Source organism: Kluyvera genomosp. 1 (assembly GCF_001266615.1).
In the GTDB taxonomy this organism is placed as follows: Bacteria; Pseudomonadota; Gammaproteobacteria; order Enterobacterales; family Enterobacteriaceae; genus Kluyvera; species Kluyvera cryocrescens_A.
The window spans coordinates 227166-270932 of sequence record NZ_LGHZ01000001.1; the positions used below are offsets into that span (position 1 = coordinate 227166).

Annotated in this window: 48 protein-coding genes (1 of these 48 cut by a window edge); 31 read left to right on the plus strand and 17 right to left on the minus strand. The window is 50.6% G+C overall.

The annotated features are described in order from the left end of the window. Positions 1-1555, plus strand: the 3' end of a protein-coding gene (locus tag KP80_RS22840; RefSeq protein ID WP_052281722.1) for an autotransporter outer membrane beta-barrel domain-containing protein. It extends 2471 nt beyond the left edge of the window; 1555 of the gene's 4026 nt are visible here — the last part of the coding sequence; its start codon lies beyond the left edge, outside the window; its stop codon occupies positions 1553-1555. A 103-nt stretch (positions 1556-1658) separates the two neighbouring features. On the opposite strand, the gene KP80_RS01115 is transcribed toward KP80_RS22840, so the two are convergent. Beyond that, a complete protein-coding gene (locus tag KP80_RS01115) occupies positions 1659-2405 on the minus strand; it encodes a MipA/OmpV family protein (protein ID WP_052281723.1) in 747 nt (248 codons plus the stop codon). Positions 2406-2841: 436 nt separating this feature from the next. Here KP80_RS01115 and yeaG point away from each other — a divergent pair, with 436 nt between their 5' ends. From yeaG to KP80_RS01140, 5 genes are all read left to right on the plus strand, one after another. Then, positions 2842-4776, plus strand: a complete 1935-nt coding sequence (yeaG, locus tag KP80_RS01120; protein WP_052281724.1) for a protein kinase YeaG — start codon at positions 2842-2844, stop codon at positions 4774-4776. A gap of 129 nt (positions 4777-4905) precedes the next feature. After that, positions 4906-6183 carry a YeaH/YhbH family protein gene (locus tag KP80_RS01125; protein ID WP_052281725.1) on the plus strand — a complete coding sequence of 426 codons (1278 nt, stop codon included), beginning with the start codon at positions 4906-4908 and terminating at the stop codon, positions 6181-6183. Positions 6184-6320: 137 nt separating this feature from the next. Further along, complete coding sequence (dgcJ, locus tag KP80_RS01130; protein WP_052281726.1) at positions 6321-7802, plus strand: diguanylate cyclase DgcJ; 1482 nt, start codon at positions 6321-6323, stop codon at positions 7800-7802. Positions 7803-7825: 23 nt separating this feature from the next. Continuing rightward, complete coding sequence (locus KP80_RS01135; RefSeq protein ID WP_052281727.1) at positions 7826-8326, plus strand: YbaK/prolyl-tRNA synthetase associated domain-containing protein; 501 nt, start codon at positions 7826-7828, stop codon at positions 8324-8326. Between the two features lie 274 nt (positions 8327-8600). After that, positions 8601-9047: a DUF441 domain-containing protein gene (locus KP80_RS01140; protein WP_052281728.1), complete on the plus strand. Its 447-nt coding sequence runs from the start codon at positions 8601-8603 to the stop codon at positions 9045-9047. On the opposite strand, the gene KP80_RS01145 is transcribed toward KP80_RS01140, so the two are convergent. Next, positions 9031-9825: an AraC family transcriptional regulator gene (locus KP80_RS01145; protein ID WP_197276127.1), complete on the minus strand. Its 795-nt coding sequence runs from the start codon at positions 9823-9825 to the stop codon at positions 9031-9033. The genes KP80_RS01140 and KP80_RS01145 overlap by 17 nt on opposite strands. Before the next feature lie 96 nt (positions 9826-9921). On the opposite strand from KP80_RS01145, the gene KP80_RS01150 reads away from it, so the two are divergent. Continuing rightward, on the plus strand, positions 9922-11106 hold the full coding sequence (locus KP80_RS01150; protein WP_052281730.1) for a CynX/NimT family MFS transporter: 1185 nt from the start codon (positions 9922-9924) through the stop codon (positions 11104-11106). A gap of 59 nt (positions 11107-11165) precedes the next feature. Here the strand turns inward: KP80_RS01150 and KP80_RS01155 are convergent, their stop codons facing one another. Beyond that, positions 11166-11873, minus strand: a complete 708-nt coding sequence (locus tag KP80_RS01155; RefSeq protein WP_052281731.1) for a CTP synthase — start codon at positions 11871-11873, stop codon at positions 11166-11168. 139 nt (positions 11874-12012) lie between these two features. Between KP80_RS01155 and KP80_RS01160 the strand changes: the two genes are divergently transcribed. Further along, positions 12013-12357 (plus strand): DUF488 domain-containing protein, encoded by a 345-nt coding sequence (locus KP80_RS01160; RefSeq protein ID WP_052281732.1) that lies wholly within the window; start codon positions 12013-12015, stop codon positions 12355-12357. A 28-nt stretch (positions 12358-12385) separates the two neighbouring features. Here the strand turns inward: KP80_RS01160 and KP80_RS01165 are convergent, their stop codons facing one another. Then, positions 12386-12691, minus strand: coding sequence for a hypothetical protein (locus tag KP80_RS01165; RefSeq protein WP_052281733.1), 306 nt, complete (start codon positions 12689-12691; stop codon positions 12386-12388). Positions 12692-12750: 59 nt separating this feature from the next. Beyond that, a complete protein-coding gene (locus KP80_RS01170; protein ID WP_052281734.1) occupies positions 12751-12999 on the minus strand; it encodes a DUF333 domain-containing protein in 249 nt (82 codons plus the stop codon). A 321-nt stretch (positions 13000-13320) separates the two neighbouring features. Between KP80_RS01170 and KP80_RS01175 the strand changes: the two genes are divergently transcribed. Both KP80_RS01175 and KP80_RS22980 read left to right on the plus strand, forming a co-directional pair. Then, on the plus strand, positions 13321-14340 hold the full coding sequence (locus KP80_RS01175; protein ID WP_052281735.1) for a sensor domain-containing diguanylate cyclase: 1020 nt from the start codon (positions 13321-13323) through the stop codon (positions 14338-14340). Positions 14341-14387: 47 nt separating this feature from the next. Then, positions 14388-14492, plus strand: a complete 105-nt coding sequence (locus tag KP80_RS22980; protein ID WP_100249921.1) for a YoaK family small membrane protein — start codon at positions 14388-14390, stop codon at positions 14490-14492. A 98-nt stretch (positions 14493-14590) separates the two neighbouring features. On the opposite strand, the gene KP80_RS01180 is transcribed toward KP80_RS22980, so the two are convergent. Continuing rightward, a complete protein-coding gene (locus KP80_RS01180; protein WP_052281736.1) occupies positions 14591-16066 on the minus strand; it encodes a GGDEF domain-containing protein in 1476 nt (491 codons plus the stop codon). A 193-nt stretch (positions 16067-16259) separates the two neighbouring features. Then, positions 16260-16520 (minus strand): DUF2534 family protein, encoded by a 261-nt coding sequence (locus KP80_RS01185; protein WP_052281737.1) that lies wholly within the window; start codon positions 16518-16520, stop codon positions 16260-16262. 213 nt (positions 16521-16733) lie between these two features. Here KP80_RS01185 and KP80_RS01190 point away from each other — a divergent pair, with 213 nt between their 5' ends. Genes KP80_RS01190 through KP80_RS01200 form a run of 3 tightly spaced genes read left to right on the plus strand, consistent with a single transcriptional unit; the run spans position 16734 to position 17630 of the window. Further along, entirely contained in the window at positions 16734-17060 is a 327-nt protein-coding gene (locus KP80_RS01190; protein WP_052281738.1) for a DUF1971 domain-containing protein, read from the plus strand. A gap of 29 nt (positions 17061-17089) precedes the next feature. Continuing rightward, positions 17090-17443 (plus strand): DUF1971 domain-containing protein, encoded by a 354-nt coding sequence (locus KP80_RS01195; RefSeq protein ID WP_052281739.1) that lies wholly within the window; start codon positions 17090-17092, stop codon positions 17441-17443. A 4-nt stretch (positions 17444-17447) separates the two neighbouring features. Then, the gene (locus tag KP80_RS01200; RefSeq protein WP_052281740.1) at positions 17448-17630 is read left to right on the plus strand and encodes a DUF1869 domain-containing protein; all 183 of its coding nucleotides are present in this window, start codon (positions 17448-17450) and stop codon (positions 17628-17630) included. Positions 17631-18323: 693 nt separating this feature from the next. Here KP80_RS01200 and KP80_RS01205 read toward each other — a convergent pair. The 3 genes from KP80_RS01205 to KP80_RS01215 all read right to left on the minus strand — a co-directional run bounded on the left by KP80_RS01205 (position 18324) and on the right by KP80_RS01215 (position 20345). After that, positions 18324-18959 carry a carbonic anhydrase gene (locus KP80_RS01205; protein WP_052281741.1) on the minus strand — a complete coding sequence of 212 codons (636 nt, stop codon included), beginning with the start codon at positions 18957-18959 and terminating at the stop codon, positions 18324-18326. A 196-nt stretch (positions 18960-19155) separates the two neighbouring features. Then, positions 19156-19605, minus strand: a complete 450-nt coding sequence (locus KP80_RS01210) for a hypothetical protein (protein ID WP_052281742.1) — start codon at positions 19603-19605, stop codon at positions 19156-19158. A 515-nt stretch (positions 19606-20120) separates the two neighbouring features. Next, positions 20121-20345 carry a hypothetical protein gene (locus KP80_RS01215; RefSeq protein ID WP_035896104.1) on the minus strand — a complete coding sequence of 75 codons (225 nt, stop codon included), beginning with the start codon at positions 20343-20345 and terminating at the stop codon, positions 20121-20123. Positions 20346-20574: 229 nt separating this feature from the next. Between KP80_RS01215 and KP80_RS01220 the strand changes: the two genes are divergently transcribed. The 3 genes from KP80_RS01220 (at position 20575) to KP80_RS01230 (ending at position 22143) form a co-directional block, all read left to right on the plus strand. Next, a complete protein-coding gene (locus KP80_RS01220; protein WP_052281743.1) occupies positions 20575-21003 on the plus strand; it encodes a DUF1398 family protein in 429 nt (142 codons plus the stop codon). Between the two features lie 296 nt (positions 21004-21299). Next, positions 21300-21542, plus strand: a complete 243-nt coding sequence (locus KP80_RS01225) for a DinI family protein (RefSeq protein WP_052281744.1) — start codon at positions 21300-21302, stop codon at positions 21540-21542. Positions 21543-21852: 310 nt separating this feature from the next. Beyond that, the gene (locus KP80_RS01230) at positions 21853-22143 is read left to right on the plus strand and encodes a Bor family protein (protein WP_052281781.1); all 291 of its coding nucleotides are present in this window, start codon (positions 21853-21855) and stop codon (positions 22141-22143) included. Between the two features lie 114 nt (positions 22144-22257). Here the strand turns inward: KP80_RS01230 and KP80_RS01235 are convergent, their stop codons facing one another. After that, entirely contained in the window at positions 22258-23829 is a 1572-nt protein-coding gene (locus KP80_RS01235) for a sensor domain-containing diguanylate cyclase (RefSeq protein WP_052281745.1), read from the minus strand. Between the two features lie 270 nt (positions 23830-24099). After that, positions 24100-25350, minus strand: coding sequence for an NADP-dependent isocitrate dehydrogenase (icd, locus tag KP80_RS01245; protein ID WP_052281747.1), 1251 nt, complete (start codon positions 25348-25350; stop codon positions 24100-24102). A gap of 214 nt (positions 25351-25564) precedes the next feature. On the opposite strand from icd, the gene rluE reads away from it, so the two are divergent. After that, a complete protein-coding gene (gene rluE, locus KP80_RS01250) occupies positions 25565-26215 on the plus strand; it encodes a 23S rRNA pseudouridine(2457) synthase RluE (RefSeq protein ID WP_052281748.1) in 651 nt (216 codons plus the stop codon). A 41-nt stretch (positions 26216-26256) separates the two neighbouring features. Here rluE and csgG read toward each other — a convergent pair whose 3' ends face one another. Genes csgG through csgD form a run of 4 tightly spaced genes read right to left on the minus strand, consistent with a single transcriptional unit; the run spans position 26257 to position 28590 of the window. Continuing rightward, positions 26257-27102, minus strand: a complete 846-nt coding sequence (csgG, locus tag KP80_RS01255) for a curli production assembly/transport protein CsgG (RefSeq protein WP_052281749.1) — start codon at positions 27100-27102, stop codon at positions 26257-26259. 19 nt (positions 27103-27121) lie between these two features. Next, complete coding sequence (gene csgF / locus KP80_RS01260; RefSeq protein ID WP_052281750.1) at positions 27122-27538, minus strand: curli production assembly/transport protein CsgF; 417 nt, start codon at positions 27536-27538, stop codon at positions 27122-27124. A 9-nt stretch (positions 27539-27547) separates the two neighbouring features. After that, on the minus strand, positions 27548-27940 hold the full coding sequence (gene csgE / locus KP80_RS01265; RefSeq protein WP_231625895.1) for a curli production assembly/transport protein CsgE: 393 nt from the start codon (positions 27938-27940) through the stop codon (positions 27548-27550). After that, the gene (gene csgD / locus KP80_RS01270; RefSeq protein WP_052281752.1) at positions 27940-28590 is read right to left on the minus strand and encodes a biofilm master transcriptional regulator CsgD; all 651 of its coding nucleotides are present in this window, start codon (positions 28588-28590) and stop codon (positions 27940-27942) included. Before csgD ends, csgE begins: the two co-directional genes overlap by 1 nt. A gap of 702 nt (positions 28591-29292) precedes the next feature. Here csgD and KP80_RS01275 point away from each other — a divergent pair. From KP80_RS01275 to KP80_RS01320, 10 genes are all read left to right on the plus strand, one after another. After that, on the plus strand, positions 29293-29799 hold the full coding sequence (locus KP80_RS01275; RefSeq protein ID WP_072129025.1) for a hypothetical protein: 507 nt from the start codon (positions 29293-29295) through the stop codon (positions 29797-29799). A gap of 43 nt (positions 29800-29842) precedes the next feature. Then, positions 29843-30604, plus strand: a complete 762-nt coding sequence (locus KP80_RS01280) for a hypothetical protein (protein ID WP_052281754.1) — start codon at positions 29843-29845, stop codon at positions 30602-30604. Between the two features lie 59 nt (positions 30605-30663). Next, positions 30664-30993, plus strand: coding sequence for a curli assembly chaperone CsgC (gene csgC, locus KP80_RS01285; protein ID WP_052281755.1), 330 nt, complete (start codon positions 30664-30666; stop codon positions 30991-30993). Positions 30994-31050: 57 nt separating this feature from the next. Next, on the plus strand, positions 31051-31512 hold the full coding sequence (locus tag KP80_RS01290; protein WP_052281756.1) for an NUDIX hydrolase: 462 nt from the start codon (positions 31051-31053) through the stop codon (positions 31510-31512). A 53-nt stretch (positions 31513-31565) separates the two neighbouring features. Beyond that, positions 31566-32675, plus strand: coding sequence for a tRNA 2-thiouridine(34) synthase MnmA (gene mnmA, locus KP80_RS01295; RefSeq protein WP_052281757.1), 1110 nt, complete (start codon positions 31566-31568; stop codon positions 32673-32675). Positions 32676-32767: 92 nt separating this feature from the next. Beyond that, entirely contained in the window at positions 32768-33409 is a 642-nt protein-coding gene (gene hflD / locus KP80_RS01300) for a high frequency lysogenization protein HflD (protein WP_052281758.1), read from the plus strand. Between the two features lie 3 nt (positions 33410-33412). Next, a complete protein-coding gene (gene purB, locus KP80_RS01305; RefSeq protein WP_052281759.1) occupies positions 33413-34783 on the plus strand; it encodes an adenylosuccinate lyase in 1371 nt (456 codons plus the stop codon). 123 nt (positions 34784-34906) lie between these two features. Further along, on the plus strand, positions 34907-35581 hold the full coding sequence (gene phoP, locus KP80_RS01310) for a two-component system response regulator PhoP (RefSeq protein WP_052281760.1): 675 nt from the start codon (positions 34907-34909) through the stop codon (positions 35579-35581). After that, positions 35578-37041 (plus strand): two-component system sensor histidine kinase PhoQ, encoded by a 1464-nt coding sequence (phoQ, locus tag KP80_RS01315; protein ID WP_052281761.1) that lies wholly within the window; start codon positions 35578-35580, stop codon positions 37039-37041. Before phoP ends, phoQ begins: the two co-directional genes overlap by 4 nt. Positions 37042-37117: 76 nt before the next feature. Further along, entirely contained in the window at positions 37118-38239 is a 1122-nt protein-coding gene (locus KP80_RS01320) for a cupin domain-containing protein (RefSeq protein WP_052281762.1), read from the plus strand. A 37-nt stretch (positions 38240-38276) separates the two neighbouring features. On the opposite strand, the gene pepT is transcribed toward KP80_RS01320, so the two are convergent. Next, the gene (gene pepT / locus KP80_RS01325; protein WP_052281763.1) at positions 38277-39503 is read right to left on the minus strand and encodes a peptidase T; all 1227 of its coding nucleotides are present in this window, start codon (positions 39501-39503) and stop codon (positions 38277-38279) included. A 271-nt stretch (positions 39504-39774) separates the two neighbouring features. Here pepT and potA point away from each other — a divergent pair, with 271 nt between their 5' ends. Genes potA through potD form a run of 4 tightly spaced genes read left to right on the plus strand, consistent with a single transcriptional unit; the run spans position 39775 to position 43601 of the window. After that, positions 39775-40911 carry a spermidine/putrescine ABC transporter ATP-binding protein PotA gene (potA, locus tag KP80_RS01330; protein WP_052281764.1) on the plus strand — a complete coding sequence of 379 codons (1137 nt, stop codon included), beginning with the start codon at positions 39775-39777 and terminating at the stop codon, positions 40909-40911. After that, positions 40895-41752, plus strand: a complete 858-nt coding sequence (gene potB / locus KP80_RS01335; protein ID WP_052281765.1) for a spermidine/putrescine ABC transporter permease PotB — start codon at positions 40895-40897, stop codon at positions 41750-41752. The genes potA and potB overlap by 17 nt, the downstream gene beginning before the upstream one ends. Further along, positions 41749-42558: a spermidine/putrescine ABC transporter permease PotC gene (potC, locus tag KP80_RS01340; protein ID WP_052281766.1), complete on the plus strand. Its 810-nt coding sequence runs from the start codon at positions 41749-41751 to the stop codon at positions 42556-42558. Before potB ends, potC begins: the two co-directional genes overlap by 4 nt. Further along, complete coding sequence (gene potD, locus KP80_RS01345; protein ID WP_052281767.1) at positions 42555-43601, plus strand: spermidine/putrescine ABC transporter substrate-binding protein PotD; 1047 nt, start codon at positions 42555-42557, stop codon at positions 43599-43601. Before potC ends, potD begins: the two co-directional genes overlap by 4 nt. Positions 43602-43767 lie beyond the last annotated feature (166 nt).

Consider the following 43767-nt stretch of genomic DNA (forward strand, 5'->3'; position numbering starts at 1 on the left):
CGCCGAGGGGAGTATTGACGTCATCGGCTCACTGGCAGGCGGCGTTACAGCACGATCTGGTACGGCGCTTTCCGGTAGTGGTAGCGTTGGCGCTACCACGCTCGACAGCGGCAGTACGCTCACCGTCGGTTCCCCCACAGAGGATGACACGACGCAGGCCACCTTCACCATTAACGGTGCACTGGATAATAGCGGAACGGTTAACCTCTCCCGTAGTCAGATACAGGCCGGAAATCAGCTGCTGGTTCATGGCGATTATAAAGGCGGCACTGATAGCCAAATGAACCTCAGCACCGTACTGGGTGATGACAGCTCGCAAACCGACCATGTCAGTATCGACGGTAGCACCTCAGGCACCACATGGGTTAGCTTTAACAACGTCGGCGGTCTCGGAGCGCAAACTAATCGGGGTATCGAGGTAATTAGCGTTAATGGCACCTCGGCGACCGACGCGTTTAAACAATCCGGCCGAGCCGTCGCGGGGCCATGGGACTACAGTCTGGTGCAAAAAGGCCAGAACTGGTACCTGACATCCGTCAATATGAACCCGGTAAACCCCGTTGATCCAGCCAATCCAATCCCACAATATCGTCCGGAAGCCGGCAGCTATTTAAGCAACCTGGCGGCAGCGAACACCCTATTTACCCTCGCACTAGACGATCGTGAAGGCGCAACCGAGTACCGGGATCAGCAGACTAACCGCCCTTCCCTTGCCAGTACATTTTGGCTGCGTCAGGAAGGTGGACAAAACCGCTTCCGGGCAGCCAGTGGTCAGATTCGCACCCAGGCTAACCGCTACGTCGCGCAAATGGGTAATGAGTTCTTCCACGGCAGCAGCAACGGCGACGATCGCTGGGGCGGCGGGCTGATGGCGGGTTACGGTAACGTCAAGGGCAACAGCACGTCCTCACTGACCGGCTATCGCTCACGCAATAGCATGGACGGCTACAGCGTTGGCGCTTACGGTACCTGGTATCAAAATGCACTCAGCCGTCAGGGCGCGTATGTCGATAGCTGGGTTAACTACAACTGGTTTAACAACCAGGTCGACGGCGAAGATCTGGCCCGGGAGCACTACCGTAGCCGAGGCTTTACCGCCTCTGTCGAAAGTGGATACAACCTATTATTACGCGAGAAAGAGCGCCAGGCGGTCTATCTTGAACCTCAGGCACAGCTGACCTGGATGGGCGTCAAAAGCCCAAGCCATACCGAAGTCAACGGTACCCAGATTCAGGATAATGGCCACGGCAATCTACAATCTCGCCTGGGCATGCGCCTGTACTTACGCGGCCATCGTCTGGAGGATGAAGGCAAAAATCGCGAGTTTAAACCGTACGTTGAAGCCGACTGGCTGCATAACACCCATGCGGCGGCGATTCGCATGAATAACACGCTGATTGGCCAGGAAGGCGCGCAGAACATCGCGCAGCTGAAGCTTGGCGTACAGGGGCAGATCTCCCCGACGCTAAATCTGTGGGGCGGGACAGCATTGCAGGTCGGCAACGATGGCTACAGCGATGTCTCTGCGATGGTAGGAATGAAGTACGCATTTTAGAAATTAGCCTCATAACGGTGCAGCGCACCGTTATGAGGCTCGTCTACAGTGCAAGGAAAGCGCCTTATCGTTCGGGCGCTTTCATACTGAATTCAGACGATTTTTAGAAGGTGTAGGTCACACCAGTTGACAGCAGACCGGTCCAGCTTTTGTCGATCATTGGGCTATCGGTGATCTCATCGGACAGACGAGTGTAACGCGCGGTACCGTATACGCTCCAGTTACCGGCAAAGCGGTAGTTGGCGCTCATTTCCAGATACGGGTTCCAGCTACTGTTCGGATCGTAGCTACGCAGGCCGCTGCGCGCCGATTCATGACGGGAAACACCATAATAGTACTGGTTCTGGTTTTCGCTGTTCCACTGCACACCGATACCCGGCGTTAAGGTCAGACCGCCGTTGGTGTAGCGATAAACCCAGGCCGTATCCCAGACAATACCGTTGCTTTTATCCAGCGTATCGCCAGCAAGCGTGGTGCGCAGAGAACCGTACTGAGTATGGTGGAACCAGGAAAGCCCGGCCATCATCGTCGACTGACGGCGATCCAATTTACGCAGTTGGCTGTTGTCGCTATCGCCCGGTTTGAAGAACAGCGGAGACCAATAAGCCGTCAGCGAGAGCTGGTCTGTACCGTCATTCCACAGGTAGTAACCACCACCTAAACCACGGAACCAGAAGTTATCCCCTTCGTAATTAATTACCGGTACAGGGTATACATCGTGGTCGTACTGTTTGTATGGATGTTCAACAATCCCCACACCTGCGCCCAGCGAGAACTTGCTTTCCGCCTGTACAGCCGTTGCAGAAGTGGCAATCAGTATCCCTAGAGCAAGAAGTTTGATTCGATTCACAATCCGTAATTCCTTTTTATTCAACCTATCAGCCGCGGAAGTTTACATCCCACTGTGCGTTACCACAAATTTTTTACAGCAAAAGGCAAAATATCACTTGCAATTATCCCATCTACTTATGACGGTTCACTTGCAAATTCGTGACGGCTATATGAAAGAGTAAAAAAGATTAAAAAATTTAATGTCGTGTTATCTGATGAGTTATTGATATGTCATTGAAATTCGTTTTTATCGCCATGCAAGTTTTGCAAATGCCATCTACGCTTATTTTTAGAAGGTGTCATTGCCACGTACGTCCGCGTTAATTATCCGACAACCTGGCACACGGGTTGCTGGATAAAGCAGTGAGCGTCGTTTGGCTTAGCCCTTCCGGGAGCCCACACTATTCATACCAATGGCTCTTAACCTGTGCTAAAAAACGAAAGGACGGCATGCCATGAATATATTCGATCACTATCGCCAGCGCTATGAAGCTGCCAAGGACGAAGAGTTCACACTGCAGGAGTTTCTCGCCGTATGTAAGCAAGATCGCAGTGCCTATGCTAACGCGGCAGAACGGCTACTAACGGCTATTGGTGAGCCCGTAATGGTTGATACGGCTCAAGAACCGCGGCTTTCCCGTCTCTTTTCGAACCGAGTCATCGGACGCTATCCCGCGTTCGAAGAGTTCTATGGCATGGAAGAAGCCATTGAACAGATAGTTTCCTACCTGAAACACGCTGCCCAAGGGCTCGAAGAGAAGAAACAAATCCTTTATTTACTGGGCCCGGTGGGCGGCGGTAAATCTTCACTGGCTGAACGCCTGAAATCACTGATGCAGCGCGTTCCTATTTACGTACTCAGCGCTAACGGGGAACGCAGTCCGGTCAACGACCATCCGCTGTGTCTGTTTAATCCGCAGGAAGACGCGCAGATTCTGGATAAAGAGTACGGCATTCCGAATCGCTACCTCGGCACCATTATGTCGCCATGGGCCGCGAAACGGCTGCACGAATTTGGTGGTGACATTACCAAGTTCCGGGTGGTGAAAGTCTGGCCATCCATTCTGCAACAGATCGCGATTGCCAAAACGGAACCGGGCGATGAGAACAACCAGGACATTTCCGCACTGGTTGGTAAAGTCGATATCCGTAAACTGGAACACTTCGCACAAAACGACCCGGATGCCTACGGCTATTCCGGTGCGCTGTGCCGTGCCAACCAGGGGATTATGGAGTTCGTCGAGATGTTTAAAGCACCAATCAAGGTGCTGCATCCACTGTTGACCGCCACTCAGGAAGGTAACTATAACGGGACCGAAGGGATCTCTGCCCTGCCGTTCAATGGCATCATCCTTGCGCACTCCAACGAATCGGAGTGGGTGACCTTCCGCAACAACAAAAACAACGAAGCGTTCCTTGACCGTGTGTATATCGTTAAGGTGCCTTACTGCCTGCGGATCTCGGAAGAGATCAAAATTTACGAAAAACTGCTTAACAACAGTGAGTTGACCCATGCGCCGTGCGCGCCGGGCACTCTGGAAACGCTGTCACGCTTCTCGATTCTGTCACGTTTGAAAGAGCCGGAAAACTCCAGCATCTACTCGAAAATGCGCGTCTATGATGGTGAAAGCCTGAAAGACACCGACCCGAAAGCCAAGTCGTATCAGGAGTATCGCGACTATGCGGGTGTTGATGAAGGCATGAACGGTCTTTCTACCCGCTTCGCCTTCAAAATCCTTTCTCGCGTCTTCAACTTCGATCACGCAGAGGTGGCAGCAAACCCGGTGCACCTGTTCTACGTACTGGAACAGCAGATCGAACGCGAACAGTTCCCGCAGGAGCAGTCCGAACGCTACCTGGAATTCTTAAAAGGCTATCTGATCCCGAAATACGCCGAGTTCATCGGCAAAGAGATCCAGACCGCCTATCTGGAGTCCTACTCTGAGTACGGCCAGAATATTTTCGACCGTTACGTCACCTATGCGGATTTCTGGATTCAGGACCAGGAGTATCGCGATCCGGATACCGGACAGCTGTTTGACCGTGAATCGCTGAACGCTGAACTGGAAAAAATCGAGAAGCCGGCCGGGATCAGCAACCCGAAAGACTTCCGTAACGAGATTGTCAATTTTGTGCTGCGTGCCCGAGCCCATAACAACGGCCGCAACCCGAACTGGACAAGCTACGAGAAACTGCGCACGGTTATTGAGAAGAAAATGTTCTCCAATACCGAAGAGCTACTGCCGGTGATTTCGTTTAACGCGAAGACCTCAACCGATGAGCAGAAAAAACACGACGACTTCGTCGATCGGATGATGGAAAAAGGCTATACCCGTAAACAGGTTCGCCTGTTGTGTGAATGGTATCTGCGCGTCCGTAAGTCATCATAACAGCCAAAAATGGCCCGGAAGCAACCTGGTTGCTTACCGGGCTTGGGCACGGCGATACGCCCTGTCCTGCTCGCTTAGACGCGCGTAGGATATTGTGTATGAGTTGGCAAAGCAGTTCAGGAGGGGCTTATGACCTGGTTCATTGACCGGCGTCTGAACGGCAAAAACAAAAGCGCGGTTAACCGCCAGCGCTTCTTGCGCCGTTATAAAGCGCAAATAAAACAGTCGATCTCCGAAGCCATCAATAAACGTTCGGTGACCGATGTGGATAGCGGTGAATCCGTTTCGATCTCAACGGATGACATCAGCGAACCGATGTTCCATCAGGGACGCGGCGGATTACGTCACCGGGTACATCCCGGAAATGACCATTTTGTCCAAAACGATCGTATCGAGCGCCCTCAGGGCGGCGGCGGTGGTGGCGGTAGCGGCCAAGGCCAAGCCAGTGCCGATGGTGAAGGACAAGATGAGTTCGTGTTCCAGATTTCCAAAGATGAATACCTGGATCTGCTGTTTGAGGATCTGGCGCTCCCCAACCTCAAACGCAACCAGCAGCGTCAGTTGACCGAGTATAAAACCCACCGCGCAGGCTTTACCGCCAACGGTGTGCCTGCCAACATTAGCGTCGTGCGCTCACTGCAAAACTCGCTCGCCCGTCGAACGGCGATGACCGCGGGCAAGCGGCGCGAGCTACACGCGCTAGAAGAGACGCTCGAAGAGGTCGCCAAAAGCGAGCCAGCACAGCTGCTGGAGGAAGAGCGCTTACGCAAAGAGATAGCCGACCTGCGGGCTAAAATCGATCGCGTGCCGTTTATTGATACCTTTGATCTGCGTTACCGCAATTATGAAAAACGCCCGGAACCTTCCAGCCAGGCGGTGATGTTCTGTCTGATGGACGTTTCCGGTTCGATGGACCAGTCGACCAAAGACATGGCTAAACGCTTTTATATTCTGCTCTATCTGTTCCTGAGCCGGACTTATAAAAACGTTGAGGTGGTCTATATTCGCCACCACACCCAGGCCAAAGAGGTCGACGAGCACGAGTTCTTCTATTCTCAGGAAACCGGCGGCACCATTGTGTCCAGTGCTCTGAAGCTGATGGATGAAGTGGTCAAAGAACGTTATGACCCGGCGCAATGGAACATCTACGCGGCGCAGGCTTCGGATGGCGATAACTGGGCGGATGACTCCCCGCTTTGCCATGAAATTCTGGCGAAAAAAATCCTGCCGGTTGTGCGGTATTACAGCTATATCGAAATTACCCGACGGGCGCACCAGACGCTTTGGCGCGAATATGAACATCTGCAGCAGACTTTTGATAATTTTGCCATTCAGCATATTCGCGATCAGGAGGATATCTACCCGGTATTCCGCGAACTCTTTCACAAACAGAACGCTGATAAGTAACCTTGCACAGGCTGTCTCTTCGGAGACAGCCTTATCCTGATGCCCGATAAAACTTTCCGGGTTCTAATGTATAGCTAGAGAAGCCGTGCCCCCCATGGTAATATTCCGGCTGCCGCGGAAGAATTAATAATTTCACCATGAAACTGCAGAATAAAATACTACGCTTCGTCATTTCAGGTGGCGTAGTGATCCTCACCTCTTCATTTTTAATCTATGAATTGATCGCAACGCATCGGGATATGTCCGATTACATGAGATATATCATAGACAAAGGTGAATCAGCTTTTCTTTATGATAAATATCAGAACCAGCTGATTATTTCACAGCTATCCAGAAAGATAGATGACCGGCCCACCGTGGAATCTGCGGCGCGCGCCTGCGCAAGCGTGCAGCATCGCGGTGAGGTCAATGGTCTCAATATCGACGGCTACACCTATTCACCGCTTGAGGGCTCGCTCACCTCGGGTAAAACGCCGTGTTCGCAATGGGTCAATGATCTTCCCATGCTTGCCGCGTTTGATTTGGCTATTGCCAATAATACGGTCTGGAAACCGACGCTGCCCAACGAACCTAAGCCAAACCAGCATTTTCGATATTATATTGATTTAATGAATCAATATATCTATTTCAATTCTCCGGTCGTCATTACAGACCCCACGTTAACCAGCTGGAATTTTATCTACGGTAAACGTCTTGGTATTTCTCCCGCCAGCCTGGAAAATTTATTTCTGGGCCGAACGGTGGTCTCCAGTATCTACGTGGATACCTTTACCCGTAAGAATATCTTAACTTTCCTGACGCCGGTCTATCAGCACGAACAGCTGAAAGGCATCGTCATGGTTGACCTTTCGCGTCAGGATATGCGCGACGTTTTTTATACCCATGACCGCCCGCTAGTGTGGCGCTATCTCGATATCGTGTTCACAGATTCCGACACCAATGCCCACATCACGGTGCATCGCAGCGCGGCACATCTGTTGACCTACGTTCAGTACTCTCGCCCGCTGGCGGAAAACATGCACGTGGTTGTGTCGCTCGATGTGATGTATTTTCTGCTGAGCTCATGGAAGCTATTTTTGTTTTATCTGGTGACCACGCTCACCTTGTTGCATCTGGTGCGCACCCATTTTCGTCTGTACCGCACCGTCAGCAAAGAGAACATCAGCGACGCTCTCACCGGGCTGTATAACCGTAAAATTCTCTCGCAAGTGCAAAGCATGCGCCTACAGCGCCTGACAGAACAAGGTGCAGGCATCGTAGTTATCGCCTTAGATTGCGATAAGCTCAAACACATCAACGACACCTGGGGACACGACGAGGGCGACCGTGCCATTATCATGCTGGCAGAGGCGATTTCCGCCACTATTCGTAAAAGCGACTACGGTGTCCGACTTGGCGGCGATGAGTTCTGTATTATTCTGGTGGATTATGATGAGGCCGATGCTGAACTTATTCTCCAGCGTATCCGGGAACAGCTGGCATTGATAGACCATGAAAAACGCGTGAGTTTCTCCTCAGGCATTTACAAAATGCAGCCTGGTGATAGCCTCGATGAAGCGATGAAAATTGCCGATGAGCGCCTCTATCTGGATAAAAAAGCGCGCCACATTGTTGAATAACCCGTGACTCAATGGAGCAAAAAATGATAACCCCAGTATCGCCGAACATTCACCAGCAGTTGCTTGCGCTGCTAGACCAACATCAGGCCCGCTATCGGGTGATGACGCATGAAGCGGTCGGTAAATGCGAAGCCGTCTCTGAAATCCGCGGTACGGCGCTGGGTCAGGGTGCCAAGGCGCTGGTATGTAAAGTGAAAGGCAATGGGGTAAACCAGCATGTGCTGGCCATTCTGGCCGCCGATCAGCAAGCGGATCTATCACAATTAGCACAGCACATCGGGGGGTTAAAAGCGTCCCTGGCAAGCCCGGCGGAAGTCAATGCGCTCACCGCCTGCGTGTTTGGTGCCATTCCCCCCTTTAGCTTCCACAGTGCGCTACGCTTAATCGCTGACCCGCTGCTGTTTGACCGTTTTGATGAAATTGCCTTCAACGCCGGTAGCCTGGAAAAATCGGTCATTCTGAATACCGAAGACTACCTGCGTATTGCTCAGCCAGAGCTGGTCGATTTTCGGCGCCAGGCCTGATGCTAATGCACTCATAAGCACAGACTCTCTTGCCGGATGCAAACGGGACAATAAAGATGATTCCGCTGTTTATTCGCGAAGGAAGTCTATTAATCACCCTGTTAGTCAAATAATCAGGCAAATGCCTGAAATCCACTGTAAAAGTTGAAAAAGACCTGTTTCCTGACGCGGACTTGCGTACAGTAAAGGGGACTACGCAAGCCGCTGCTCAGGCAGTGGCCACAATAAAATGCGTAGCGCGGTCTTTTTCGATTTTTGCAAGGATTACCTCTGTATGCTCGATACTACCCTGATTATTCTGCTGGGCCTGGCGGCGCTTGGCTTTGTCAGTCACAACACCACTGTCGCCGTTTCTATTCTTGTTCTGATTATCATCCGCGTCACGCCGCTGAGCGTCTTTTTCCCGTGGGTAGAAAAACAGGGGCTGAGCATCGGGATTATTATCCTGACCATCAGCGTCATGGCACCAATTGCTAGCGGCGCACTGCCGGCCAGCACGCTGCTGCACTCGTTCGCTAACTGGAAATCATTGGTGGCGATTGCCGTGGGCGTATTTGTCTCATGGCTTGGCGGGCGCGGCGTGACGCTTATGGGCAGTCAGCCGCATCTGGTGGCAGGTTTGCTGATCGGCACCGTGCTCGGTGTCGCGCTGTTCCGCGGCGTCCCGGTGGGGCCGCTGATTGCCGCAGGCCTGGTGTCGCTGCTTATTGGGAAGTCGTAGTCAGCGCTGACAGATAACGTCCCGGCGTTTGCCCTAGCCCTTTACGGAACATGGTGATAAACGCGGTTGTAGAGTCGTAGCCTAGCGACAATGCGACCTGCTGGACGTTGAGCCCGCGCACCAACATTTGCAGCGCGAGGATCAGCTGCAGCTGGTGTCGCCAGCGACGAAAATTCAGCCCGGTCTCTTTCACCACCAGCCGGGCAAGATTACGCTCACTCATCGCAAACCGACTGGCCCACTGACTCAGGGTTTGCCATTGCGCCGGTTCGGCTTCCATCATCTCCACCATCAGACGAATCTTGGGATGGGTCGAGACCGGTAGTTGGAGCTGTTGCTCCGGCTGCTGCGGGAGCTCATCAAATAGCACCTGAATGAGGCGTTGTGTTTCAGGGGCCTGACGCGCCGCTTCATCGCGCTGGGCAAGGCTCAGAATCAACTCGCGTACCAGCGGCGATATTTTCAAGGTGCAGCAATGCGCCGGCATTTTTGCCGCACCCGGCTCAATGAATAAAAAGCACAGCTCCGCCCGTGGTGTGGCGCGGTTGCTATGCGGCACTTCACCCGGAACCCACACCGCAAACTGCGGCGGCACCATCCACAGTGCGTTGGCTACTTCACAGGTAATGGCCCCATGCAGCGCCAGAATCAGCTGCCCTTTGCGATGCTGATGCTCTGGGATGTACTGCTCCCCTTCCACCACCTGAATACCAAATGCCACCGCAGCATCCTGATGACTATCCGGGTGATAGCCATCTAATCCGAGTCCCAACATGATTTTGTCCGATTTTAGCGATTATCTGTCATTTTAGCTTGATTTAAACAAAGTCCAAACCGGGTATCGTAGTCATCCCATTATTTAGTTGAGAAGACTATGTCTCGCACACTTCCTTCTTCCAGCCAACGCTGGTTACTGATTGTTGGTATTTTACTGATTGCCTCGACGCTGCGCGTCACGTTCACCGGTGCCGCACCGCTACTGGACGCCATTCGCGCTGATTACGGCCTCACCACGGCGCAAACGGGATTATTAACCACCCTGCCATTGCTGGCATTTGGCCTTGTTTCGCCCTTGGCCGCCGGCATCGCCCGTCGCCTGGGCATGGAGCGCAGCCTGTTTATCGCGATGCTGCTGATCTGTGCCGGTATCGCGATTCGTTCTCTCCCGTCGGCCCTGCTCATGTTTGTCGGTACTGCGATAATTGGCTGTGGGATTGCGCTGGGTAACGTACTGCTGCCAGGCTTAATTAAACGTGATTTCTCAAGCCATGTAGCCAAATTCACCGGGGCCTATTCGGTGACTATGGGAGCCGCAGCAGCGCTGGGCTCTGCGCTGGTAGTACCGATTGCGCTAAACGGCTTTGGCTGGCGCGGCGCGCTGCTGACGCTGATGGTCTTTCCGCTGCTAGCCCTGATTTTCTGGCTGCCGCAGTGGCGGGCCACGCAAAGCACCAACATCTCCGGCAGCGGCGCGGCCCATAACCGAGGAATTTGGCGCTCGGCGCTGGCCTGGCAGGTGACGCTGTTCCTCGGTCTCAACTCGCTGGTCTATTACGTCATCATCGGCTGGCTTCCTGCCATTCTGATTAGCCAGGGCTACAGCGAGGCGCAGGCTGGCTCTCTGCATGGCCTGCTGCAGCTGGCAACAGCGGCACCCGGTATCGTGATTCCGCTAATCCTTCATCGTTTAAAAGACCAGCGTGGAATTGCCATCATTGCGGCGCTGATGTGTGCTGCCAGCGTGCTGGGTTTCATCCTTGTACCGTCACAGGCCGTCATCTGGACGCTTGTCTACGGCTTTGGTTCAGGCGCAACGATGATCCTTGGGCTTACCTTTATCGGGCTACGCGCAAGCTCCGCGCACCAGGCGGCCGCACTCTCCGGGATGGCACAAACCGTTGGTTATTTACTGGCAGCATGTGGGCCACCGCTGATGGGGAAAATGCATGACGTGAGTGGCTCATGGCACATATCGCTGATTTGCGTCGCTATCTTTTCGCTGGTGATGGCGGTATTTGGCGGATTAGCAGGACGTAACCGGGAAATTAACGCGGATTAATCACCGTTGCAGAATGGCAAAAGGCGCGATATCAATCGCGCCTTTTGATTATGAGCCGCTTAGTTTGCGGCGGCGTGCAGGAATGCCTGCACCAGCGGCGCCGGACGTCCAGCCAGCGCATTGCGCTCATGCTGGAACAGCGTTGCCACGAAGAAGGGATGGGTTATCAGTTCGACCGCACGAATATCGCCGTTTTCATCCCAGCCGGTGACCCGCAGCGGCTGGGTTTCCAGCTCAACCGAGAATTCCGGGGAGATACCGTAGTTGCAGTGATAGCCCTCTTCAATGCTGTCACGGCCGTAGGCACGGGCAATCAACGTATTCGCACGCAGTTCGATAGTGTCACTTTTTTCCACCAGCGAGCAGGCCAGCGGTGCAATCACCATACGTCCTTCACTGTCTGTTTCCGCGTGCGCCGCATCATCCCATCCCATCACGTTACGCGCATACTCAATAATCGCGTGCTGGAAACCACCACAGGTGCCAAGGAACGGCAGGCTGTTTTCGCGCGCATAGCGTACCGCCGTCAGCGCCCCATCCATGTTCTTATACGGGCTCGCCGGCACCAGCCAGATGGCGTCATAGTCAGCGAATTCTTCGCCGCTCTTAATGGAGTCGGTTGCCAGCCAATCATAGGTCACGGCAAGTTCCAGCACTGCCGCAGCATCATCAATAGCTAAAGGGATCGCCTGATGCGCAATGACATCGGCATTATAGTCGCCAACAAGAGCGATACGAAGAGAGGGAGTTACAGCAGCGTTTTCCATGGGAGTCCTTATGTGCAGGCTTTAACGAACGGCATAAGGAGCCTCAGACTAGCGATCTCTGAAAGAGATAGCAACACCCAGATAGCGAACCCCGCCATTCTTTGTGGTATGGTCAAAAAAGGATAAAGGGAGGAAGGATATGATCCAGTGTAAACGCGTTTATGAGGACGCCGCGCCCGATGATGGTTACCGCGTTCTGGTTGATAGACTCTGGCCACGGGGTATCAAAAAGGAGGACCTTGTTTACGATGAATGGTGCAAGGATTTGACACCGTCAGCCGAACTTCGCAAAGCCTATCACGGTGAAGTTATCGATTTTCCTACATTTTGCCAGCATTATCGCGAGGAGCTGTCGCACCATCGCGATGACGGCCTACGTCTGGCGGAAATAGCAAAAAACCGGGGGCTGACCCTTGTTTACGCCACCACCAACACCGTGCAAAACCACGCCCGAGTCCTCGCGGACTGGCTGAAAAATCTCTAACGTTGTCGCGGCGCCTTCGGGCGTCGCGTTATCCCACCAGCGCAGCGCGCTCTTCCGCTGGCAGTGCGTCAGGCGTCAGCGGCATCAGATATTCAGCGCGGACAAACGCAAAACCGTGTTGCCCTTCACCGGTACTCACATCACCGGTAACCAGCCACAGCGCGCGCGGCGCATCGGCAGCCAGTTCCGTCATCACACCATTGACCGGATTCAGGCAACGCTCTCCGGGGTTAATCAACGCGAACAGCTCAACGCTCTTACCAATGTTGGCGCGACCTGCAGCGGTACGGGCACCAATAATAATCGCGGTGGAACCCGGTTTTAGCGAAAACATACGACTCTCGTTACTCAGATTTATCCTGGGATGCATTTTACTGGAAGCATCCCCGGCTGTCATTTTTTCTGCGGGTGGTCGCGACGCCACAGCGCCCATTCTTCAATCGTTTCACCATTTGGCAGTTTGCACAGGCTGAACTGACCCTCTGCATTCACCTGCGGAATACTCTCTCCCCCCTTCTGCTGGCAGTAAACCGCAGCAGGATTCGCCATACCGACCTGCGGCGGCTTCGGCGCATCCTGGACCGATGGTTTCGCACAACCGACAAGGAGCAGAGGCAACATTAAACCAATACGATACAACATAATCATTCCTTATTTTCGGTGGGAGTTTAGCTTTAAACTCCATAATTTCTTCATTTTAGCTACACTTTTGCGACGTAAAGTGGCTCTCGTTCTCAACTGACCAGAGAACAGAACATTCCATAATCAATGAGTTATTTTTGCCCCATCACCCCCGATGGGGCTTTTTTTTGCCTGTAACTCGCACCCGATATTCTGCAATAAAACACCTTTTGGTGACAGGATGCTTACCTTCTCGATACATAATGTATAAAATTTAGTTAATCCGATTTCGTTTAGGATCATACACTATCACTTACACCTTTATCGGGGACCTTCGTTTTCATGTCAGATATTATCCTTGCCCGAGTATCACAAACACTTGCCACCGAACAGTCTCTGGAGAGCCTTGTTCGTCAACTGCTTGAAATGCTTGAGTTAGTCACTAACATGGAATCCACGTATCTGACAAAAATTGATACTCAGGCCGACCTCCAGCACATTGTCTATTCGCACAACAGTGGCGAAATGAACATCCCAGAAAATCTTTCCGTCCCTTGGGGAGATACCCTGTGCAAGCGGGCAATGGACGATAAGTGCTTCTATAGCGATCACGTGCCGGAACAGTGGAGCGACTGTGACGCGGCGAAAGCATTAGGCATTACCACGTTTCTCAGCACACCAATCCATCTGACTGATGGTTCGCTGTACGGCACGCTGTGTGCCACGAGCACCCAACAAAAGCCGCTCAGCTTCAACAGCGAGCACGTCCTTCAGCTATTTGCGAGCATTATCGCCCGCTACATCGAGAAAGAATCCCTGGTATCTCAGCTGCAGGAGGCCAACGCCGCCCTGATTTATCACTCCTACACCGATGCGCTAACCGGATTGCCTAATCGCCGGGCGGTCTTTGATAATCTGGAGATGCTGTTTTCCCTGGCAAGGCACCTTAACCACGGCGTATTGCTGGCGTTTATCGATCTCGATAACTTTAAAAAGATTAACGATCTCTACGGGCACCAGGCTGGAGATGCCTTTTTACAACAGGTTGGGCAGCGCCTGAAGCTGGGTATTTCGGCAGACGATCAGCTCGGCCGGCTCGGCGGAGATGAGTTTATGGTGGCAACGCTGTCCCGGACGACTGAACAGCTTGCGCGATTCACCGAAGCCCTGCGGCATCTGTTGGTCGGTGACTATCTGCTCGGAGATACGCTAATCCATTATCCTGGCGCCAGTATCGGTACCGTGGTTATCGATCCCAACGAGATGAATCCCGATAGCGCCCTGCGTGCCGCCGATAGCGCAATGTACGAGGATAAAAAATTTCGCCATCGCACGGAAATTAGCGTCCAGCGGGTGGGATAATTACAGTATCATACGCGGCATACAGAAATAGAAATCAGGATGTCATAATGAGACTGGGTATCGCTTTCCCCATCGTTATCTTCTTTATCGCAGTGATTTTTCTGGGCTGGTTCTTTATTGGCGGGTATGCGCTACCGGGAGGAGCACAATGAGAAAGACCACGATTATCATGCTTATCATCGCCATCATCACCGTTGTCGGCGTTGAGTTCGGTTGGTGGTAAGCCGGAGATAAGCCGCTTGTCGTCGGCTTATCGCCTTTCTCCACGATTTTTCTTCATCTGATACATCTGCGTATCGGCCTGTTGGATAGCGGCATCCAGCGTATCCACGCACGGGGCCACCCCCCATGATACCGATAGTGGCACCGACTGTTCATCAGGGCTAAATGGGAACACGGCAATTTTGGCAGCGATACGCTCCGCCACCATATGAGCATGCGCAATGTCCGTACGGCTTAATAGCACAATAAACTCATCGCCACCGCTGCGAATGACCCAATCACCGTTCGCCCGCACATCGCCAAGCATACACTGCGCGATAGCCTGTAATGCCCGATCCCCTGCTTTATGACCGTAGCTATCGTTTATGTGCTTAAATTTATTGCAGTCGAAGAGAATCACCGTCGTAAACGGCAGCGAACGTTGCTGAATGAGCGCAAAAATATTACGTGTAAAACAGCCAGTAAGCGGGTCACGATAGAAACGAAGATCGGCGCGGTTAAGATGAAAGCGAATTAAGAAGAACAGTAGTATTAATAACGCTGGCGCCATGCCCACGATGGCTAGTGCATTAGCATCATGCGCAATAAACAACCATACCGGCAGCGCATATTTAATTTCATAGCGCGATGACACTTCGTGAATATGATAGCGATCCAACCAGCGGCAGTTGTTAATAATACACATCACCTCGCCGGTTTGTCTGCTTTGTAACCCCAGAATCAACCCCTTAGGTACCTGCTGATTAAACGCTACTTGCAGCATTCGCTGTAATTCTGGACGTGAAAGATCGTAGGCCAGATAGCCGATAATATGGTTACTCGGGTCCCCCTCAGACAGGTCGTAAATATAGCTCACCACGCTGTACGCCATATCACCGGTTATTTTATCTTTGTAGAAATCCGTTACGCTAAGCGACTTCTTGAGGATGCTTTTTTGCAGCACACGGTCGTAAAACATTTCCGGTTCAGCGAAAAAGGCGTGGGGATTGTTTGCCATTTTCGACGAAGTGAAGGTAAACGGCACAGAATCTAAAGCATTAAACCAGTAAAACCAGCGTCCGTTGCTGTCGATAATATAGCGATGAGTATCGTGTTGTTCAGGATTCAAGGTACGGACTTTATCGCGAATATATTCCGCCGTGACGTACATACAGCGCGCACTACGATCCGGCTTCTTTGCGATCAACGCCCCATGGTTGCTATCCTGCGCGCCGGGAGTGGCATTCACCCCCCACGCTTCACCACGAGGCTCAAAGATGTCGGCCTCGCCACAGAGAAAATGACGGCTAACCTGCTGGTAACGCACGCCTGCAGCTTCAGCCATTAACTCATTGTCGTTAAACATGGTCATCATCTGATTTTGCAACTCGTGAATGCCTTCGTTTACCTGCGATAGTGCGCGCTGATAAAGAAAAAAGAGTGCCAGGCAGATAAGCAGACAGGTCACCAACACCGATGCTAACAGTGACTGCTTTTTGCGTAGACTATCCTGAATAATTCTCACCGATACCCCGTACTGATGGCCCCAATCCTTTAAACGCCACCTACGCAATCAACTCGCGTCACGGTTCGTTTACGTTACGTCTCGTGATCAGTATGGATGAAAATATTCGCAGGCAGGGATTTGATCGTGTCAGGTATCATTCACAATGGCAATAGGATTTGCGGAAGGCGAGCTGAACGCTCGCCTGAGAGAGTTACTGCTGGCTATCAGATCCTAAAAGCAAGAAACCTAGCGGAATGGAGAAGAGAACGGTAAAAATGGTGCTGTAGACCATGACCATTGCCCCTTGTAGCACAAACATGCTCGTCGTCCATTCAGAATACGGCAGATTGTACTCGCTAACCACGCCGCCAAACGTAGCTCGCCCTACGACCACTACCGCAATAGCGAAAATAACCATCGCCGACAGCACGAATTTTTTACCCTTCGGCGTACGCAGCCTTTCCAGAATCATTGCATCCTCCCGACGCGAAACCCACGATATTTTGCTGTATTTGTAACACTAATGAAGAATAAATTGAATATTTTTTGTTGCATGACGTTCACAATTATCGGCGTAAACAGATCATCTTTTTAACTCAATTGTTAAGTTGCATTTAAAATGCATTTTTAGGTAAACAGCTGCCGATATTTATGATTTAATACTTTCAACGCATAGGGGGGAAACATGCTACGCATTCCGCAAAGTTGTATTCACACCCGTTCCACACCGTTCTGGAACAAAGACACCGCACCTGCCGGCATTTTCCAACGGCACCTGGATAAAGGCACGCGTCAGGGCGTTTATCCACGGTTATCCGTGCATCAGGGAGCTATCCGCTATCTTGGTTTTGCCTCTGAAACGTCACCCGAGCCGGAAAGTGAACTGATTATCGAAGCCGGTCATTTTGGCGTATTTCCGCCAGAAAAATGGCATTACATCGAAACCATGACCGACGATACCGTATTTAACATCGACTTCTTCGTCGAAGCTGATGTGCTGAAATCGCTATAGCCTTAGGGCCATGCAGTAAGGAGCCATCTATGTTACGTATTCCTGAAAATTTTGTTCATTCACGTTCGACACCGTTCTGGAATAAAGAAACCGCGCCGAAAGCCCTCTTCACTCACCACAATACTAAGCCCCATGTGTATGGACGCCTCTCGGTGATGCAGGGTGCCGTACGCTATTTCGGTTTCCCTGATGGTGATGCCGCTGAACCGGACGTTGAATTGGTTATTGAGGCCGGTTCCTTCGGGATTTCACCACCGCAAAAATGGCACCGCATCGAACTACTGACCGACGACACATACTTTAATATTGATTTCTTCGCCGATCCGGATGCGACCCTTGAAGGAAAAGGTTTAGGCAAAGTCGTTAACTCGCATAAGGGGTAAGAAGATGGGCAAGGCAACGTACACGGTGACCGTCACCAATAACAGCAACGGCATTTCTGTTGATTATGAAACCGAGACACCGATGGAACTGCTGATCCCTGATGTGGCGGCGGATGTGGTCAAAGACCTGATCAATACCGTTCGCGCTTACGATACCGAAAACGAACATGACGTTTGCGGCTGGTAGTACAGCGCAAGACCTCATCAACGGGAGCCTAAGGCTCCCGTTTTTATATTACATCGTGCAGGTTTAACACCCTTTGTCATACTCCTGAACGATCCCCATGATGCGGAATAATACTTTTGCAGGAGCGTGATGCTGACGGCTTTTTGCCAGGTTTATAAAAAGCCCAACGGGAGGTATTCCCATGGCCTGGCGTCCTTTTCTGTATGTCATTACTAACGACTCCCCTCTACGCACGCCTCGGCGAGGCAGACTGACGCTGGTGGTGAAACGATGATGGGTGAGGTCATGGAATGAGAAGATGACTCTGGTTGGATCTCAGCCTGGCCGTCACGATATGGGGTTGCGCCAGCCAAACTGAACAGGCCTGCCGAGTAAAAATTATCGCCGTCGCCGTTCCATCCTTAAGCCAGTGCCAACGCGTGCAGGATATCAATTCATAACGAAATGCATGGGCTTTAGGGATAGGATATTTATCTGCCCGCAAACAGGTTGTCTACGACCTGCAGGATCAAGGGAAAAACTCGGCGCTGATACGCTGGTGCTTACAGCCAGAATGACATCCCGTTTATTGACATCACCAAAGCCAGCGGCACCGTTTACCGCTGCGCGAAATAGCCAAACAAAAACCGCCGGGCTAAACGCCCCTATTATCGGAAACGTTTAGCTCAGGCGGCTTTATTGCGGGTTAGCGGATTATTCGAAGAAGACGTCTGGATTGTCGGCTAAAGAGACAAATTGTTTAGAGCCTTTATCCAACGCACGAATGGCACCGCTTTCGATATCGTAGACCCAACCGTGCAGGCGAATCGCGCCATCGCGCAGCCCTACGGCAACCGACGGGTGCGTTTTGATATTGTTCAACTGTGCAATGACGTTCTCTTCTACCATCGCATTCACTTTGTCAGTTTCATTATCAAAGGTTTTCTTCTCGACAACTGCTTTCGCTGCATCGGAATAACGCAACCAGTGGGAAACAGCCGGCATCGGCTCCAGGCACTGACAGGTAGCGATTGCTTTCATTGCGCCACAGTTAGAGTGACCGCAGATGACAATATCCGTTACGCCTAACGCAACCACGGCATACTCAATTGTTGCAGAAACCCCGCCCGGCTCTGGGCCGAAGGAAGGAACAATGTTACCGGCGTTACGGATAACAAACAGCTGTCCCGGCTCTTGTTGAGTAACCAGCTCAGGCACCAAACGACTGTCTGAACAGGAGATGAAAAGTGCTTTGGGATTCTGGCTGGAAGCCAGGCTGCGGAAGAGTTCCTGACGTTTAGGAAAAACTTCTTTCTGAAAGTTGAGGAACCCTTCAATGATATGTTGCATAGCAGTATCTCTTTCTCGTTTTTACGCAGGTCATGATGGAAATCACATTTTCAGTGTACCACCGAAGCGCAAAAGGGAAACAGTTCAATCTCAGTAACGCATGAGTTACTTATCGGCCACATCGCTGTCACGCATGGAAACCCATGAGATACGCTGCTGATGAAGCGGCTATCCAACGATGGTATCTAATGACACATCAAAATCTCGGCGTCACACCAAATTTTGGTGATTTGATGTTAGCCGCCCAAACCTTGATATCATTCTGCAGCAATAACGTGAAATCAGACGTCAGATGATTCACCATCTCATTGACTTGCCCAGCATCGTTTACCGCAAAATGTTCAATCCTGTTCTTTCCTAACGGCACGCAGCTGTACTTCGCCGGAATATCCTTACCATTTACATTCAATTTGTTATTGCTACCAGCACAGACACCTTCTGATATGTAAGAAACCACCATATTGGCTCCGCTCCGCCCGGGCTGGGCAATGCTCAACATGACGGGGAAACCATTTGAAGTCTGCGTCATGTCATACAGGATGGCATCTTTTGAATACCAGGTATTGTATTCCCGTTCCTGAAGCGCTGAATGTGAAACAGTGGGATAAAAAAGCAATGCCATGATTGTAATTGTGTGATTTTTCATAAAACAATGCCTTTAATGGTGTCCACATTCATTATTCAGATCATGAAAAAAACAACAAGATATTAAGATTATTCCTACTAGTTTTGGTTGTAGCAAGCCGACGGGTACTCAGAACGCTACCACCCACCGTTCTGAGTACCCGTGAATAGCACGCGCATTCACCCGCAGTTTCTCCTGCTGTCGACAGTGCCATTATAGACAGGAGAATGATGCTTAGATGAGTGCCTCATCAGCAGGCACTGGTGGTGAGTCCCGAATACCCTCGAATGTCATACTCTCCCTCCATCCCAACCTGCCCCCTTTAATAACTTATCCGAGCATTACGCCGCTGCTTAACAGTGAACAGAGAGCTGGCTCATCGATATTCATGGGGCATAGCCGTGAGCCAATGACGAAAAACTCACAGGGGTCGAAGGAAAATAAATGAGAGAGACGGATTATTTTATAGGCCGTATTGCACAGGTTTTGCAGAATAGCTAAGAAAGGTGAATGCCGCCCGCAGGCGGCAAGAGGATTTACTCGCTGATTTCCAGCGCATCCTGGATGGCGTCAGCCAATGCAGCAACTTCCTGAGAAACGTTGCGCAGGTCCATCTGGGAGCGGATCCCCGAGTTTGCAGTGGACGCAGAAACGGACGCTTTGGAGATTTCCAGAGCGGCCTGAACGGCCAGTAAACGCTTGTGATTTTCAGCAGCATCAACGCCGGTGGCGCCGTCGAGATCGAAGTACCCTTCTAACATGACTATCTCCTTATGTTTATCCCTCTAGTGTAGGGCGTTCCTGGTAAGCAAGCTATCAAAATTGCCAAGCTCGTAGCCATACGAAATAACGAATACTATCGCTACTACAGACTCATTGCTTTCTATTACCGAATGCCCGTATTAGTCATTTATTTTGTTGTTAACCATACTCCACTCGGTATACATTGATATCCCCTTATATATAACCACGGGGCTGATGAAGGAATAAATGGAATTTAACGAAATGATCCAAGGGTTGTTTCAACAGGTGAGGACTAAGTCTAATTTTCTTCGCTTTCTCACAGTTCTACAACAAAACAATGTGTCCTACTACATTTATTTTGTCGCGACTGGAAATGTAAAAATAGTAACCACGTCGGATAACTATTTTTCGATGAAGAGTCACAGGGGACTGATTAAAATTAATGCGCAAGCCAGCAGTCGACTGGCTCACCTTGCAGCAAAGCGCCATTTTACGGGGATGACCTCTTTCGATCGATATTGCCTCGAACTTGCACGTGCAGGCGTGTTTAAATGGGTTGTTGATGTTGAGGATGCCACACGACATTATTGGTCGAAAGATAATACGTTATTACACACGGAGAATATTATTAAACCTACGTCATTTATATCAGAAATAAACAACAGCAGGCACTAATTAATATTGATGCCGTTTTTTCGTTAATGAACGTAAATGAACTTGAGTCACGAGTTAATGAGTTCGCCTGATAAAACCATTCATCCATCACAGTAGCATCTGGGTTAAAAATTTCCCCAGCTTTCATTAAAAAATGGAGAGTCGCTTTTTTGTTAATCAATCCGTCTCTTTGTGAAGTGGTGTTGCGCAAAGCCAATGGCAGCCCCCAACGTATTTTTTGCGTGCCCGACACTTGAATGCTGGATAAAAACCCAGTATAAATACTGTTTATCCAAACAGTAAAGAGACAATGCGTGATGTTTGTAGAACTCGTATATGACAAAAGGAATTTTGATGGCTTACCCGGTGCAAAAGAGATCATTTTGGCCGAATTGAGTAAGCGAGTGCATCGTATTTTCCCGGATGCAGAAGTGCGGGTTAAGCCGATGATGACGCTTCCGGCAATTAACACAGATGCCAGCAAGCATGAGAAAGAGCAGATAAGCCGCACAGTCCAGGAAATGTTTGAAGAGGCTGAATTCTGGCTCGTCAGTGAATAGCAATGCTCCCATCCCGCAGTAGCCAATTAGCCAGGACCGCTGCGGTAAAATTGCGACTAAACCAAGCAATATCCCTTCTATACCGCTAACGCCTCCTCCGTATTCCGTTCACGATTACCAAACGTTCTGCAACAAGTCGCTAAACGGGTGTCATTTGCATCGAAACAAATAGATCCCTTAATACTCACATAAATGAATGCCTGGTAAACACACTGCATTCAGTATGGCCTGATAGTGGTGGTCGGATATGTCCAGACATCGTTATGCCAGAATATGCGGTTTCCAATATTGACTATAACCATTGATGACTATGAAAAAATTAATAATTGCATTACTTACAACGATGGCACTCTCCGGCTGCGCTCAACAGACCTTCAAAATTAATGATGGTATCGTGACGAAACCAACTCAGGTAACGAAACAAACGTTCTTCGTTCAGGGCATTGGACAAACACAAACGATTGATGCGGCCAAGGTATGCGGCGGTGCGGACAAAGTCGTCAGAACTGAAGTTCAGGAATCTGGAATGGATGTTTTTCTACGCATCGTGACAATCGGTATTTACACCCCTCGTGAAGCCCGTGTTTACTGCTCCAAATAGTGATTAAAATACCCACTCACATAATATAAAGCCCACATTCAACAATGTGGGCTTATGGCGTTTGTGCGCAAACATCAGCGTTCAGATTAACTCGTCAAATCCTGAATGCATGGCTTACACTTCTGCATATTGTTGGCTTCCACTGATGACCACTTTATTCCTGCCCGTTCTTTTCGCCTCATATAGCGCTAAGTCAGCTTTGCGTAAAACAGCATAGACATCATTACTGTTATCGCTAAACCCTGCGACCCCCAGCGAAACGGTCACTTTATCCGCATGAGGGAAAAGCGCATGCTCAATTCCCTCGCGAATATGCTCAGCAACTGCTGCGGCATCGGTGAGGTCGGTATAGGGCAATAAAACCACAAACTCTTCGCCGCCGAAACGGCAGACAACATGCCCGCTTAAGCAGAGTTCACGGAGTTTTTCGCTAAATGCAACCAGTACGGCATCCCCACCATCATGCCCATAGGTATCATTTATTCTCTTGAAGTGGTCAATATCAATAGCGATAACAGTATGCTTATCATACTGCCGATATTGTTTTAAGGATGAACTAAAGCCTTTGCGGTTATACAGTTTGGTCAGCGGATCTCGCATCGTTTCATCACTAAGCGCACTCACCCTTCGCGACATAATTTGCAAATGCAAGCTCAGGGCATCCTTAAGACGTTCGGCCTCTTTGTACCACACTTTGATATTTGCGAGTTTCTTAAGCGTCGGTTCGTCGCCTTCTGCACGGGTGCAATCGGCCAGTTTTTCCAGCGGCGTTGAAATTCGGGTTGCGAAAATCGTGACCACGGTAATCGTTAAGACAATGATTGCTAACGTAAACCAAAACGCATTAATCACAGTCTCTAATAAAATTCTTGAAACCCCTTCAGAAGCACCAGAAATAATAATTTTCCAGTCTGCTTGTTTCAGGCTAGCGTAACCCACGAGGCTACCGTTTCCGTTATTACTGCCATAGAAATTGCCGCTTTTCCCACTGAAGATCCTATCTTGATAGTCAGAGATGAGGCTAAATTCGGTACCAATAAGTTTGGGGTCACGATTAAAAATGACCTTACCATCCCCATTGATGACGCTAACATCCGTACCTTTTTCATAGAAATGCATGCTTAAGATATCGCTCAGCATGCTCTCTTTTTGAAGATAGATTGTGCCGCCAATATAGCCGATATAGTCTCCAGTAAGGCTAAACAAGGGTTGCGAGATAAAAACAACGTAATTGCCTGACGCTGAAACGAAGGGCTCAGATATAAAGTTTTGCTTCTTCTGAATCGCCTGCACGCTGGCATCTGAGTGAAGCTTTACGCCGACAAGCTTGAGACTTTCGGGAGAGGTTGCCGCGATTACTGCATCTGAGTTCACAATGACGACGGAGTTGAAAAATCCAGACTGCAAACGAAGTCGCTCAACTTCACTTTGCAAATGCGCTTTGTTACTGAGCGTCTTGATTTGTTCGGCACTATAGGCCAACTCGCGTTGTGCCGTGACAAGATATCGGTCTGTTGTATCCGCTAACTTTCGCGCATACGCCAGATTGCTATCCAGTAGCCGATCCTCAATATTGCCTTTTTGAAAGACGGTTAAAGCACTGAGTAACAAAATTGATGTAATGAGAATGCCACCCACTGATAGCATTAACATCAGCGTTCGCAGATGCAATTTCCTACTAAACATATGCCTTAACACTCTCTAAATAATCTTCTGATTCAACCGCTTTGGGGCCATCATAAACTGCTATGCGCTTTGCTGACGCAGCAATTTATACCATTCTCGCCACAGAAAACATTTCACTGCATTCGACAATTTTCACCCTAAATGGGCTTTTAATTTACTATCAATTAGCGCTGACAAACGGTGCCGCTTACGTCTTGAAAATCATCCAAATGATAATAATAAAAACGGGAACCTTTCGGCTCCCGTTTAGCACATAATCCAGACGATGGATTACATGTTTGCGATGATCGCGTCACCAAACTCTGAACATTTCAGCAGTTTAGCGCCTTCCATCAGACGTTCGAAATCATAGGTCACGGTCTTAGCGGCGATGGCGCCTTCGGTGCCTTTAACAATCAGGTCTGCGGCTTCGAACCACTGCATATGGCGTAACATCATTTCCGCGGACAGGATGATAGAACCTGGGTTCACTTTATCCTGGCCTGCATACTTAGGTGCAGTACCGTGGGTCGCTTCGAACAGCGCGCACTCATCACCAATGTTGGCGCCCGGTGCAATACCGATACCACCAACCTGAGCCGCCAGCGCATCGGAAATGTAGTCACCGTTCAGGTTCATACAGGCGATAACGTCGTACTCAGCTGGACGCAGCAGGATCTGCTGCAGGAATGCATCGGCGATAACATCTTTGATGATGATCTCTTTGCCGGTGTTCGGGTTCTTAATTTTCTGCCATGGGCCGCCATCGATCAGCTCGCCGCCGAATTCGTCGCGAATCAACTGGTAACCCCAGTCTTTGAACGCGCCTTCGGTGAACTTCATGATGTTGCCTTTGTGAACCAAAGTCAGGGAGTCACGGTCGTTGGTAATTGCGTATTCGATTGCTGCACGTACCAGACGTTTAGTCCCTTCTTCAGAACATGGTTTGATACCGATACCGCAATGTTCTGGGAAGCGAATTTTCTTCACGCCCATCTCGTCACGCAGGAATTTGATCACTTTCTCTGCGTCAGCAGAGTCAGCTTTCCATTCGATACCCGCGTAGATGTCTTCAGAGTTTTCACGGAAGATGACCATGTCGGTCAGTTCTGGGTGTTTAACCGGGCTTGGGGTGCCCTGATAGTAACGGACTGGACGCAGACAAACGTACAGATCCAGCTCCTGACGCAGCGCAACGTTCAGAGAACGAATACCGCCGCCAACTGGCGTAGTCAGTGGGCCTTTGATTGCAACGCGGTATTCACGGATCAGATCCAGCGTTTCGGTTGGCAGCCAAACGTCCTGGCCATAAACTTGGGTGGATTTTTCCCCGGTGTAAATTTCCATCCAGGAAATTTTACGCTCGCCTTTGTAGGCTTTCTCAACAGCGGCATCAACCACTTTCAGCATTGCCGGAGTCACGTCAACGCCGATACCGTCGCCTTCAATAAATGGGATAACCGGATTGTGTGGCACATTCAGCTTGCCGTCTTTCAGGGTGATTTTTTGACCTTCCGCCGGAACAACTACTTTGCTTTCCATTCACCTCTCCTTCGAGCGCTACTGGTGTGCTCGTCATCCTTTACGCCACAGGTCTTGCCGCTACTACGCCCACTCCACTTAGCCTGGAGATGCACTGTCTTACCGTCTTCCTGCAACACAAAGAGTTAGAGCATTTTTGTTAATGTTTTGTAATAAGCCTGTCAATACTACCTGATTGTTTGACGCCATGAAAGACTCTCGTTATTAGGCTATAATGCGCGAATCTATAAAGCCTGAAAATACTATGATTAAGACTTCATTTAGAAAAAACCAGCTTGAGCGATTCAGCTCACGACAAGCGACCAAACAACGCAAAGATAACCACGTAAAACGCGTTATCTTATTCAATAAACCCTATGATGTTTTGCCTCAATTTACCGACGAAGCTGGCCGCAGCACATTGAAAGATTTTATTTCCGTTCAAAATGTGTACGCTGCGGGTCGCCTGGATCGGGATAGCGAAGGCTTGTTGGTGTTAACAAATGATGGTGCCTTACAGGCAAAACTGACGCAGCCGGGTAAACGGACGGGAAAAATTTACTACGTCCAGGTGGAAGGTGAACCGACCACAGAGGCCATTGAGGCTCTGCGCAATGGCGTCACGTTAAACGATGGCCCTACTCTGGCCGCCGGTGTTGAGCGAGTCGAAGAACCCGAATGGCTGTGGCCGCGCAACCCGCCGATCCGCGAGCGCAAATCCATTCCTACGGCCTGGCTGAAGGTGACGCTTTATGAAGGTCGAAACCGCCAGGTTCGTCGCATGACGGCCCACGTTGGTTATCCCACACTACGGCTAATTCGCTATGCGATGGGCAGCTATACGCTGGATAATCTGAAAAATGGCGAATGGCGTGATGCCGACTAACGGGCGCGGGGAAAAATTCCCACGCCCTTCCAGCCCGTTGATTAAGAGATGTCTGGTACGATAACGCTTTTGTATTTTTCCAGTATCGGCGAGTTGGCATCCGATGGGTTTTGCAGCTGCCACAGGTTGCGGCTAAGTCCATCGTTAACCAGATAAATAACGCCGGTTTCGATGGCGGACATCAAGCACAGCATCACCGGTTCGTTTACCGTGTAGCCCACTTCACCTTCCAGTAAACGCTGGTAGTCAATGTAACGGAATACCCCAGCCTGGAATTCGTAAGAAAGGATCGTTTTACTGGTATTGACAGAGGAAAGAACCTCACCGGTGCTGACGTTGACCACACGTAGGTTCACCGCGATTTGATCGAGCTGGTACTCAGTGCTGGCCCCAATCCCGAAATAGCGAGCCCCCGCCCCTCCCGATTTCACATTACTTTCGTAACCAATAATCGAGCCTTCAATCAGGATATTGGCCGCCACCAGCGAAGGCAGCTGCCCACGGTTGTTGTCCGATACCGTTCCGTTTTCCTGAGCAGCACGAATGATCTTTCTTTCATTAAGCAGGTTTTGCAGCCCCTGACGTTCCAGTGGCGTAAACCAGTTTGAATCTTTTAGCGCTGACACCAGCATAGCAGTGGCACTTTGCGGAACTGACGTTGAAAAGTTACTGGCAGGATAAGGTTTGAACTGCCCGGTTTCATCCTGGATGTTATAGACCGAGACAAACAGTTTTCCTTTTGGCGCCGGGAGATGCGTTAAGTCCTGATAGCTTTGCGACCGCGGTAAGAGCGTCGGTTTTGCTGCCTGTTGAGGGGGAGAGGTAATACAGCCTGTAAGCATAAACAGGCTAACGATAATAACCACTGCGCCAGTTATATTTTTCATGTCCGCTTCTCGCCACTGATTAATTTGTTGAAATGCTGCTCAGGCCACTGACCTGAATGTTTGACGATTTTCCTGTAGCGCGGTCGAGAATATTCATCATCAACTGGCCATCGGTATTGGTGATATCGACAATAAAATCTTTGGTAACCAAGCGGCCGGGTTTTCCAGTAGACAGATTGCCCATTAAACTTCCTAACAATTGGGATTGAATAGCCGAAGTGAAATTATCTAAAGAGGAACTAGATGTTGAGCTATCCCCCCAATCATAGGCATTAGGATCTTTATATGAGTTTTGCGCGTTAGCCTCAGAAAGGAGAAAAGAACCATTATTCGGATTACCGCCAAAGTTGGGGTTAACAAACTGAAATGTCATATTCCCCGCGTAGGCTGTGGTCGATAGCAAACCAATGCCAAGAATCAAAGAAAGCACTTTCATTGTACACTCCTAGAACTCATCGTTGGTTAAATCACCAGTATTTAATAACGCTTTATTAATCGCGCGTTTTTGTAGCCCTTCATATACAGATGCTAACGCGATATTAACTTGTTTATTAAAATCATTTTTACTGGGGAATAAGAAGGTTTGAAACAATAAATCCTGGTCAACTTTGATCATTATCCAGCTGCCCCATCTGGCGCTGGGCCGTTCATTAATCGTAATTGAACCTGGATATTCTTCTTCCCAGTGATCGGTAAATGTTCTATAGAAATCATGACCTATACGCGTAATCGTATTATCCGTCACTAATCCCGGCACTTCTACTTCTGCTGAATAACTGGCGTGAGACACCAGCAGCATCATTAATGATGCTATTACCACCTTTAGATATTTCATAATTATCTTCTAAGGTTATCATTTGCCCAAGTTACCGCCTGGGTCCTGTTTTTTACTGCAATTTTACGGAATAAGTTATAAAGATGTGTTTTCACTGTATTCTCGCTAATAAATAGCAAGCGAGCTATTTCAATATTTGATGCACCCATTCTTAGTTTATTAAGAATGTCTTTTTCTCTTTGTGTCAGCCCACTGGTATCATCGTGATAACGATAGCTACCGGACTGATTGATAAGATAGCTGGTAAGATCGTGTGGAAAGTGACAACCGCCTGCCCGCACATTGCGGATCCCTTCAATTAATGTATGCTCATCAACTGAAAGGCAAAAAACTGCGCTAATGCCCGGCCAACTCTCGACTTCATGGAACGGGTACTCTTCAGGCATATTGATTAACAGTACCTTGACCTTGTCACGTAGTCGCCTCAGTTCCGTTTGCCATTGCAGAATGCGTTTTTTATCTGATTCACTCAAATCAAAAAGCACCAAAATACGTTCTGAATTAATAGTATCCAACGTTTTTTGGATATTTTGGATCTTTACATTAATCGTTAATGAGGTCTTAAGTTGATGTACCAGCGCCGTCGCTTGCAATGACGGTCTGGATATTAACAACAAAATATCATTATTCCCCGTTTCTATTTCTTTCGGCATTATGAAACTCCATCCCGCTGCTGCCGGAACGCGGCCTCTTTCTTGATATGCACAAAATAAGCATCTCAAGAAAGAGTTGCGATCCTGTGTAGTTGCTGATTAATAAGTATGACAATAAAGGTATGAAGGGCACGAGTCGTGCGCCTGTTTCCTAAGTGCTGCAATACTGTTCAATCTAGACATTGCCATTTTTATCGCAAGAGGCATTTGTGTTTCAAAATGTAACAATGAAGTATCTGTATATTTCAGTGATTCCTTCATTACTTTTTGTTTTTTATAGGTATTTTTTATAAATGCGTTTTATTAACTTTAAATACTAATTGCGTATTTACTCATAATTTGAGTCGGAGTATGTCGGGATGATGCCTTATGAATGCAATGTGTAAACTTATCCATCCAAAAAATGCTTTGTATTATAAGATAATTATCAAACTCGTAAACTATTCTACACAAACCCACGATAAATAATTAGCAACCTAATCAAAAGACGTCATTGCAACGCTTTGTCTGTCCCCTCACCCACAACTTTAATACTTTAAGTTGAGATGCGATTTTAAAATACAACATCCAGGTGAAAAACAGCTTTACGCCCCTCGGACATACTCAATCCATAAATCAGATTCATCCCATAACCCGTTAATTGGTTATAGCCTGGCTGATTTAACTCCTGACTTTAACCATCGGTTAAATCTAGGTGCGACTATGAAATCATGTTTTTTATTATTATCCATATTGGGGTACTCGTGTTTTACGTCTGCGGGTAGCGATTTAGCTGGTTCTGAATTCTCAGGGCTGGATAAATACAATCAGGGTTACGATATGATTGCGATTACTGGTCAACAGGGCAGTGGTAATACTGCGTCTATTAATCAGTCAGGTAATCATATTTACGGCTCGATATCTCAAGTTGGCGGGCAAAACTATGCGGCATTAAGTCAGAATGGATTTAATAATCGCGCAGATATCGCCCAGTACGGTAATGGTAATAGTGCGACGGTTAACCAAACGGGGATGAATAACTCCGCCACATTGATTCAGGTGGGAACGGGAAACCAATCGGATATTAACCAAACTGGTTTTGAGAACTCTGCGGAAATTGTTAATAGAGGCAAGGGCAATCTCACGCAGATTAATCAAACGGGCACAAACCGCGGTGCGGCTGTTGTGCAAAACTCGGCAGGAATGGCAATTCGTATTACCCAAAATTAGTGTTTTTACTGACTGACCAATCTCTAAACCTATGGGGTATCTCATGAAAACGTGGAAAATTGTTATTTTGTCTTCAATGCTTACATCTGGTGCAGCACTTGCTACGGGCGGTTACGGCGGTCACGGAGGTCCAGGCGTTACAATTGACCATGCGCCACACATTTCAGGTAAAGCCCCCCTCATTCCACAAAGTGGAACCTGGGATGAAGCCGTTCATGTCTACCAAACTGGAAACGGTAATACCTCAGGCGTCTCTCAGAACCATGCGTCACTTTCTACCGTTGACGTGCATCAGACCGGGAACTTTGGTTCATCAAGCGTAACCCAAACTGCAACCAATAGCGTTGTCATCCTTGATCAGAAAGGATTTGGAAACCAATCAACGGCTAATCAGAGTGGCAGCTCTAGCTCTATTAAAGTCCTGCAGAATGGTAACGGTAACAAGTCTGATGCAACGCAAACTGCTGGGGGCTCCAAAAATGCCATTTTTGTCGATCAAAATGGTACTGGCAACTCTTCCTGGGCTAAGCAATCTGGTAGCAACAACTCCATTAATGTGAAGCAAACGGGCGATTACGCGGTATCCGAGATTTCTCAAGCTGGCTATAAAAGCATTGTTGACGTATCACAGAGTGGTACTTTGAATAAATCTTACGTTACTCAGAGCGCAAACAACTCGGCGGTATTAGTCGAACAAGGTGGTTCATATAACACCAGCACTGTTAACCAAACTCACGCCAATGCCGTATCCTGGGTCCAACAGGGTCCTGGTTCCGGCAACACTTCTTATATCTCTCAGCAATAATATCCACGAAGCCGGATGAGTATTCATCCGGCTATTTATCCACGCCAGTGAGATCTAATATGCACATGCTCCTTATTGCCGCCGCACTCAGCAATCAGCTGTGGTTTGACGCCCAGCCGCAGGCTGACGCTATGGTTATCACGCCAATGGCGACGCTGACGGCCGATTGCGACTGCCAGCTAACGATTAATGTGGTTCATGAGGGCCAGTCCGGCACCAGTAATAGCAGCCAAAGTGGAAACGTCAAAATTAAAGGCCAGCAGCCGCAGGCGCTTGCCAGCATGCGCCTCGATATCCCGCAGGGCGAATGGGCGCAGATCACCGTGACGCTCAGCAACAGCAGCGGCGTCATCCTGCAGCAAAGCTGGAGCTCACCATCGCGGGTTTAATTTTCCCCTCGTCTTCTTTACTATCCTTATCATCTACTCGCCTGATAAGGATGCCGCATGTTCAAGCCCCACGTTACCGTTGCCTGCGTAGTTCACGCTGAAGGTAAATTCCTCGTCGTTGAAGAGACCATTAAGGGTAAAGCGCTGTGGAACCAGCCCGCAGGCCATTTAGAGGCGGACGAAACCCTCGTACAGGCCGCCGAACGTGAGCTTTGGGAAGAAACCGGGATCCGCGCCAAACCGCAGCAATTTATTCGACTACACCAGTGGATTGCCCCGGATAACACGCCATTCCTGCGCTTTCTATTTGTTATCGAACTCGACAAAATGTGCGCAACTGAGCCACACGATAGTGACATTGACCGCTGCCTGTGGCTGGATGCCGATGAGATTCTCTTGGCTGAAAACCTGCGCTCGCCGCTGGTTGCCGAAAGCATTCGCTGCTATCAACAAGAGCCTCGTTACCCGCTATCGCTGCTCGGCGAATTTAACTGGCCGTTTACAGAGGGTGTCAAGTAAAAGGCTGCGTGCTAGAATATGCCGCCTTGAAGTCCAATGTCGTGAGTATTCCAATGTCAGAAAGCCAGAAAAAAGTAATCGTCGGCATGTCCGGCGGTGTAGATTCCTCCGTTTCCGCCTACCTGTTACTGCAACAGGGCTATAAGGTGGAGGGCCTGTTCATGAAGAACTGGGAGGAAGACGACGGCGAGGAATACTGTACGGCTGCCGCTGATCTTGCCGATGCGCAGGCAGTGTGCGACAAGCTCGGCATTGAGCTGCACACGGTAAACTTTGCCGCAGAATACTGGGATAACGTGTTTGAACTTTTCCTCGAAGAGTACAAAGCAGGCCGTACGCCGAACCCGGATATCCTGTGCAATAAAGAGATCAAATTCAAAGCCTTCCTCGAATTTGCCGCCGAAGATCTGGGTGCAGACTATATCGCCACCGGCCACTACGTGCGTCGTGCCGATGTCAACGGTAAAAGCCAACTGCTGCGCGGTCTCGACGGTAATAAAGACCAGAGCTACTTCCTTTATACCTTAGGTCACGACCAGGTCGCTCAAAGCCTGTTCCCGGTCGGCGAACTGGAAAAACCGCAGGTGCGTAAAATCGCCGAAGAGCTGGATCTCATCACCGCGAAGAAAAAAGATTCCACCGGTATCTGCTTTATCGGAGAGCGTAAATTCCGTGAGTTTTTAGGCCGCTACCTGCCCGCGCAGCCGGGCAAAATTATGACCGTCGACGGTGAAGAGATCGGTACCCATCAGGGCCTGATGTACCACACCCTGGGCCAGCGTAAAGGTCTGGGCATCGGCGGGACAAAAGAAGGCAGCGAAGATCCATGGTATGTGGTCGATAAAGACGTTGAGAACAATATTCTGGTCGTTGCTCAGGGCCACGATCACCCACGGCTGATGTCGGTTGGGCTAATCGCTCAACAGCTGCACTGGGTTGACCGCGTGCCGGTCACCGGCACCTTCCGCTGTACGGTCAAAACGCGCTATCGTCAAACCGATATCCCTTGCACCGTCACCGCGCTGGATGCAGAACGTATTGAGGTTCTCTTTGATGAACCTGTTGCCGCCGTTACCCCAGGCCAATCCGCCGTGTTTTACAACGGTGAAATCTGCCTGGGCGGTGGCGTCATTGAGCAGCGCCTGCCGCTGCCGGTAGCGTAATCATAATTAGCAACGTGGCTTTCGCCATCGCGAAGGTTTAACGTAGCCTGTCAGGTGCTGCGGCTTCTGACAGGCGCCAACAAGGAGTGAGCGTGGCGAAGAATTATTATGACATCACCCTGGCGCTGGCGGGCATTTGCCAGTCGGCCCGTCTGGTGCAGCAACTGGCCCATCAGGGCCACTGTGACGGCGACGCGTTACACGTTTCGCTCAACAGCGTTATCGATCTCAACCCGGACTCCGCGCTGGGTGTTTTCGGTGGCAGTGAAGCCAATCTTCGTCTTGGTCTTGAAACCTTACTCGGCGTACTTAACGCCAGCAGCCGTCAGGGCTTGAATGCGGAGCTCACCCGCTACACGTTAAGCCTGATGGTTCTGGAACGGAAGCTTGCTGCCGCGAAAGGGGCGATGGATACGCTCGGTAACCGTATTAATGGTTTACAACGTCAGCTCGACCATTTCGACTTGCAATCAGAAACGCTACTTAGCGCGATGGCCGGCATTTATGTCGATGTGATTAGCCCGCTGGGTCCCCGTATTCAGGTGACTGGCTCCCCTGCCGTGCTGCAAAGCCCGCAGGTTCAGGCGAAAGTCCGCGCCTCTTTATTAGCGGGTATCCGCGCCGCAGTGCTGTGGCACCAGGTTGGTGGCGGACGTCTACAGCTGATGTTTTCTCGTAATCGCCTGACCACTCAGGCAAAACAAATTCTTGCTCATTTAACCCCGGAGTTATGATCTATGGAATTATCCTCACTGACCGCCGTTTCCCCTGTCGATGGACGCTACGGCGATAAAGTCAGCGCGCTGCGCGGGATTTTCAGCGAATACGGTTTGCTGAAATTCCGTGTACAAGTCGAAGTACGCTGGCTGCAAAAGCTGGCCGCACACGCAGCCGTCAAGGAAGTTCCTGCTTTTGCTGCCGACGCAAACGGTTACCTTGATAGCATCGTGGCGAATTTCAATGAAGAAGACGCCGCGCGCATTAAAACTATTGAGCGCACCACCAACCACGATGTGAAGGCAGTTGAGTATTTCCTGAAAGAAAAAGTCGCGTCCGTGCCAGAACTGCACGCCGTGTCTGAATTTATTCACTTCGCCTGCACCTCCGAGGATATCAACAACCTCTCCCACGCCCTGATGCTGAAAGCAGCGCGTGAAGACGTGGTGCTGCCGTACTGGCGTAAAGTGATTGATGCGATCAAGGACCTTGCCGTTCAGTATCGCGATATCCCTCTGCTTTCTCGTACCCACGGTCAGCCGGCTACGCCGTCCACCATCGGTAAAGAGATGGCGAACGTCGCTTACCGTATGGAGCGCCAGTTCCGTCAGTTGGGTCAGGTAGAGATTCTGGGTAAAATCAACGGCGCCGTCGGTAACTACAACGCCCACATTGCCGCTTACCCTGACGTTGACTGGCACCAGTTCAGCGAAGAATTCGTGACCTCTTTAGGGATTCAGTGGAACCCGTACACCACGCAGATCGAGCCGCATGACTATATTGCCGAGCTGTTCGACTGCATCGCGCGTTTCAACACTATCCTCATCGATTTCGACCGTGATATCTGGGGTTACGTTGCGCTGAACCACTTCAAGCAAAAAACCATCGCCGGCGAAATTGGTTCTTCCACAATGCCGCACAAGGTTAACCCAATCGACTTCGAAAACTCCGAAGGCAACCTGGGCCTGTCCAACGCGGTGCTGCAGCACCTGGCGAGCAAACTGCCGGTTTCCCGCTGGCAGCGTGACCTGACCGACTCTACCGTGTTGCGTAACCTGGGCGTAGGTATTGGCTATGCACTGATCGCTTACCAATCTACCTTGAAAGGCGTGAGCAAGCTGGAAGTGAACCGTGACCGTCTGCTGGACGAACTGGATCACAACTGGGAAGTGCTGGCTGAGCCGATTCAGACTGTGATGCGCCGCTACGGCATCGAGAAGCCGTATGAGAAGCTCAAAGAACTGACCCGCGGTAAGCGTGTGGATGCCGAAGGCATGAAGCAGTTTATCGACGGACTGGCGCTGCCAGAAGAAGAGAAAACGCGTCTGAAAGAGATGACGCCGGCTAACTACATCGGCCGTGCAATCACTATGGTTGACGAGCTGAAATAAGTGCCTTTCCCCCTCCTTCTTCCTGAAGGAGGGGACTTTCCAATCAATTTAGTTAATGTTTATCTCCACAAAGCCATAATCAGCGTTAATATATTCATGTCTTTAATTTAATGGAGAAACAGCATGCGCGTACTCGTCGTGGAGGACAACGCTCTGTTACGTCATCACCTGAAAGTGCAGCTGCAGGAAATGGGCCACCAGGTAGATGCCGCAGAAGATGCAAAGGAAGCAGATTACTATCTTGGCGAACACATTCCCGATATCGCCATTGTTGATTTAGGCCTGCCTGATGAGGACGGTCTGTCGCTCATTCGCCGCTGGCGCAGCCACGATATTTCACTGCCGATTTTAGTGCTGACCGCCCGTGAAAGCTGGCAGGATAAAGTGGAAGTGCTGAGCGCTGGCGCTGACGACTACGTCACCAAACCGTTCCATATTGAAGAAGTCTCCGCCCGCATGCAGGCGCTGATGCGCCGCAATAGCGGCCATGCGTCACAGGTTATCTCCCTGCCGCCGTTCCAGGTTGATCTTTCTCGCCGCGAGCTGTCTATCAATGATGAGGTGATAAAGCTCACCGCGTTTGAATACACCATTATGGAAACGCTGATCCGTAATAACGGCAAAGTGGTTAGCAAAGACGCATTAATGCTCCAGCTTTACCCCGATGCTGAACTACGCGAAAGCCACACCATTGACGTTTTGATGGGGCGTCTGCGTAAGAAAATCCAAACCCAGTATCCGCACGATGTCATTATCACCGTTCGCGGCCAGGGCTACCTGTTCGAACTGCGCGAATGAAAAGTCTCCGCCGGCATATCCTGCCGCTATCACTGCGCATGCGTTTCCTGCTGGCAACGGCCGCAGTGGTTGTCGTGCTGTCGTTGTCCTATGGCATGGTGGCGCTGGTCGGCTACAGCGTTAGCTTTGATAAAACCACCTTCCGCCTGCTGCGCGGTGAAAGTAACCTGTTCTATACCCTGGCGAAATGGGATAACAACGTTCTGAGCGTGAATATCCCCGATAATCTGAATATGCAAAGCCCCACCGTCGCGCTGATTTATGACGACAAGGGCAACTTGCTGTGGCAACAAAAGAATCTTCCGTGGTTGGTCAACCGCATTAAGCCGGAATGGCTAAAAGGCAACGGTTTCTATGAAATCGAAGCCGACGTCACCTCCACCAGCTCGCTGCTGCGCAACGATCATGAGATGCAAAAAGAGCTCACGGAAATTCACCGTCAGGACGATGACGCGGAAATGACCCACTCGGTAGCGGTTAATAGCTACCCCGCCACCAGCCTGATGCCAGCGGTGGTGATTGTCGTCGTCGACACCATCCCTATCGAACTAAAACAATCGTATATGGTGTGGAGTTGGTTCTCCTACGTGCTGGCCGCCAACCTGCTACTGGTTATCCCGCTGCTGTGGATTGCCGCTCACTGGAGCCTACGCCCGATTGCCGCGCTGTCGCAGGAAATCCGCGAGTTGGAAGATCATCACCGTGAACATCTGAACCCGGAAACCACCCGCGAATTAACCAGCCTGGTACGTAACCTGAACCGGCTGCTGAAAAGCGAACGTGAGCGCTACGATAAGTACCGCACCACCCTGACCGACCTGACCCACAGCCTTAAAACGCCGCTGGCAGTGCTACAAAGCTCGCTGCGCTCTCTGCGTAGCGAAAAGATGACCGTCAGCGAGGCCGAGCCGGTTATGCTGGAGCAAATTAGCCGTATTTCGCAGCAGATTGGCTACTACCTTCACCGCGCTAGCATGCGCACCGACAGCACACTGTTAAGCCGAGAACTGCACCCGGTTGCACCGCTTCTCGATAGCCTGACCTCCGCACTCAACAAAGTTTACCAGCGTAAAGGGGTCAATATTACGCTCGATATCTCCCCGGAAATAACCTTCGCCGGTGAGAAAAATGACTTTATGGAAGTGATGGGTAATCTACTCGACAACGCCTGTAAGTATTGCCTCGAGTTTGTCGAGGTTTCCGCGCGTCTGACCGATGACAATCTGCACATTATCGTCGAGGATGACGGCCCGGGCATTCCGCAAAGCAAACGCGATATCGTTTTTGATCGCGGCCAGCGTGCCGACACGCTTCGCCCTGGCCAGGGCGTTGGACTTTCCGTGGCGCGTGAAATTGTGGAGCAGTATGACGGGCAAATTATCGCTCGCGACAGTCTCCTCGGCGGCGCAAAAATGGAAGTCATTTTTGGTCATCAGGATCTCGAGAGTCACGAAGGGTAAATAATGTTTCCGTAGCAGGGTAGTTTTGTGAATACGATGTATAATCCGGACATACATCTGCTGCGGAAATATCAATATGGAATACCACTTAACGCTAAACTGGCCCGATTTTATGGCGCGCTACTGGCAAAAACGTCCGGTTGTGCTCAAACGCGGCTTCGCCAATTTTATTGACCCGATTTCACCGGATGAACTGGCGGGTCTGGCGATGGAAAACGAAGTCGATAGCCGTCTGGTCAGTCACCTCGACGGCGCATGGCAGGTGAAGCACGGGCCGTTTGAAAGCTATGATCATCTGGGTGAAAGCAACTGGTCGCTGCTGGTACAGGCCGTTGACCACTGGCACGAACCTTCCAGCGCCCTGATGCGCCCCTTCCGCAGCCTCCCCGACTGGCGCCTTGACGATCTGATGATCTCCTTCTCGGTACCGGGCGGTGGCGTCGGCCCGCATCTCGACCAGTACGATGTCTTTATCATTCAGGGTACCGGCCGCCGCCGCTGGCGCGTGGGCGAGAAAACTGCGCTCAAGCAACACTGCCCACACCCGGATCTGCTGCAGGTCGAAGCCTTTGAAGCCATTATCGACGAAGAAATGGAACCCGGTGACATTCTCTATATCCCACCGGGATTCCCGCACGAAGGCTATGCGCTGGAGAATTCGCTGAACTACTCCGTCGGCTTCCGTACGCCAAACAGCCGGGAGTTGATTAGCGGCTTTGCGGATTACGTCTTACAGCGCGATCTGGGCAACTTACATTACAGCGACCCGGACGTACCGTCCCGCGATCACCCGGCGGATCTGCTGCCACAAGAAGTGGATCGCCTGCGCGGTATGATGCAGGACTTGATCAATCAACCGGAGCATTTCCAGCAGTGGCTGGGGGAATTCATTAGCCAGTCTCGTCACGAACTGGATATCGCGCCACCGGAGCCACCGTATCAACCTGACGAAATTTATGACGCCCTGCAACAAGGTGACATGCTGCAACGCCTGGGCGGCCTGCGAGTGATTCGTATCGGTGATGATTTCTTTGTGAACGGTGAGAAAGTGGACTCACCGCATCGTCATGCGCTGGATGCGATGGCCGGGAGTATTATGCTGGAAAGCCAGCACTTTGGTGAGGCACTGGACGACCCGTCCTTCCTCGCGATGCTAGCCGCGCTGGTCAACAGCGGTTACTGGTTCTTCGCAGAGTAATAAGAAAAATCCCCGGTTCTCCCGGGGATTTTTTTGACTATCCGCGTTTGGCGGTCAGCTCGGCAATCCGTATTATCACCTGTACCGCCTTCTCCATCCCTTCCAGGGTCACAAATTCGTGTTTGCCGTGGTAGTTATAGCCGCCGGTGAAGATGTTCGGGCACGGTAATCCCATAAACGACAGCTGCGCACCGTCGGTGCCGCCGCGAATGGGTTTCATGTCCGGCTCAATGCCGCAGTCGCGCATTGCCTGCTGGGCGATATCCAGAATATAAGGATGATCGGCCACCTTTTCACGCATGTTGTAGTAGCTGTCTTCAATAATCAGTTCGATATAGCAGTCCGGGTGCAGCCCTTTACCGACTTTTTTCGCGATCTCCATCATTTTGCGCTTACGAGCTTCAAACTGCTTGCGGTCGAAATCGCGCACGATGTAGTGCATTTCTGCGCGATCCACCGAGCCCTTAATGCTGGTCAGATGGTAGAAACCTTCATAGCCCTCGGTCTGTTCCGGGCTTTCATCGGCAGGAACCTCAGCGTGGATACGCGCGGCCAGCGACAGGGCATTAACCATCACCCCTTTGGCGGTTCCTGGGTGCACGTTGTTGCCGACGATCTTAATGGTGACCGACGCAGCGTTGAAGTTCTCAAACTCCAGCTCACCAACACCGCCACCATCAACGGTATAGGCCCACTGGGCGTTAAACGCGGCAACATCAAAATGCTTCGCGCCCTTACCGACCTCTTCGTCCGGCGTAAAGGCCACGCGGATATCGCCGTGCGGGATATTCTTTTCTTTCAGTACTGCCAGCGCGGTCATGATTTCCGCGACGCCAGCTTTATCGTCAGCCCCCAACAGCGTTTTGCCGTCAGTGGTAATAAGCGTTTGACCGAGCAGTTGATGCAGCACCGGGAACATCACCGGCGACAGCACTTCGTCACCAATACCCAGTGCGATATCTCCGCCACGGTAGTTCTCAACAATCTGTGGGTTGACGTTTTTACCGCTAAAATCAGGTGCGGTATCCACATGGGAAATAAAACCAATCGCCGGGATATCACCGTTCACATTGGCTGGCAGCGTGGCCATCACCGTCCCCTTTTCACTCAGGGTAACGTTAACCAGCCCCATTGCTTCCAATTGCTCTTTGAGCAGGTGCAACAACTTCCACTGCCCTTCTGTACTCGGCACCTGACGCACGCCAGGTTTCGATTGCGTGTCCAGAGAAACGTACTGCAAAAAACGTTCAAGCAATTTATCCATGTAGCCACCCTCTCTTTTTGTGACAACATTATCAATAAGCAACAAAAGACAAATATTGCGTCAGGTCACTTTTAACCCGGCAAAGGTGACTTTTTTTCGCCAAACGGTATCTAATAGTCGGATATACATACACGTAGCATAGACAAGGATTGGCGAATGGCTATCGTTTGCCGTAGAATGCCAGCCCTTATTAATACATTTCAGACCTCTAAACGTCTAAAGGTGGATAACCACAAACCCCGCGTCAATAGTCTATTTATGATGCGTTTACATGGGACAGAGCAATAAATTGAATACAAAATCGCGTTCGCTGTCGCCGCTGGTCGAACTGGTGGGGATTCGCAAGGACTTCGATGGTAAGACGGTCATTTCCGATCTGGATTTGACTATTAATAACGGTGAGTTTCTCACGCTGCTTGGCCCTTCTGGCTGCGGCAAAACCACCGTACTGCGCCTTATTGCCGGGCTGGAAAACGTTGACGCCGGGCAAATCCATCTGGAAAACCAGGATATTACTCAGGTCCCCGCCGAGGACCGCCACGTGAATACCGTGTTCCAGAGCTATGCGCTTTTCCCGCACATGACCGTTTTCGACAATGTCGCCTTCGGCCTGCGTATGCAAAAAACCCCGGCTGCTGAAATCACTCCGCGCGTAAACGATGCTCTGCGTATGGTGCAACTAGAAGAGTTTGCCCTACGCAAACCTAATCAGCTTTCCGGCGGCCAGCAGCAGCGCGTTGCCATTGCCCGCGCGGTGGTCAACAAGCCTAGCCTGCTGTTATTAGACGAATCCCTTTCTGCACTCGACTATAAGCTGCGCAAGCAGATGCAAAACGAACTGAAAGCACTGCAGCGTAAGTTGGGAATTACCTTCGTCTTCGTCACCCACGACCAGGAAGAAGCGCTGACCATGTCCGACCGTATTGTGGTGATGCGTGACGGCAAAATCGAGCAGGACGGCACCCCGCGCGAAATCTACGAAGAGCCGAAAAACCTGTTTGTCGCCAGCTTCATCGGTGAAATCAATATCTTTAACGCCACGGTCATTGAACGCCTCGATGAACGCCGCGTGCGTGCCCAGGTCGAAGGTCGGGAATGCACTATCGACGTCAACTTCCCAGTAACGCCGGGTCAGAACCTTAACGTTTTGCTGCGTCCAGAGGATTTACGCGTTGATGAAATTCACGATGGTACCGAGGCAGAAGGCCTGATTGGCTACGTTCGCGAGCGTAACTATAAAGGTATGACGCTTGAGTCTGTCGTTGAGCTGGAAAACGGCAAAATGGTTATCGTCAGCGAGTTCTTCAACGAAGACGACCCGGACTTTGACCACTCGCTGGACCAGAAAATGGCGATTAATTGGGTAGAAAGCTGGGAGGTTGTACTGGCTGATGAAGAGCACAAGTAAGTTCCAGAATGTGGTGATTGCCACCATCGTCGGTTGGCTTGTGCTGTTTGTGTTCCTGCCCAACCTGATGATCATCGTCACCAGCTTCCTGACGCGTGATGATGCCAATTTCGTCCAGATGGTCTTTACTCTGGACAACTACGCTCGGCTGCTCGACCCACTGTACGCCGAGGTGCTGCTGCACTCGCTGAACATGGCCATTATCGCCACGCTGGCGTGTTTGGTTCTGGGCTATCCCTTTGCCTGGTTTCTCGCACGTCTGCCGCAAAAAGTGCGCCCACTACTGCTGTTTTTACTGATTGTTCCCTTCTGGACCAACTCGCTGATTCGTATCTACGGGCTAAAAATTTTCCTCAGCACCAAAGGCTATCTCAATGAATTTCTGCTGTGGTTGGGCATCATCGAAACGCCAATCCGTATCATGTTTACTCCGGCGGCGGTGATTATCGGGCTGGTCTATATTCTGCTACCGTTTATGGTGATGCCACTCTATTCCAGTATTGAGAAGCTTGATAAACCGCTGCTGGAAGCGGCCAAGGATCTGGGCGCCAACAAGTTTCAGACCTTTATCCGCATCATTATTCCAATGACCATGCCGGGAATTATCGCTGGCTGTCTGCTGGTGATGCTACCTGCAATGGGCCTGTTCTACGTTTCGGATCTGATGGGCGGTGCGAAGAACCTGCTTATCGGTAACGTGATTAAGAGTCAGTTCCTCAATATCCGCGACTGGCCGTTTGGTGCGGCCACCAGCATTACGCTGACGGTGGTGATGGGTCTGCTGATGCTGGTCTACTGGCGCGCCTCGCGTCTGCTGAATAGAAAGGTGGAGCTGGAATGATCGGTAAACTGCTGCGCGGCGGTTTTATGTCCGCCATTTACGCCTACCTCTATATCCCGATTATCATCCTTATCGTGAACTCCTTTAACAGTTCGCGCTTTGGAATTAACTGGCAAGGCTTCACCACCAAGTGGTACAGCCTGCTGATGAATAACGACAGCCTGCTGCAGGCCGCACAGCACTCGCTGACGATGGCGATTTTCTCCGCCACCGCCGCAACGCTGATTGGTTCATTAACCGCCGTAGCACTCTATCGCTACCGTTTTCGCGGGAAACCATTTGTCAGTGGCATGCTGTTTGTGGTGATGATGTCGCCGGACATCGTGATGGCTATTTCCCTGCTGGTGCTATTTATGCTGCTGGGTATTCAGCTTGGCTTCTGGTCACTGCTGTTCTCGCACATCACCTTCTGTCTGCCGTTTGTGGTGGTCACCGTTTACTCACGGCTGAAGGGTTTTGACGTGCGGATGCTGGAAGCGGCAAAAGATCTCGGTGCCAGCGAAATCACTATCTTACGCAAGATAATTTTTCCGCTGGCGATGCCCGCCGTCGCTGCGGGCTGGCTGCTGAGCTTTACCCTGTCGATGGATGACGTAGTGGTATCATCCTTTGTGACCGGCCCAGGCTATGAGATTCTGCCGCTTAAAATTTACTCAATGGTCAAAGTCGGTGTGTCACCGGAAGTGAACGCGCTGGCGACCATTTTGCTGGTACTGTCGCTGGTGATGGTGATTGCCAGCCAGCTTATTGCACGTGATAAAACCAAAAGCCTGCAGGTCAGGCATAACTCAGGGGACGTTAAATGATGAAATGGTCACGCCACCTGCTCGCGGCGGGTGTTTTCGCACTCGGGATGGGTGCAGCCCACGCGAACGATAGCAAAACGCTCTACTTCTACAACTGGACGGAGTACGTGCCGCCAGGGCTTCTGGAACAGTTCACCAAAGAGACCGGCATCAAGGTTATCTATTCGACCTATGAATCGAACGAAACCATGTACGCCAAACTCAAAACTTACAAAGACGGTGCCTACGATTTAGTCGTCCCGTCGACCTACTTTGTCGACAAGATGCGCAAAGAAGGCATGATCCAGAAGATCGACAAAACCCAGCTGAGCAATTTTAAAAATCTCGACCCGGAGATGCTCAACAAGCCGTTCGATCCCAACAACGATTATTCGATCCCGTATATCTGGGGTGCCACGGCTATCGGCGTCAACAGCGACGAAATTGACCCAAAAACCGTCACCAGTTGGGCCGACCTGTGGAAGCCGGAGTACAAAAGCAGCCTGCTGTTAACGGATGATGCGCGCGAAGTCTTCCAGATTTCCCTGCGCAAACTCGGTTACTCCGGTAACACCACCAATCCGAAAGAGATTGAAGCGGCCTACAACGAGCTGAAAAAACTGATGCCAAATGTGGCGGCGTTTAACTCTGATAACCCAGCCAACCCCTATATGGAAGGCGAAGTGAATCTCGGAATGGTGTGGAACGGTTCGGCCTTTGTGGCCCGCCAGGCCGGAACGCCGCTGGAAGTCATTTGGCCGAAAGAAGGCGGTATCTTCTGGATGGACAGCCTGTCTATTCCGTCTAACGCCAGGAATAAAGAAGGCGCGATGAAGCTGATTAACTTCCTCCTGCGCCCGGACGTAGCCAAACAGGTGGCGGAAACCATCGGTTACCCAACGCCAAACCTGGCGGCGCGTAAACTGTTAAGCCCGGAAGTCGCTAACGATAAATCGCTCTATCCGGACGCTGAGACGGTCAATAAAGGCGAGTGGCAGAACGATGTCGGCAGCACCAGCACGCTGTATGAAGAGTATTATCAGAAATTGAAGGCTGGGCGTTAAGGCTGCAAGTGCGGGGCGGTAGTTCGATATTTGTTAGTTAGACACAAAATTCCGTTCACTTTATGTTTGGTAGAACATGAAGCTTGAGTATCCGTGAACGGGCTAAGGGGAGCACCGCGCTCCCCTTAGCAATCCCCGCGGCCCCGCAGCGAAATCGGTGCTTCGC

Bases quoted from the DNA above. Each gene is read 5' to 3' on its own strand.
- mnmA (WP_052281757.1), top strand. From the start codon at position 31,566: ATGTCAGAAAGCCAGAAAAAAGTAATCGTCGGCATGTCCGGCGGTGTA.
- KP80_RS01155 (WP_052281731.1), bottom strand. From the start codon at position 11,873: ATGGAAAACGCTGCTGTAACTCCCTCTCTTCGTATCGCTCTTGTTGGC.
- csgC (WP_052281755.1), top strand. From the start codon at position 30,664: ATGCACATGCTCCTTATTGCCGCCGCACTCAGCAATCAGCTGTGGTTT.
- phoQ (WP_052281761.1), top strand. From the start codon at position 35,578: ATGAAAAGTCTCCGCCGGCATATCCTGCCGCTATCACTGCGCATGCGT.
- potA (WP_052281764.1), top strand. From the start codon at position 39,775: ATGGGACAGAGCAATAAATTGAATACAAAATCGCGTTCGCTGTCGCCG.
- KP80_RS01200 (WP_052281740.1), top strand. From the start codon at position 17,448: ATGGGCAAGGCAACGTACACGGTGACCGTCACCAATAACAGCAACGGC.
- KP80_RS01160 (WP_052281732.1), top strand. From the start codon at position 12,013: ATGATCCAGTGTAAACGCGTTTATGAGGACGCCGCGCCCGATGATGGT.
- KP80_RS01170 (WP_052281734.1), bottom strand. From the start codon at position 12,999: ATGTTGTATCGTATTGGTTTAATGTTGCCTCTGCTCCTTGTCGGTTGT.
- potB (WP_052281765.1), top strand. From the start codon at position 40,895: ATGAAGAGCACAAGTAAGTTCCAGAATGTGGTGATTGCCACCATCGTC.
- csgG (WP_052281749.1), bottom strand. From the start codon at position 27,102: ATGAAAAATATAACTGGCGCAGTGGTTATTATCGTTAGCCTGTTTATG.
- potD (WP_052281767.1), top strand. From the start codon at position 42,555: ATGATGAAATGGTCACGCCACCTGCTCGCGGCGGGTGTTTTCGCACTC.
- KP80_RS01280 (WP_052281754.1), top strand. From the start codon at position 29,843: ATGAAAACGTGGAAAATTGTTATTTTGTCTTCAATGCTTACATCTGGT.
- potC (WP_052281766.1), top strand. From the start codon at position 41,749: ATGATCGGTAAACTGCTGCGCGGCGGTTTTATGTCCGCCATTTACGCC.
- KP80_RS01205 (WP_052281741.1), bottom strand. From the start codon at position 18,959: ATGCAACATATCATTGAAGGGTTCCTCAACTTTCAGAAAGAAGTTTTT.
- KP80_RS22980 (WP_100249921.1), top strand. From the start codon at position 14,388: ATGAGACTGGGTATCGCTTTCCCCATCGTTATCTTCTTTATCGCAGTG.
- KP80_RS01220 (WP_052281743.1), top strand. From the start codon at position 20,575: ATGGAATTTAACGAAATGATCCAAGGGTTGTTTCAACAGGTGAGGACT.
- rluE (WP_052281748.1), top strand. From the start codon at position 25,565: ATGCGCGAATCTATAAAGCCTGAAAATACTATGATTAAGACTTCATTT.
- KP80_RS01165 (WP_052281733.1), bottom strand. From the start codon at position 12,691: ATGTTTTCGCTAAAACCGGGTTCCACCGCGATTATTATTGGTGCCCGT.
- pepT (WP_052281763.1), bottom strand. From the start codon at position 39,503: ATGGATAAATTGCTTGAACGTTTTTTGCAGTACGTTTCTCTGGACACG.
- KP80_RS01150 (WP_052281730.1), top strand. From the start codon at position 9,922: ATGTCTCGCACACTTCCTTCTTCCAGCCAACGCTGGTTACTGATTGTT.
- KP80_RS01235 (WP_052281745.1), bottom strand. From the start codon at position 23,829: ATGTTTAGTAGGAAATTGCATCTGCGAACGCTGATGTTAATGCTATCA.
- dgcJ (WP_052281726.1), top strand. From the start codon at position 6,321: ATGAAACTGCAGAATAAAATACTACGCTTCGTCATTTCAGGTGGCGTA.
- csgD (WP_052281752.1), bottom strand. From the start codon at position 28,590: ATGCCGAAAGAAATAGAAACGGGGAATAATGATATTTTGTTGTTAATA.
- KP80_RS01290 (WP_052281756.1), top strand. From the start codon at position 31,051: ATGTTCAAGCCCCACGTTACCGTTGCCTGCGTAGTTCACGCTGAAGGT.
- purB (WP_052281759.1), top strand. From the start codon at position 33,413: ATGGAATTATCCTCACTGACCGCCGTTTCCCCTGTCGATGGACGCTAC.
- KP80_RS01225 (WP_052281744.1), top strand. From the start codon at position 21,300: ATGTTTGTAGAACTCGTATATGACAAAAGGAATTTTGATGGCTTACCC.
- phoP (WP_052281760.1), top strand. From the start codon at position 34,907: ATGCGCGTACTCGTCGTGGAGGACAACGCTCTGTTACGTCATCACCTG.
- KP80_RS01140 (WP_052281728.1), top strand. From the start codon at position 8,601: ATGCTCGATACTACCCTGATTATTCTGCTGGGCCTGGCGGCGCTTGGC.
- KP80_RS01125 (WP_052281725.1), top strand. From the start codon at position 4,906: ATGACCTGGTTCATTGACCGGCGTCTGAACGGCAAAAACAAAAGCGCG.
- KP80_RS01215 (WP_035896104.1), bottom strand. From the start codon at position 20,345: ATGTTAGAAGGGTACTTCGATCTCGACGGCGCCACCGGCGTTGATGCT.
- icd (WP_052281747.1), bottom strand. From the start codon at position 25,350: ATGGAAAGCAAAGTAGTTGTTCCGGCGGAAGGTCAAAAAATCACCCTG.
- KP80_RS01210 (WP_052281742.1), bottom strand. From the start codon at position 19,605: ATGAAAAATCACACAATTACAATCATGGCATTGCTTTTTTATCCCACT.
- KP80_RS01175 (WP_052281735.1), top strand. From the start codon at position 13,321: ATGTCAGATATTATCCTTGCCCGAGTATCACAAACACTTGCCACCGAA.
- yeaG (WP_052281724.1), top strand. From the start codon at position 2,842: ATGAATATATTCGATCACTATCGCCAGCGCTATGAAGCTGCCAAGGAC.
- KP80_RS01190 (WP_052281738.1), top strand. From the start codon at position 16,734: ATGCTACGCATTCCGCAAAGTTGTATTCACACCCGTTCCACACCGTTC.
- KP80_RS01275 (WP_072129025.1), top strand. From the start codon at position 29,293: ATGAAATCATGTTTTTTATTATTATCCATATTGGGGTACTCGTGTTTT.
- KP80_RS01320 (WP_052281762.1), top strand. From the start codon at position 37,118: ATGGAATACCACTTAACGCTAAACTGGCCCGATTTTATGGCGCGCTAC.
- KP80_RS01185 (WP_052281737.1), bottom strand. From the start codon at position 16,520: ATGATTCTGGAAAGGCTGCGTACGCCGAAGGGTAAAAAATTCGTGCTG.
- csgF (WP_052281750.1), bottom strand. From the start codon at position 27,538: ATGAAAGTGCTTTCTTTGATTCTTGGCATTGGTTTGCTATCGACCACA.
- KP80_RS01195 (WP_052281739.1), top strand. From the start codon at position 17,090: ATGTTACGTATTCCTGAAAATTTTGTTCATTCACGTTCGACACCGTTC.
- KP80_RS01230 (WP_052281781.1), top strand. From the start codon at position 21,853: ATGAAAAAATTAATAATTGCATTACTTACAACGATGGCACTCTCCGGC.
- KP80_RS01135 (WP_052281727.1), top strand. From the start codon at position 7,826: ATGATAACCCCAGTATCGCCGAACATTCACCAGCAGTTGCTTGCGCTG.